52 protein-coding genes (1 of these 52 only partly in view) are annotated in these 57,671 nt (G+C 37.7%); 38 read left to right on the top strand and 14 right to left on the bottom strand.

Annotated features, from left to right (window positions below; all coding sequences use genetic code 11):
- The first annotated feature begins 30 nt into the window (after positions 1-30).
- The 3 genes from HC728_RS08200 to focA all read left to right on the top strand — a co-directional run bounded on the left by HC728_RS08200 (position 31) and on the right by focA (position 1,848).
- Positions 31-600 carry a DNA-3-methyladenine glycosylase I gene (locus tag HC728_RS08200; protein ID WP_190395285.1) on the top strand — a complete coding sequence of 190 codons (570 nt, stop codon included), beginning with the start codon at positions 31-33 and terminating at the stop codon, positions 598-600.
- 45 nt (positions 601-645) lie between these two features.
- Entirely contained in the window at positions 646-831 is a 186-nt protein-coding gene (locus HC728_RS08195) for a hypothetical protein (RefSeq protein WP_005423231.1), read from the top strand.
- A gap of 168 nt (positions 832-999) precedes the next feature.
- A complete protein-coding gene (gene focA, locus HC728_RS08190; RefSeq protein WP_005423230.1) occupies positions 1,000-1,848 on the top strand; it encodes a formate transporter FocA in 849 nt (282 codons plus the stop codon).
- A 90-nt stretch (positions 1,849-1,938) separates the two neighbouring features.
- On the opposite strand, the gene HC728_RS08185 is transcribed toward focA, so the two are convergent.
- Positions 1,939-2,865: a DUF368 domain-containing protein gene (locus tag HC728_RS08185; protein ID WP_005423228.1), complete on the bottom strand. Its 927-nt coding sequence runs from the start codon at positions 2,863-2,865 to the stop codon at positions 1,939-1,941.
- A 91-nt stretch (positions 2,866-2,956) separates the two neighbouring features.
- Complete coding sequence (gene malT, locus HC728_RS08180) at positions 2,957-5,662, bottom strand: HTH-type transcriptional regulator MalT (protein WP_065640053.1); 2,706 nt, start codon at positions 5,660-5,662, stop codon at positions 2,957-2,959.
- 395 nt (positions 5,663-6,057) lie between these two features.
- Between malT and HC728_RS08175 the strand changes: the two genes are divergently transcribed.
- From HC728_RS08175 to glgB, 3 genes are read left to right on the top strand one after another with little or no spacing between them, the layout of a single operon-like run.
- Positions 6,058-8,511, top strand: coding sequence for a glycogen/starch/alpha-glucan phosphorylase (locus HC728_RS08175; RefSeq protein ID WP_065622610.1), 2,454 nt, complete (start codon positions 6,058-6,060; stop codon positions 8,509-8,511).
- A 52-nt stretch (positions 8,512-8,563) separates the two neighbouring features.
- On the top strand, positions 8,564-10,744 hold the full coding sequence (gene malQ, locus HC728_RS08170; RefSeq protein WP_190395284.1) for a 4-alpha-glucanotransferase: 2,181 nt from the start codon (positions 8,564-8,566) through the stop codon (positions 10,742-10,744).
- A gap of 53 nt (positions 10,745-10,797) precedes the next feature.
- Positions 10,798-12,945: a 1,4-alpha-glucan branching protein GlgB gene (gene glgB / locus HC728_RS08165; protein ID WP_190395315.1), complete on the top strand. Its 2,148-nt coding sequence runs from the start codon at positions 10,798-10,800 to the stop codon at positions 12,943-12,945.
- 96 nt (positions 12,946-13,041) lie between these two features.
- On the opposite strand, the gene HC728_RS08160 is transcribed toward glgB, so the two are convergent.
- Positions 13,042-13,695 (bottom strand): YdcF family protein, encoded by a 654-nt coding sequence (locus HC728_RS08160; RefSeq protein WP_065622563.1) that lies wholly within the window; start codon positions 13,693-13,695, stop codon positions 13,042-13,044.
- Positions 13,696-13,988: 293 nt separating this feature from the next.
- Between HC728_RS08160 and glgC the strand changes: the two genes are divergently transcribed.
- The 3 genes from glgC (at position 13,989) to HC728_RS08145 (ending at position 17,449) form a co-directional block, all read left to right on the top strand.
- Positions 13,989-15,206, top strand: a complete 1,218-nt coding sequence (gene glgC / locus HC728_RS08155; protein WP_012535032.1) for a glucose-1-phosphate adenylyltransferase — start codon at positions 13,989-13,991, stop codon at positions 15,204-15,206.
- The gene (gene glgA, locus HC728_RS08150) at positions 15,196-16,659 is read left to right on the top strand and encodes a glycogen synthase GlgA (protein WP_190395283.1); all 1,464 of its coding nucleotides are present in this window, start codon (positions 15,196-15,198) and stop codon (positions 16,657-16,659) included. Before glgC ends, glgA begins: the two co-directional genes overlap by 11 nt.
- Before the next feature lie 127 nt (positions 16,660-16,786).
- The gene (locus tag HC728_RS08145; RefSeq protein ID WP_065603659.1) at positions 16,787-17,449 is read left to right on the top strand and encodes a YoaK family protein; all 663 of its coding nucleotides are present in this window, start codon (positions 16,787-16,789) and stop codon (positions 17,447-17,449) included.
- Positions 17,450-17,518: 69 nt separating this feature from the next.
- Here HC728_RS08145 and sstT read toward each other — a convergent pair whose 3' ends face one another.
- On the bottom strand, positions 17,519-18,760 hold the full coding sequence (gene sstT, locus HC728_RS08140; protein ID WP_017018812.1) for a serine/threonine transporter SstT: 1,242 nt from the start codon (positions 18,758-18,760) through the stop codon (positions 17,519-17,521).
- Between the two features lie 194 nt (positions 18,761-18,954).
- On the opposite strand from sstT, the gene HC728_RS08135 reads away from it, so the two are divergent.
- A complete protein-coding gene (locus HC728_RS08135; protein WP_005423206.1) occupies positions 18,955-19,896 on the top strand; it encodes a chemotaxis protein CheV in 942 nt (313 codons plus the stop codon).
- A gap of 360 nt (positions 19,897-20,256) precedes the next feature.
- Here the strand turns inward: HC728_RS08135 and glgX are convergent, their stop codons facing one another.
- A complete protein-coding gene (gene glgX, locus HC728_RS08130) occupies positions 20,257-22,212 on the bottom strand; it encodes a glycogen debranching protein GlgX (protein WP_005423200.1) in 1,956 nt (651 codons plus the stop codon).
- 112 nt (positions 22,213-22,324) lie between these two features.
- Positions 22,325-23,434: a maltose/maltodextrin ABC transporter ATP-binding protein MalK gene (gene malK, locus HC728_RS08125; protein WP_017018810.1), complete on the bottom strand. Its 1,110-nt coding sequence runs from the start codon at positions 23,432-23,434 to the stop codon at positions 22,325-22,327.
- Positions 23,435-23,839: 405 nt separating this feature from the next.
- Between malK and malE the strand changes: the two genes are divergently transcribed.
- From malE to malG, 3 genes are all read left to right on the top strand, one after another.
- Positions 23,840-25,024, top strand: coding sequence for a maltose/maltodextrin ABC transporter substrate-binding protein MalE (gene malE / locus HC728_RS08120; RefSeq protein WP_005423196.1), 1,185 nt, complete (start codon positions 23,840-23,842; stop codon positions 25,022-25,024).
- Positions 25,025-25,168: 144 nt separating this feature from the next.
- Positions 25,169-26,713: a maltose ABC transporter permease MalF gene (malF, locus tag HC728_RS08115; protein ID WP_005423193.1), complete on the top strand. Its 1,545-nt coding sequence runs from the start codon at positions 25,169-25,171 to the stop codon at positions 26,711-26,713.
- Between the two features lie 68 nt (positions 26,714-26,781).
- A complete protein-coding gene (gene malG / locus HC728_RS08110; RefSeq protein WP_005423192.1) occupies positions 26,782-27,672 on the top strand; it encodes a maltose ABC transporter permease MalG in 891 nt (296 codons plus the stop codon).
- Positions 27,673-27,886: 214 nt separating this feature from the next.
- Here the strand turns inward: malG and HC728_RS08105 are convergent, their stop codons facing one another.
- Entirely contained in the window at positions 27,887-28,849 is a 963-nt protein-coding gene (locus HC728_RS08105) for a diguanylate cyclase (RefSeq protein WP_017018808.1), read from the bottom strand.
- Entirely contained in the window at positions 28,849-29,844 is a 996-nt protein-coding gene (locus HC728_RS08100) for a response regulator (RefSeq protein WP_190395282.1), read from the bottom strand. Before HC728_RS08100 ends, HC728_RS08105 begins: the two co-directional genes overlap by 1 nt.
- A 308-nt stretch (positions 29,845-30,152) precedes the next feature.
- Here HC728_RS08100 and HC728_RS08095 point away from each other — a divergent pair, with 308 nt between their 5' ends.
- Positions 30,153-31,346 carry an acetate/propionate family kinase gene (locus HC728_RS08095; protein ID WP_012534931.1) on the top strand — a complete coding sequence of 398 codons (1,194 nt, stop codon included), beginning with the start codon at positions 30,153-30,155 and terminating at the stop codon, positions 31,344-31,346.
- Between the two features lie 90 nt (positions 31,347-31,436).
- Here the strand turns inward: HC728_RS08095 and HC728_RS08090 are convergent, their stop codons facing one another.
- A complete protein-coding gene (locus HC728_RS08090) occupies positions 31,437-32,345 on the bottom strand; it encodes a LysR family transcriptional regulator (RefSeq protein WP_190395281.1) in 909 nt (302 codons plus the stop codon).
- Positions 32,346-32,434: 89 nt separating this feature from the next.
- On the opposite strand from HC728_RS08090, the gene HC728_RS08085 reads away from it, so the two are divergent.
- From HC728_RS08085 to HC728_RS08075, 3 genes are all read left to right on the top strand, one after another.
- Positions 32,435-33,091 carry a CatB-related O-acetyltransferase gene (locus tag HC728_RS08085; RefSeq protein WP_190395280.1) on the top strand — a complete coding sequence of 219 codons (657 nt, stop codon included), beginning with the start codon at positions 32,435-32,437 and terminating at the stop codon, positions 33,089-33,091.
- A gap of 165 nt (positions 33,092-33,256) precedes the next feature.
- Positions 33,257-33,742 (top strand): VOC family protein, encoded by a 486-nt coding sequence (locus HC728_RS08080; protein WP_005423180.1) that lies wholly within the window; start codon positions 33,257-33,259, stop codon positions 33,740-33,742.
- Positions 33,743-33,966: 224 nt separating this feature from the next.
- On the top strand, positions 33,967-34,371 hold the full coding sequence (locus tag HC728_RS08075; RefSeq protein ID WP_012535576.1) for a hypothetical protein: 405 nt from the start codon (positions 33,967-33,969) through the stop codon (positions 34,369-34,371).
- 66 nt (positions 34,372-34,437) lie between these two features.
- Here the strand turns inward: HC728_RS08075 and HC728_RS08070 are convergent, their stop codons facing one another.
- A complete protein-coding gene (locus tag HC728_RS08070) occupies positions 34,438-35,556 on the bottom strand; it encodes a multidrug effflux MFS transporter (RefSeq protein ID WP_139073846.1) in 1,119 nt (372 codons plus the stop codon).
- A gap of 98 nt (positions 35,557-35,654) precedes the next feature.
- Between HC728_RS08070 and HC728_RS08065 the strand changes: the two genes are divergently transcribed.
- The 9 genes from HC728_RS08065 to HC728_RS08025 all read left to right on the top strand — a co-directional run bounded on the left by HC728_RS08065 (position 35,655) and on the right by HC728_RS08025 (position 45,066).
- A complete protein-coding gene (locus HC728_RS08065; RefSeq protein ID WP_065622568.1) occupies positions 35,655-36,437 on the top strand; it encodes a helix-turn-helix domain-containing protein in 783 nt (260 codons plus the stop codon).
- A gap of 97 nt (positions 36,438-36,534) precedes the next feature.
- On the top strand, positions 36,535-38,130 hold the full coding sequence (locus HC728_RS08060) for an ABC-F family ATPase (protein ID WP_005423173.1): 1,596 nt from the start codon (positions 36,535-36,537) through the stop codon (positions 38,128-38,130).
- A gap of 293 nt (positions 38,131-38,423) precedes the next feature.
- The gene (locus tag HC728_RS08055) at positions 38,424-40,034 is read left to right on the top strand and encodes a PTS transporter subunit EIIC (protein ID WP_065624275.1); all 1,611 of its coding nucleotides are present in this window, start codon (positions 38,424-38,426) and stop codon (positions 40,032-40,034) included.
- A 193-nt stretch (positions 40,035-40,227) separates the two neighbouring features.
- Entirely contained in the window at positions 40,228-40,989 is a 762-nt protein-coding gene (locus HC728_RS08050; RefSeq protein WP_017018802.1) for a DUF3450 domain-containing protein, read from the top strand.
- A 1-nt stretch (position 40,990) separates the two neighbouring features.
- Positions 40,991-42,343, top strand: a complete 1,353-nt coding sequence (locus HC728_RS08045; protein ID WP_017018801.1) for a MotA/TolQ/ExbB proton channel family protein — start codon at positions 40,991-40,993, stop codon at positions 42,341-42,343.
- Positions 42,343-42,876: a MotA/TolQ/ExbB proton channel family protein gene (locus HC728_RS08040; RefSeq protein ID WP_190395279.1), complete on the top strand. Its 534-nt coding sequence runs from the start codon at positions 42,343-42,345 to the stop codon at positions 42,874-42,876. Before HC728_RS08045 ends, HC728_RS08040 begins: the two co-directional genes overlap by 1 nt.
- The gene (locus tag HC728_RS08035) at positions 42,873-43,277 is read left to right on the top strand and encodes a biopolymer transporter ExbD (protein ID WP_065622572.1); all 405 of its coding nucleotides are present in this window, start codon (positions 42,873-42,875) and stop codon (positions 43,275-43,277) included. Before HC728_RS08040 ends, HC728_RS08035 begins: the two co-directional genes overlap by 4 nt.
- Positions 43,277-43,897 carry an energy transducer TonB gene (locus tag HC728_RS08030; RefSeq protein WP_011263602.1) on the top strand — a complete coding sequence of 207 codons (621 nt, stop codon included), beginning with the start codon at positions 43,277-43,279 and terminating at the stop codon, positions 43,895-43,897. Before HC728_RS08035 ends, HC728_RS08030 begins: the two co-directional genes overlap by 1 nt.
- A complete protein-coding gene (locus HC728_RS08025) occupies positions 43,894-45,066 on the top strand; it encodes a lipopolysaccharide assembly protein LapB (RefSeq protein WP_190395278.1) in 1,173 nt (390 codons plus the stop codon). Before HC728_RS08030 ends, HC728_RS08025 begins: the two co-directional genes overlap by 4 nt.
- Before the next feature lie 57 nt (positions 45,067-45,123).
- On the opposite strand, the gene HC728_RS08020 is transcribed toward HC728_RS08025, so the two are convergent.
- Complete coding sequence (locus HC728_RS08020) at positions 45,124-45,870, bottom strand: phosphatase (RefSeq protein WP_190395277.1); 747 nt, start codon at positions 45,868-45,870, stop codon at positions 45,124-45,126.
- A 143-nt stretch (positions 45,871-46,013) separates the two neighbouring features.
- On the opposite strand from HC728_RS08020, the gene HC728_RS08015 reads away from it, so the two are divergent.
- The gene (locus HC728_RS08015; RefSeq protein ID WP_017018794.1) at positions 46,014-46,193 is read left to right on the top strand and encodes a hypothetical protein; all 180 of its coding nucleotides are present in this window, start codon (positions 46,014-46,016) and stop codon (positions 46,191-46,193) included.
- A gap of 32 nt (positions 46,194-46,225) precedes the next feature.
- Here HC728_RS08015 and HC728_RS08010 read toward each other — a convergent pair whose 3' ends face one another.
- Both HC728_RS08010 and HC728_RS08005 read right to left on the bottom strand, forming a co-directional pair.
- Positions 46,226-46,846, bottom strand: coding sequence for a LysE family translocator (locus HC728_RS08010; protein WP_005423161.1), 621 nt, complete (start codon positions 46,844-46,846; stop codon positions 46,226-46,228).
- 94 nt (positions 46,847-46,940) lie between these two features.
- Entirely contained in the window at positions 46,941-47,813 is an 873-nt protein-coding gene (locus HC728_RS08005) for a LysR family transcriptional regulator (protein ID WP_065596895.1), read from the bottom strand.
- A gap of 78 nt (positions 47,814-47,891) precedes the next feature.
- On the opposite strand from HC728_RS08005, the gene HC728_RS08000 reads away from it, so the two are divergent.
- From HC728_RS08000 to HC728_RS07990, 3 genes are all read left to right on the top strand, one after another.
- Positions 47,892-49,094 carry a multidrug effflux MFS transporter gene (locus tag HC728_RS08000; RefSeq protein ID WP_065622574.1) on the top strand — a complete coding sequence of 401 codons (1,203 nt, stop codon included), beginning with the start codon at positions 47,892-47,894 and terminating at the stop codon, positions 49,092-49,094.
- Between the two features lie 229 nt (positions 49,095-49,323).
- The gene (locus HC728_RS07995; RefSeq protein WP_005423158.1) at positions 49,324-49,980 is read left to right on the top strand and encodes a 2OG-Fe dioxygenase family protein; all 657 of its coding nucleotides are present in this window, start codon (positions 49,324-49,326) and stop codon (positions 49,978-49,980) included.
- The gene (locus tag HC728_RS07990) at positions 49,964-51,196 is read left to right on the top strand and encodes a cysteine desulfurase-like protein (protein ID WP_017018790.1); all 1,233 of its coding nucleotides are present in this window, start codon (positions 49,964-49,966) and stop codon (positions 51,194-51,196) included. The genes HC728_RS07995 and HC728_RS07990 overlap by 17 nt, the downstream gene beginning before the upstream one ends.
- Here HC728_RS07990 and HC728_RS07985 read toward each other — a convergent pair.
- Positions 51,163-51,489: a cytochrome c gene (locus tag HC728_RS07985; RefSeq protein WP_017018789.1), complete on the bottom strand. Its 327-nt coding sequence runs from the start codon at positions 51,487-51,489 to the stop codon at positions 51,163-51,165. The genes HC728_RS07990 and HC728_RS07985 overlap by 34 nt on opposite strands.
- Before the next feature lie 222 nt (positions 51,490-51,711).
- Between HC728_RS07985 and HC728_RS07980 the strand changes: the two genes are divergently transcribed.
- The 8 genes from HC728_RS07980 to HC728_RS07945 form a co-directional block, all read left to right on the top strand.
- Positions 51,712-52,323 carry a sigma-70 family RNA polymerase sigma factor gene (locus HC728_RS07980; protein ID WP_011263593.1) on the top strand — a complete coding sequence of 204 codons (612 nt, stop codon included), beginning with the start codon at positions 51,712-51,714 and terminating at the stop codon, positions 52,321-52,323.
- Entirely contained in the window at positions 52,316-52,999 is a 684-nt protein-coding gene (locus tag HC728_RS07975; protein WP_017018788.1) for a ChrR family anti-sigma-E factor, read from the top strand. Before HC728_RS07980 ends, HC728_RS07975 begins: the two co-directional genes overlap by 8 nt.
- Before the next feature lie 102 nt (positions 53,000-53,101).
- Complete coding sequence (locus tag HC728_RS07970; protein WP_012535096.1) at positions 53,102-53,542, top strand: nuclear transport factor 2 family protein; 441 nt, start codon at positions 53,102-53,104, stop codon at positions 53,540-53,542.
- Positions 53,539-54,279 (top strand): SDR family NAD(P)-dependent oxidoreductase, encoded by a 741-nt coding sequence (locus HC728_RS07965; protein ID WP_017018786.1) that lies wholly within the window; start codon positions 53,539-53,541, stop codon positions 54,277-54,279. Before HC728_RS07970 ends, HC728_RS07965 begins: the two co-directional genes overlap by 4 nt.
- A complete protein-coding gene (locus HC728_RS07960) occupies positions 54,276-55,535 on the top strand; it encodes an NAD(P)/FAD-dependent oxidoreductase (RefSeq protein WP_017018785.1) in 1,260 nt (419 codons plus the stop codon). The genes HC728_RS07965 and HC728_RS07960 overlap by 4 nt, the downstream gene beginning before the upstream one ends.
- On the top strand, positions 55,532-56,284 hold the full coding sequence (locus HC728_RS07955; protein WP_017018784.1) for a DUF1365 domain-containing protein: 753 nt from the start codon (positions 55,532-55,534) through the stop codon (positions 56,282-56,284). The genes HC728_RS07960 and HC728_RS07955 overlap by 4 nt, the downstream gene beginning before the upstream one ends.
- A 23-nt stretch (positions 56,285-56,307) precedes the next feature.
- Entirely contained in the window at positions 56,308-57,549 is a 1,242-nt protein-coding gene (locus HC728_RS07950) for a class I SAM-dependent methyltransferase (RefSeq protein WP_370539785.1), read from the top strand.
- 85 nt (positions 57,550-57,634) lie between these two features.
- On the top strand, positions 57,635-57,671 hold the start of the coding sequence (locus HC728_RS07945) for a DUF2878 domain-containing protein (protein WP_012535183.1). It continues 533 nt past the right edge of the window; the window shows 37 of its 570 coding nt (coding positions 1-37); it begins with the start codon at positions 57,635-57,637; its stop codon lies off the right edge, out of view.

Below are 57,671 nucleotides of genomic sequence, written 5' to 3'. Positions count from 1 at the left end.
TAAATTGTATATAAAAAAGGTGGTAAGGAAATGAGAAAAGAGCGATGTCACTGGGCAGAGGTTTCTGATTTAGATAGGGAATATCATGATAATGAATGGGGAGTGCCTGTTTATTCTGATCATGAGTTATTCGAGTATTTAATTTTAGAAGGCGCTCAAGCTGGCTTAAGTTGGTCGACGGTCTTAAAGAAACGCGAAGGCTATCGATTATTATTTGATGGTTTTGATTTACAAAAGATCATTCAATATGACCAAGATAAAGTGGAATCCTTAATGCAAGATTCCAGAATTATACGTAATCGACTTAAAATTAATTCAGTGATTACGAATGCGAATGCTTTTATAAAGATACAGCAAGAATTTGGCAGTTTTTCAAATTACCTTTGGGCTTATGTCGATCAGAAACCGATCATTAATCACTGGGAAGTGATGTCTGATGTACCTGCAACAACCGAATTATCAGATAAATTAAGTAAAGATTTAAAAAAGAGAGGTTTTAAATTTGTAGGATCTACGATTTGCTATGCCTTTTTACAAGCAACGGGGGTTGTGAATGATCACTTGGTTAATTGCCCTTGTTATGTTAATAATAACAAATAAGTAACAATTGTTGTTTTGTAAAAAACGAAGAGTTAAGGAGGGGATATGAGTAAAAAATCCTTACCAAATGTTGATGAAAAAATTATTGATACCGTAGATGTGGATGGAACCTACCAAGCAGAGCTTAGAAAAAAAGAAGAGCGACGAACGTATCCATCAAAACCTGTGTTGTATGATCGTAGAGTAAATAAAGATCGCCGTCATAGAGAAAGCATAGATATCAAAATTTAAATCTTATTTTACTTAATCAATGCTTATTTATTAGTTTCAATAAATATTTTTTTATACTTTATTCAAATCTTAAAATTAATACTCTTCAACAATAAAATTGCTTGTATTCCGAACAAAATAGGAGGATTATCCGACCCTCCTATTCACTTGTATCAAAATGTTTCTACTATGAACCAATTCGATTCTTTACTACCGCCACAAATGGCAGAACGCGCTGCTGAAGTTGGCGTAGCAAAAGCAACCAAAGATCCATTTAAATCATTTTTATTAGCAATTACTGCCGGAATACATATCGGTATTGCTTTTATCTTCTATACCACAGTAACTACTGGTGCTGAATCAATGCCATGGGGTATGTCCCATTTTGTTGGCGGTTTGGCTTTCAGTCTTGGTCTTATTTTAGTTGTGGTAACCGGTGGTGAACTATTTACCAGCTCGGTGTTAACTTTAGTTGCTCGTGCAAGTGGTAAAATCAGCTGGAAAAACCTATGTGCGAACTGGGCCGTTGTTTATGTTGGTAACTTTATTGGTGCCATGCTACTTGTTGGTATCATGTTAGTTGCAAAACAATACATGAACGATGGTGGTGCCGTTGGTATCAACACAATGAAAATTGCACAACACAAGTTGCATCATGGTTTTTGGCAAGCTGTTGCACTAGGTCTTATGTGTAACGTATTAGTTTGTGTTGGCGTATGGATGACATTTTCTGGTCGTACATTAACAGATAAAATTTTGGTTATGATCTTACCTGTAGCAATGTTTGTATCAGCAGGTTTTGAGCACTGTATTGCAAATATGTTCCAAATCCCAATGGCGATTGGCATTAAGACTTTTGCTTCTCCAGAGTTCTGGGCAGCAAGTGGTTATTCAGCATTGGATTTTGCAGATTTAACATTACATAATTTTGTGATTAATAACCTTATCCCTGTAACGATTGGTAATATCATTGGTGGTGGCATCTTCGTTGGTATGGGTTACTGGATTATTTATCTTCGTGAACCAAATCATCACTAATTAATATCAGCAGTATTACTGATATAAAAAAAGGAGCATATTGAATGCTCCTTTTTTGTATTTATTGATTTATCAGTTTACACCAATCAATTACGATTCTTTCTCGTTTTTCTTAGCGTACATTTCAAGACCAAGAACTAAACCAATACCTAAAATAACGCCAAATACAGCGAAACCAATGAGTGCTGGTTGCTGCGTTACTTGTTCGTAATTAAATGGAGATAGGTTTTGCTCTATTAATGGAACTTGCTCACCTTTTGAATTAATGCGCCATTCTAACACTTCTTTCCAAGGCCAGATTTTACCTAATGTGCCAGCCATTAAGCCTGTCAGGAAGATTAGCGTAATATCTCGGAACTTTCTCAATAGGAAAGAAAGAACATGTGAGAAGCTTAATAAGCCAATTAAGCAGCCTGATGCGAACAATCCCATAGTCACTAAATCAAGAGATTTAACTGCCCCAAGTACTGGGCCGTACATGCCGATAAGCAGAAGAATAAAGCTTCCTGAAATACCCGGTAAGATCATCGCACAAATAGCAATAGAGCCTGCAAGAATATAAGTGAAAGTTGACGGTGTCATTGTCATTGGGTTAAGAACGGTAATGCTATAAGCAAACGCGGCTCCGGCAAATAACATAACAAAACGATCTAAAGACCATTTTTCAATCTGTTTCGCAATATGTACGATTGAAATTAGGATCAAGCCAAAGAAAAACGACCATAATGGAATAGGGTGAGTGTGCAACATCCACGTAATGAATTTCGCTAATGTCAGGATGCTTGTTAAGATCCCACCAAATAGAGAAATAAGAAAGAAGCCGTTAATGTGATTAAATGCTGCTTTAAAACCTTCGCGTTTCCATAAACCTAAGATTGATGGATTAATACGTCGAATGCTTTCTAGAAGCGTATCATAAATGCCAGTAATAAATGCAATCGTACCACCTGATACCCCAGGAACCACATCAGCGGCTCCCATTGCCATGCCTTTAAAGAACGTTGTTAAATAATTCATTTTATCTCGATACAAATAAAAAACTTATGCACAATGCATGAAGATGGCATGATTATACATAAGTTCTGTGTAAAAAATGTCGTAAATTTGATTACTTCATCATTCCTACTAATTCGTCAGCCATAGCGATAGCAGCTTTTCGATTTGGAAGATTCAGTTTTTGATACAAATTACGAATGTGAGTTTTAATAGTGGTTGGTGCAACATCAAATTCAGCTGCAATTTGTTCATTACTAAAGCCAGAATAAATAAGACCTAACACTTGCCATTCACGATGGGTAAGTGGGCTTGTTCTTATTAGTTCGGGAACCTCTGGTGTATTTAATACTTTTTCAATAAAGGTTTCATCGAAGTGAGCTGAACGAGAGCGTTCATTATTTGATAGCGCTTTCTGTAATTGTTCAATTCGATGTTTTTCAAGCTCAGTAACATTGCCTTTTTGTTGTAATTTCCCAAGGGGTTTTAAAACGTTTCGTCCCGCCATTAGAAAACTACCAATGATCCCTGTTTGGTTTGACTGCTTAATTGCAAGGTGCATTGCTTCAACGGCTTCATCAATCTGTTTGTTTTCATACAGTAAAATGGCAGCTAAGATCGCATTACGATTGATATCAGTGATCAATTTATGTTGTTGAGCAATAGTTTGAGAGGTTTGCAGTGTTTCAATTGCTGTATCAATATCACCTAGATGGAATTGAGCTCGTGCAATGTTACGCCATTGCAGTTGGGTAAAGTGATTACAGCGAGTTTCTGGTCTTTCTGCTTGGGCTAACCAATATTGAATGGCTTCTGAATTGTTTTTCGCTTGCCAATAGAAAAGTTGAGCTGAAGAGGCATTTGCTTTCCAGTCAATATGATAATCAGATTGTCCAAGTAGTTGTTGGCATTTATCTAGATATCGTTCAGCTTTATCAAGTTCACCACGAGCAACGGCCAAGCGAGCAAGCATTGAGTAGCCACGCAAGTGCTTAGTTTCATCAAAAGGAGAGAGAACATCTAAGCCTTTCCAAGTACATTGTTCAGCTTCGTCAAAACGGAACCAGAACCAGTAAATTTGAGCTCGAGAGCGAAGTAAGAATTCATGCAATGGTAGTTGATGTAAGTCTTGGTCTTCAATTAATTTAAAACCATTATCTTGAAGGTCAAAAGCCGCTTGCATAAACCCTTGTGCCATTAAAATCTCGCTTTGTTGTAAGATTGCCCACAAAGCTTGATGATAGATGCCATAGGTCATGGCCATTTTTTCAGTTTGTTGCATTAGAGCAAGTGCTTGTGCAAGGTTTCCTGAAACGTGGTGATATTCACCAATAACAGATGTTGCGACGATGCGACTGCGGTATTTATTGGTTTCTAATTCTTCAAGTGCTTTTTCTGCAAAGGCAAGTGCAGCTTCAGGTTCATTTTTATTGATGGCAACCTGTGCTCGCAGTGCATCAATCTCTCCTTGCATATGCCTATCAAGAACAATATTTCTATCCGCCATTTCACGTTGTGCTTCAGAGAGTAAATCATCTACTTGTAGATAATTATGCTGACTTTGAGCTAACCATGCGCGAATAATAACAAGGCGAGGAGAGGTAAATAATACCTCAGGACGAAGATCTGAAATGGTGGTCTCTAATAAAGAAAGTTCCCCATTATTAAATAAATGCCAGCCATGCTGCGTAAGTATATTAGCGATCAGAATATCATCTTTGGCGTTTTTCGCATGACGAAGTGCTTGATAGATATTGTCATGCTCAAGCCATGCTTCTGCTGCGTATTTTTGCAGGTCTATTTCTTCATGAGCTAGGTGGTTTTGTCTTTGGTGGGTTAAGAATTCAGCAAAGAGGTTATGGAACTTATACCAATCACCTTGTTCACCATTTGTATTAATAAATAATCCGAATCGGTTTAGATTTTCAATAAGCAACTGCGCATCTTTTCGTTGCGTTACCTTAGATAGCAGTGTGGTATTAAAATGATCAAAAACAGCACAACGCATTAAAAATTGCTGCGTTTCTTGATCCAAATGATCAAACACTTCTTCTGCTAAATAATCCCATAAGTGAGCATGGTTTAATTGCGCCATGACTTGTGCTGAATTATTTAAGGATTGATTATTTTGAATACTGTGCAGTGCAATCAATTGAAGTGCAGATGGCCAGCCTTCAACATGCTCACGAACATGAGTGATGGCTTCTTGGTCAATATTCTCATTTAGACGTTGATTGAAAAATAGAGATGTTTCTGATTGGTCAAACGCCAAACTTTGATTATCAATTTCAATTAATAAGTCTCTCACACGTAGATTTGCTGTATTTAGAGGTGGTTGAGAGCGACTTGTTATTACCAGTGTCAAATTATCTGGAAGGTGTTTTAAGAAGAATTTTAAGCCAAGGTGAATGGTGTCATTGGTAATTAAGTGATAGTCGTCGAGAACGATATAAGCTTCATCTTGAAACGAGATTAGCTCAGTAAAGACTTGTGAAAATAGGCTTGATAATGAAGCAAACTGACGTTTCTCAGTTAACGCTTTTGAGTGTGATAATTCAGTATGAGTTGCATTACTTATTGTTTGTACAAAGTATTTTGCAAATTTATATTCATCATTATCACTCTCATCTAGGCTATACCACCCAGTAGCGTCTTTGTCTGATAACCACTGTGCAGCCATGGTTGTTTTTCCGTAGCCAGCCGGAGATCGAAATAAAACAAGTTTGTAATGCATCGCATTCTCTAGCGTATCTAAAACACGTTGGCGGAGAATGGCATTATGTAATCGTCTTGGAAAATGCAGTTTCGATGGTATTAACATAATTATTGTTCTTTTAAAAAATACTGAGCTAATTATCCTCAATAATGAGATTTAATCTATCCACTACGCCCTATAAATGTGATCAAACCTTTATTTTTATCTTGATGAATTTATACATGAGTTTTATTTAATACGTTTTTTAAATAGTTTTATTTAATCTTTAAATTTGTGACCTTGTTATCATTTTGTTTTTTATGCTGTAAAAACGTGTCCAATATCACGCAGGTTTTTACTGTCAGCCTACAAACTTTGAGTCGTGTCACACGCTATTTGATTAATTAGGACTACGCCTTTATCTCAGTCTTATCTCATCCCCCAAAAAGGAGGATGTGACTCTTATTCGAACAAGGCAGGATTGATAACAGTTGATTATGAACCTTCGTGAGATATTTAAGATGAAAACGAATAACATAGAGAAATTTGATAAAGCGGCGTTTAAAGCGTCAGTAAAGCAGCATTTAGTGACAACATTCGCCGCAGATGAAAAAACAGCGAGCGCTAAAGTATGGTATTTAGCAATGGGTAAAGCCCTAGCTGAATTAACGACATTTGATCTTGTTGCGACAGAAAATGATGACAAAATTAAAAACGCACGCAGCGTAAACTATCTATCTTTAGAGTTTTTAATTGGACGTCTAACGGGTAACAACCTAATTAGTATGGGTCTTTATGAAGAGATCACTGAAGCAATGGGTGAGCTTGGTTATAACTTAACGGATTTATTAGAAGAAGAGCGTGACCCTGCTTTAGGTAACGGCGGTCTTGGTCGTTTAGCTGCGTGTTTTATGGATTCATTAGCTGCGCAAGAATATCCGGCGATTGGCTACGGTTTGCATTACGAATACGGTTTGTTCCGCCAATCTTTTGAAGACGGTCGACAAAAAGAAGCGCCTGATGCGTGGTGTGGAGTTGAAGGCTATCCTTGGGAAGTTGCTCGTCCTGATTTTGCACAGCAAGTTGGTTTTTATGGTCATGTAGAAACGTACACTGAAAATGGCCAAGAGAAACGTCGTTGGGTATCAGGTATGTCAGTTGAAGGTATGCCTTGGGATTTACCAATTGTTGGTTACCAAAGTGATACGGTTTACCCATTACGTTTGTGGGAATGTCGTGCAAAAGCACCGTTTAGCCTTGCAAGCTTTAATAATGGTGATTACTTTGAAGCGCAACACGCCTTAATTGATGCTGGTAACGTAACGAAAGTTCTGTATCCAAATGATAACCACGAGAAAGGCAAAACATTACGTTTGATGCAACAGTATTTCCACTGTGCGTGTTCTATTGCAGATATTTTACGCCGTCATGATGCTGCAGGTCATAAGATTGAAGATCTTTCTAAATATGAAACGATCCAATTAAACGATACACACCCAACAATTGGTATTCCTGAGTTAATGCGCGTACTTATTGATGTTCGTGGTTTATCGTGGGATGTGGCATGGGAAATCTGTTCAAACACGTTTGCTTATACCAACCACACATTGTTACCTGAAGCGTTAGAGACTTGGAGTGAATCACTGATTTCTCGACTTCTACCTCGTCACATGGAAATCATTTATCAGATTAACTACCTATTCTTAGAAGGCGTGAAACTGAAGTGGCCAGGTGATGTAGATAAATTACGCAAGTTATCAATCATCGAAGAAGGCACACATCGTATGGTGCGCATGGCGAATTTATGTGTGGTTTCATCTTATGCCGTGAATGGTGTGGCAGCACTTCACTCTGAGTTGGTTAAGCGTGATTTATTCCCTGAATTTAATGAATATTTCCCAGGAAAACTAACGAATGTAACTAACGGTGTTACTCCTCGTCGTTGGCTGAAATTCTGTAACCCTGGTCTTTCAAACCTTATTTCTGAAAAAATTGGGAATGAGTGGCCTGCACATCTTGATCAACTGAGTGATATTGCTGTTTTTGCCGATGATGAGAAATTTCAAAAAGAATTCATGGCTGTGAAAAAACAAAATAAACAGCGTTTAGCTAATTGGGTTCAAGAAAACATGGGTATTGAACTAAATACCGATGCGATCTTTGATGTGCAAATTAAGCGTTTACATGAATACAAACGTCAACATTTGGATTTATTAAATATTCTTTCTTTATACCATCGTATATTGAACGAACCTGGTTTTGATATGCACCCACGTGTGTTCTTCTTTGCAGCAAAAGCCGCGCCGGGTTACCACTTAGCAAAAGAGATCATCTTTGCAATTAATAAAGTGGCAGAAAAAGTAAATAACGATCCTCGTGTGTCTGATTTACTGAAAGTTGTATTTATTCCTGATTATCGTGTGAGCATGGCTGAAATTATCATTCCAGCTGCGGATGTATCTGAGCAAATTTCTACAGCAGGTAAAGAAGCATCAGGTACAGGTAACATGAAAATGGCGCTAAATGGTGCATTGACTGTTGGTACGATGGATGGTGCAAACGTTGAGATCCGTGAAGAAGTCGGTGACGAAAATATCTTCATCTTTGGTTTAGAGGTTGATGAAGTTGAGGCGTTAAAAGCATCAGGTTATAACCCGTATAAGTACTATGAAGCCGATTCATTATTACAAGCATCATTAGATTTATTAGCTGGTGATGAATTTACTCCGGGTAAAGTGGGTCTGTTATCTGCAATTCGTGACAACCTATTGTATGGCGGTGACCCATACTTAGTTCTTGCTGATTTTGCTGATTATGTTCGTGCTCAGAACGACATTGATGCAGCATATCGTGACCAAAAACAGTGGGCGAAAATGGCTATTTTAAACACTGCTTTGGTTGGTAAATTTAGTTCAGACCGCAGTATCCGTGATTATGTAAATAACATTTGGAAACTGGAATCAGTAAACCGTTAATTAATAAAATTATAATATGAGGGCAGTATCGTACTGCCCTTGGAGAAAAGCGATGAAAGATAATAACAATGTACTCCATCAAGTCGCAGAGCTGGCAGGGTTAAAAAATAGCTATGTAAGTGCCTGGGGCAATGAAGCAAAAGTCAGTGATGAAACCTTAATTCGTCTACTGGCTTCTTTAGGTTATGACACTAAGAATGATAAAACACTCTTAAGTTCAGCTGAAAAGAAACATAAAAAAGACGTACTTTCTACTGTGCAGGTTGTTCGTGATAATGAACCGCTTCAAGTCGAAATGAATCTTGGTAAAAGTGCTCGCATCAGTGAATTTAGTTGGAAAATCACCACTGAAGAGGGTGAAGTATTAGAAGGGTACTTACAATCTCAAATCGTTTCAGACGAGCGTGAAAATGATGGTACATTGTTATTCTCTTTACCAACTCTGCCATGGGGTTACCATAAATTAGAAGTGATTCGTAAGCGTCGTAAAGCACCTTATGAAATGACATTAATTGTGACGCCAAAAGCGTGTTTCAAACAAGAAGCAATGCTTAAAGGCAAAAAAATGTGGGGTCCAAGCGTTCAATTATACACATTGAGAACACCGCATAACTGGGGTATTGGTGACTTTGGTGATCTTAAGCAACTCGTGGGTGATATTGCTGTTCGTGGCGGTGATTTTGTTGGTTTAAACCCGATTCATTCACTGTTTCCTGCTAACCCTGAAGGGGCGAGCCCATACAGTCCATCATCTCGTCGTTGGCTAAATATTTTATACATTGATGTATGTTCAGTTCCTGAGTTTGCACTGTGTAACCAAGCTCAAGAGTTGGTTGGTAGTGCAGAATTCCAACAGCGTTTAGCTGATGCTCGTCAATCTCATTGGGTGAATTACTCAGAAGTCTCTGCTCTAAAAATGAGTGTACTTCCATTGCTATTTAGCGAGTTTAAAACTCGTCATTTAGATAAGAAAAGTGCACGAGCAAAAGCGTTCTTAGAGTTTGTTGCAGAAGGTGGCGAGAGCTTATTACATCAGGCTGCATTTGATGCATTGCATAACAGCTTATACAGCCAAGATAATAGTATTTGGGGCTGGCCTGTATTCCCTCATGAATTGCAGCACTTTGATAATAAAGGTGTGCAAAAATACATTGCAGATAATCGTGATCAAGTTGATTTGTATATGTACTTACAATGGGTGGCATTTACTCAAATTAACGATGTGCAACAATTTGCAGAAAATAAAGGCATGGATGTTGGTTTGTATCGTGATCTGGCTGTTGGTGTTGCTGATTCAGGTTCAGAGACGTGGGCTGATCACGGTAGCTTATGTCTGGATGTGAGCATTGGTGCGCCACCAGATATTTTAGGTCCATTGGGACAAAATTGGGGATTACCACCTTTAAACCCTCATACGCTAAAAGAAACAAGTTACGAAGCGTATGTTCAGTTGCTACGAGCAAACATGAAAGCGTGTGGTGCGCTTCGAATTGATCATGTATTGGGCTTGTTACGCTTATGGTGGATCCCTAAAGGTGAAGATGCAACTAAAGGCGCTTACATGCATTATCCTGTAGAAGATATGCTGTCTATTCTTGCGTTAGAAAGTCATCGTTATCAATGTTCTGTGATTGGTGAGGATTTGGGTACAGTACCTGATGAGATTGTTGATTTGCTTGCAGAAGCAGGGATTCATTCGTACAAAGTATTCTTCTTTGAAACGTCTGAAGACGGTGGTTTCTATTCACCAACGCATTATCAAGAGCAATCAATGTCGGCATTATGTACGCATGATATGCCAACGTTACGTGGTTTCTGGCATTGTGATGATTTAAAAATGGGTGAAGAGATCGGTTTATATCCAGATCCTGAACAACTAAAAGAATTGTTTAATACTCGTGCGGAATCAAAACAAGAGATTTTAAACAGTGTCGATTTCCATGGGTATTTACCTGAAGGTGTGGGCCGTGATGCTTCGTTTGTTCCTATGGATAGATACTTAAGTGATGCGTTGCAATATCATCTTGCAGCGGGATCGAGCACACTTCTCAGTTTACAGCTTGAAGATTGGCTAGAAATGGATAAACCAGTTAACATACCGGGAACGGTAAATGAATATCCAAACTGGCGTCGTAAACTGTCTGTTACTCTGGATGATATTTTTAATCGTCCGCAGGTTAATGAATTAACCAAACGATTAACCGACATTCGCGCTCAAGCAAGCCAAAAATAAAAGGAGTATTTACGTTGAACTTACTTGTTGAACGTAAAGAAAAGGACATCTACATGCAGCTCGAAAGGGCTGCTTTTTCTGATCCATTTTCTTTTCTAGGTCCACAATATCAAAGTCAAACCACTGCACTACGAGTTTGGCTTCCAAGTGCCACATCGGTAAAAGTACGATTAGCTGATCATGTTGAATATCAATTGCTTTCAGACCCGAAACATTCGGGTGTTTTTGTATTAAATGAAAGCATTGATATGACAGAAGTTCATTATCAATTAATTATCGATTGGAATGGAACGGAACAAATTCTTGATGACCCATATCAATACCACAATATTTCCCCTACGGATGCGCAAGTTCATACACCAAAAGAGATGTATAACCATTTAGGTGCACATCTATTTAGTGTTGTTCGTGACGGTAAGCAAATTCAAGGTGTACGTTATTTAGTTTTTGCTCCAAATGCTTCTTCAGCTAGTGTTATTGGCGATTTTAACCAATGGGATGGTCGTCGTCATATTATGCAACGGATAGATAACGGACTTTGGGCGTTATTTATACCTGAACATGCTGTTGGTACTAAGTATAAATTTGAGTTAAAAGGACCAAATGGAGAATCACTTCCTCATAAAATGGATCCTTATGGCGCTCATAATGAGCAGTATCCATCATTTGCATCGGTGGTATATGATCAAACCTCTTATCAGTGGAATGATGCCAAATGGCAGCAAAGACCAGTAACTGAAAAGCAAAAAGAAGCGCTTTCATTCTATGAACTGCATGCAGGGTCTTGGAAGAGAAATGAAAATGGCGATTTCTTAACCTATCGTGAGTTAGCTGAGCAATTAATACCTTATATTTTAGATATGGGTTATACGCACATAGAGTTAATGCCAGTATCAGAACATCCATTTTATGGTTCATGGGGCTATCAACCAATTGGGTTATTTTCACCAACTAGCCGTTTTGGTACGCCTGACGATTTTAAATATTTTGTCGATCAATGCCACCAAGTTGGCATCGGTGTTGTATTAGATTGGGTTCCGGCTCATTTCCCATCGGATTCACATGGTTTGGCCAATTTTGATGGAACATCCTTGTTTAATGATCCAGACCCTCGTCGTGGATGGCACAATGATTGGCAGAGCTTTATTTATAATTATGACCAACCTCATGTGCGTGAGTTTTTAGTTTCTAATGCATTATATTGGTTTGAACATTTCCATATCGATGGTTTGCGTGTCGATGCTGTAGCATCAATGCTTTACCTTGATTATTCGCGTAATGATGGCGAATGGATCCCTAACTGGGAAGGTGGAAACCATAACCACGGAGCCATCGCTTTATTAAAGTGGATGAACGAAGAGGTGTATTCACATTATCCTAATGCGATGACCATTGCGGAAGAATCAACGGCTTTTCCTGGGGTTTCTGCTCCTACTTTTGCTGGTGGTTTGGGCTTTGGTTTTAAGTGGAACATGGGTTGGATGCATGATAGCTTAAATTACATTAGAGAAGACCCTATTCATCGAAAATATCACCACGATACCATCACTTTCCCGCTAGTTTATGCATTTAGTGAGAACTTTATCCTTTCGCTTTCACACGATGAAGTGGTTTATGGAAAAGGCTCAATATTAGATAAAATGCCTGGAGATGAATGGCAAAAAACGGCTAATTTACGTGCTTATATGGGATATATGTATGGGCAGCCGGGGAAAAAGCTAAACTTCATGGGGGCTGAAATAGCTCAAAGTGCAGAGTGGGATCATGATGGGCAATTACAGTGGTTCTTAACTCAATTTGAGCGTCACTCTGGTATGCAATCGCTAGTGCGTGATTTAAATAAATTATACACAACAGAGCCTGCGCTTTATCAAAAAGATTGTGAGCCTGCTGGTTTTGAGTGGCGACTGCAAGATGAAGCTGAAATGAGTGTATTAGCTCATGAACGTTTGGGTGATAATGGTGAGCGAATCCTTGTTGTTAGTAACTTTACACCAGCACCAAGAGAGGATTTCCGCCTAGGGATGCCAATCGCTGGTGAGTATGAATTGATTTTAAACAGTGATGCTCATTTTTACGGTGGCAGTGATTATTCTGTTATTAGTGAAGTCTCTACAGAGAAGGTTGAGTCTCAAGGATTGGCACAATCTATTGTTATTACGTTACCACCGCTTTCTACGGTCTTTTATCGTTTAAAATAACAAATCACAAGTATGAATGAAAAAAGCCCTAAGTCAGTTTCTGATTTAGGGCTTTTTATTAACAGAGTGAGCGGTCGGCTCTTATCTGAATTGGTATTAATTATCGTTAGGCAGTAAATATTCATCAAACCCAAGTCGAGTTAAATTTTCAAATGCTTGCCATACCTCATCGGGTATTTCTTGTGCTTCTTGATAACCTAATTTGGGGTAAACTTTTAAACGATGTAATTCACCTAATATAATACTTGCAATGTGGTCAAATGTAATTTCATCGGTAGGATAATTGATAAAACTAATATTAGGTGAGCTGATACAGAATTTTATATCATTCCAGTTTTTTAAGAATGTCGCTAATAATCGACGTTCCATATAAGGCTTCTGAACTAAAATAAGTGATGCAACCGATATATCTTTTTCTTTTAATAATGCTTGAGTGAAAAAGATATTTTCACCTGTATTTGTTGCTTTTGTTTCAACGATAATAGCAGAGGAGGGTACTCCCATGTCTTTTGCTACATTTGCAAATGTTTCTGCTTCACTTAAAGTGAATAATCCTTCTGTAGCTCTGCCCTGAGCCCCTGAAAATATAAGTAATGGTGCATAACCATCTAAATAAAGCTGAGCTGCATGCTCCGCCACCCTTAGATCGTAGCTACATAAAACAAAGATTGCATCTGATTTTATAATCTCTTGATTTACAAGGTGATAATCCCAAACTGTTTGCAACTGCTTAAAAAGACTTACTGCCATATCTACACTTCCTGAAAGCGAATGAGGAGAAATAATTGCACTGAGATAGTTAAGTTTCAATACATATTTTAAAGTACGCATGATTATATAATGGCTTGGTAAAATTATTGTTAACCATTTGTGTTGCTTATAGTTTAAAAATTGAGCTAGAGCACAGTATTGAATGAATCTATTTTGCAAGTGAATATAAACGAAACATTTCACAGATTTGTAAATAATTTATGTTAACTTAATCTCAAAATAAAGAATTCAAGAAATTCTATCTATATTAATAATAATCTCAGGGAGAACACATGGCTGGTGTATTAGGGATGATTTTGGCTGGTGGCGAAGGCTCACGTCTACGTCCATTAACGGAATCAAGAACAAAACCTGCAGTACCATTTGGTGGCAGTTATCGCTTAATTGATTTTGCATTAAATAATTTTGTAAATGCAGATTTAATGCGAATTTATGTATTAACTCAATTTAAATCTCAATCGCTTTTTCAACATATGAAAAAAGGTTGGAATGTGAATGGAATAACCGACCGTTTTATTGACCCTGTTCCTGCTCAAATGCGAACAGGTAAGCGTTGGTATGAAGGAACAGCTGATGCAATATATCAAAATATCAGTTTTATAGAATCAACAGATCCTGAACACGTATGTATTTTTGGTTCTGATCATATTTATAAAATGGATATCCGCCAAATGCTTGATTTTCATAAAAAGAAAAAAGCAGCATTAACGGTATCAGCACTACGCATGCCTGCAAAGGATGCCTCTGGCTTTGGTGTTATTGAAGTTGATGAACATGGCAAAATGATCGGTTTTGAAGAAAAACCATCAAACCCTAAATGTATTCCTGGTCAACCTGGTATCGCTTTGGTATCAATGGGTAATTACATTTTTGAAGCAGAAAGTCTTTGTAAAGAATTGATCCATGATGCGGCGCTTGAAGATTCTTCACATGACTTCGGTAAAGACATCATTCCTAAAATGTTTCCTGAAGGCAATGTTTACGTTTATGACTTCAGTACGAATCATATTACTGGCGAGAAGAAAGAAGTTTATTGGCGTGATGTGGGTACGATCGAGTCGTATTGGGAAGCTCATATGGACTTATTAAAGAAAGATGCACCATTTTCTTTATATAATCGTAAATGGCCGCTTCATACTTATTATCCACCATTACCACCTGCGACTTTCTCTGATTCAGATAATGGTCGAGTGCAGATCATTGATAGTCTCGTTTGTGGTGGTAGTTATATCCGTGGTTCACGTATCGAAAAGTCAGTACTGGGTTTTAGAAGTAATATTGCATCCGCTTGTGATATTAGTGAAAGTATTCTGTTAGGTAACGTAAAAGTCGGTAAAGGCTGTGTTTTGCGCCGAGTGATTGTCGATAAAGGTGCGGATATTGCTCCTGGAACTGAAATAGGTGTAAACCTTCAAGAAGATAAGAAAAAATACCACGTATCAGATGAGGGTATTGTTGTTATCCCTAAAGGAGAGAGAGTTGGTTACTAAGACGCTATCAATTGTATTTGTAGCATCTGAAGTTGACGGGTTAATAAAAAGTGGAGGCTTGGCAGATGTTGCCAAGGCTCTGCCTAAGTCATTAAAAGAGCAAGGGCATAATGTTCAGATTGTTATGCCTGCTTATAAGACGATTGCTGGTCGAGATGATGCTGAAATTATTCTAACGACGCAATTAGAGCGTTGGCCTCATACTGCATATCAAGTTAGATTGCTTAATGTTGATGGGATTTCAGTCTTTGCTGTCGAATCTGGAGATTATTTTGAACGTGCTGAAATGTATGCTGAAAATAATCAAGCCTATGCTGATAATGGCGAACGTTTTGCTTTCTTTAGTGCTGCGACATTAGATTTGCTTCCTAAATTACTGGATAAGAAACCTGATATTATTCATGTAAATGATTGGCATACAGGGCTTATTCCTTATCTATTGAAAAAACGCTATGCAGGAAACGAGTTTTATCTCCAAACTCGAAGTGTATTATCAATTCATAATGCAGTGTTTAAAGGTATTTTTCATTATGATGAAATTGCTTGTTTGTCTGAATTTAAATCTCATTTTGTTCCAGAAGCAGCGGTAAGTCATACGCATGTTAGTATGCTCAAGGCTGGGGTTCAGTGCGCGGATAAAATTAATGCAGTGAGTCCGAATTACGCAAAAGAGCTACTTACTGAGCTAGGTTCTCATGGTATGGCAAGTGACTTTCAAGATCGCGAATCAGATTTGATTGGGATTTTAAATGGCTGTGATTACAGTGAATGGAACCCAGAAAAAGACAACTATATTCCTAAGCAATTTAAAGTAAATCGAATAAGTATGGTTCGGGGTAAAAAGGCGTGTAAGATTGCGCTGCAGCAAGAAGTATCATTACCTCATAAAGACGTTGCTATGTACGGTATGGTTTGTCGTTTGACTAATCAAAAAGGCATTCAGTATTTGTTACCTATTTTAGAACAGTTTCTGAAAAACGATTTACAACTTGTCATTGTAGGCACTGGAGACCCCGTACTTGCTGCTCGTTTAACTGAAATAGCACAAGAGCATAGTGACAAGTTTGCTTTTATTGAAGCATACGATAATAAACTTGCGCATTGGGTAGAGGCTGGTTCCGATTTCTTTATCATGCCATCAGAATTTGAACCTTGTGGCTTAAATCAGATCTACAGCATGGCTTATGGTACTTTGCCAATAGTTCGTGAAGTAGGAGGGTTGAAAGACAGCGTCAATAACTACGATGATGATATTGAAAATGCGACAGGATTTAGCTTTAAAAATCCTGAACCTATGGAGTTATTAGTTGTTCTTATGCGTTCATTATTACTTTATAGCCAAAACCTCAATGAAGTAAAACGAGTTCAATTACACGCAATGAAACAAGATTTTTGCTGGAATAAAGCGGCACTAAAATACGTAGAAATGTATCGAACAGCTATAAATAGCTAATAAATAATCAAAAATGAATAAACTTTTAAAGGAAGGCGTAATGTCTTCCTTTTTATTTTGCGGTAGATCATGCACATTTTGATTCTAAGGTATAGAATAACGCTCTTTACTGGCTAGGTAATGTATCGTGATTTCAAAACTTCCTAAATGGGTCGAATACGGCACCTTCTTTCTCGCTTTATTAGCAGGCATTACAAATTCTGTTGGCTTACTTGGTTTCCAACATCAATCTATCTCACACTTATCAGGGACTGCAACATTATTAGGCACTCAATTACTTGGGTTTAATGATACGACTTGGCACTTATTATTTATCATTATTAGCTTTATTCTTGGGTCTTCATTAAGCAGTTTGATTGTCGGTTGTTCAGCTTTAAAGCTTGGTCGTCGTTATAATTTTGCCTTAGTTATTGAAAGTGGACTGCTGTTTGCTGCAATGATTGTTCTTAATGAAGGCAGTCAGTGGGGGCACTATTTTGCTTCTGCTGCATGTGGTTTACAAAATGGTTTGGTTACGACGTATAGTGGTGCGGTTGTGCGAACGACACATGTAACTGGTGTATTAACTGATTTAGGTATCATGCTTGGAATGAAGCTTAAGGGAGAGCCTATTCACCATCGTCGATTAGCTTTATATCTTTATATTGCATTTGGCTTTATCTTTGGTGGCACCATTGGTGGGTATTTTTATCCAATATTAGAAATTAATACGTTAGCGATACCTGCAACATTATGTGCTCTATTAGCTATGTCGTATTCCATTTATTTGTATCAACACAAAGATATTTAAATTGGTTTAAAAATAAAAATGGCCGCTCAAATGAGCGGCCATTTTGTTATGTGTTTTATAAACCAGTGATTAGTTAGTTGGCTGAACTAGTGGCTTGTATGGGTTATCTGCTTTACGACACGCCGCTGTGGTGAACAGTACATCTGTTGAACTGTTTAGAGCCGTTTCTGCTGAATCTTGTACAACACCAATGATAAAGCCGATAGCAACAACCTGCATCGCAATGTCGTTTGAAATACCAAATAAGCTACAAGCCAGTGGGATTAGTAGTAGAGAACCACCAGCAACACCTGATGCACCACACGCAGATACTGCAGCAACAAGGCTAAGTAATAATGCTGTCGCTAGGTCAACTTCTACACCAGCAGTATTTACTGCAGCAAGGGTTAGCACTGTGATTGTGATAGCAGCACCTGCCATGTTGATGGTTGCGCCTAATGGGATCGATACAGAGTAGGTATCTTTATGTAGGTTAAGACGTTCACATAATGCCATGTTAACAGGGATGTTTGCCGCAGAGCTTCGTGTGAAGAATGCAGTTACACCACTTTCACGTAAGCATAAAAATACTAATGGGTAAGGGTTACGGCGAGTACGGATGTAAACAATTAATGGGTTTACGATTAGAGCGATGAATGCCATTGAACCAAGTAATACTGCCAATAGGTGAGAGTAACCTGCAAGTACAGCAAAACCTGTCTCCGCAAAAGTATGAGATACAAGGCCGAAGATACCGATTGGTGCAAAACGGATTACAACCGTTACGATTGCAGAGATACAGTTTGATAAATCAACAAAGATTTTTTTGGTCGCATCAGATGCAGAGTGTAAACCTAAGCCTAGAGCAATTGCCCAACCAAGAATGCCAATAAAGTTACCCGTCATTAATGCATTGATTGGGTTATCAATGATTTTAAATAATAGGGTATTAATAACTTCAACAATACCTTCTGGAGCGGTATTGGTTGCTGCGTCGATAACAAGAGTTAATGTGGTAGGAAAAAGAAAACTCATTACAACAGCAGTTAATGAAGCGCAGAACGTACCAACAAGATATAATACGATAACTGGTTTCATATTCGAGTTTTGTCCACGCTTTTGGTTAGCGATAGAAGCAGCAACAAGAATGAATACAAGTATTGGAGCAACGGCTTTTAATGCACTAACAAATAGTTCACCAAAAAGCCCTGCGGAGATAGCTAAATCAGGAGCTAATGTTGCCAAAGCAACACCGGCAATAATACCTATTAAAATTTGTATAACGATGTTTGTATTCATCATACGAACGAGTAATGGCTGGGCTTGCGACATATAAATTCCTTTAATTTTAGTACAACACACACCTTATCTGGTGCTTATGCGAAGAATAGTAACATTATTGTCTATTTTTTTGCACTAACTTGTTAAAGACATCTCAAATCTGCCGATAACCTATATATTAAAGTGTTATAAAAATCATCGTCGTTTATTTTGAACGGCATTATATTATTAAGTGAGCTATATCTATGAGTGGAATGTTAAATAGCGTTGATCAACGTACCCAGCTAGTGGGTGAAAATAGATTGGAATTATTACTTTTTAAACTTAATACCACTCAGATTTTTGCAATTAACGTTTTTAAAGTAAAAGAAATTTTAAAAGTTCCAGCATTAACCAAATTACCGGGTTCACACCATCATATATCAGGCGTAGCTAGTTTACGTGGTGAATCAGTGCCTGTTATCGATTTGCGTGGCGCCATTGGTATGAGACCAATGGGGAGTGAGGAAGAAACGAATTTAATTATTACCGAATATAACCGTACCACTCAAGGTTTCTTAGTCGGACAAGTACAGAATATTATTAATACAACGTGGGCAGACATTCAACCACCACCAAAAACCGTAGGTCGCAATAATTTTTTAACTGCGCTTACTCAAGTTGAAGTTGAACCAAATACAACACGTATTGTTGAGATTATCGATGTAGAAAAAGTGCTGGCGGATATTATTGATTATGACATTACTATTTCAGAAGGTGTGCTAGATGAGCGTTTAGCTGCTCATATGCATGGAAGAAAAGTGCTCATTGTTGATGATTCAAGTACAGCTAGAGCTCAAGTTCGAAATACATTACAACAATTAGGACTTGAAGTGATCGAAAGAAGTGATGGTCGCCAAGCTTTAGACCTATTGAAAAGTTGGTGTGATGAGGGCAAGAACGTTAATGATGAAATATTATTGATGATCACTGATGCCGAAATGCCGGAGATGGATGGTTACCGATTAACTCATGAAGTGCGAAACGATCACCGTATGAATGACTTATTCATTACATTGAATACGTCATTAAGTGGCAGTTTCAATGATGCCATGGTTCAAAAGGTCGGTTGTAACCGCTTTATTTCAAAATTCCAACCAGACTTGATCGTGGGTGTAGTGCAAGATCGTTTGGCTGAAATTATCTAGCAGTAAAAGCGTTACCTTTATATAAAAATGTACGCATTGTTACTTTTATGTGTAACAGTGTGACAAGAATGGTGTGTTTTGATATAATTTTGACTGTTCCATGACATTGGGGCTACTAAGAACAAGAGACTTTCTCTTTTACACACCATTTTGAATAAAGGTAGATTGTTCGTATATGATCTGGATGACATCCAAATTAATAATTACGCTGACGGTTTTAGCGTATAGGACATATCACAAAGGACGTGTAAAACCTGAGGTTAAGCAAGACGATTAATTTCAGCTTAGTTACCAAAAAGGAGGCTATTTTTAGCCTCCTTTTTTTATTATATACCTTGTATGATACTTAGTTTACTTGTTTCATTTGCTGCAGAATACAGCGATAGAAAGAGGAGATAAGCTGTAATCAAACACAATCGGTTTTGGTTTTACTTTGGAATATTGAGTATCACAGACTAAAGACCAGTTCGCTTGTTTAGTCAGTTTAGGGAGAACAAATCGAGTCGGTATGTTTGATTGATTAATCATAATTAACAACTCTTTTTCACCATTGTAAATATTCAAATGTAAGCACAGTGATTTTGCTCCATGCCAATCGTTATGTGTCATGGTTCGTCCATCAGGTGTATACCACTCGACTTTTTGATGGCTTCTTTTTGAACCGCTAAAAGCATTAATGATTGGAACAATATGTTTCTGTCTTGCATGAATCATATCAGAAAGCCAGATCTTAAATTCTTGCGCAGTTGGATCTAAATTCCAATTAACCCAGCTAATTTCACTGTCTTGGCAATAAGCATTATTATTACCCTGTTGCGTATGCGAGCATGCATCTGCAGCTAGAAGATGTGGTATTCCAAAACTAAATAATAGAGTCGTCATCATATTACGCTTCTGTTTTTCACGTAACGCAATGATTCTAGGGTTGTCTGTCGGTCCTTCTACACCGTAGTTATCGGAGCGATTATCGCCATGACCATCACGATTATTTTCACCATTAGCGTGATTATGACGATTTTTATAACTCACTAAATCTTGAAGGGTAAATCCATCATGATAACTCACGTAGTTAACGGGTAATTTGTGAGGCCAACGAGAAGCACTAACAAGATCACGAGAGCCCATTAAACGTGTTGCCATGGATTTTAAGTAGTTTTGTTCGCCACACCAAAAGCTTTTTGTTGTGTCTCTGTATTTATCGCTACACTCATTCCAACCATCTGGAAATTCACCCACTTGATAACCATTAGGGCCAATATCCCAAGGCTCAGCAATCAATTTTGTATTTTTTAGGATAGGGTCTTGAGCGATGGCTTTAAAAAAAGCATTGTTAGGGTTAAATTGGTCATATTCACGACCTAGCGTCGCAGCCAAATCAAATCTAAACCCATCAATATGATAATGCTCAACCCAATATCTTAATGTGTCCATCACTAAGTTAAGACTAGGCTGGTGCGTGATATCTAATGTATTCCCGCAGCCTGTATAGTTGGTGTAGTTACCATTGTGATGTAAATAATAATCTTGATCTAGGCCTTTTAAATTAAAAGTACAGCCTCCATTTCCACCTTCAGCCGTGTGGTTATATACCACATCTAAAATGATTTCGATGTTGTTTTTATGCAGCTCTCTAATGGCTGTTTTTAATTCAGTAACCGCATCATTAATCGCATATCGAGGGTCTGGAGCCATAAAAGAAAGGGAGTTATAACCCCAATAATTCACCATACCCATTTCAAGTAGGTGCGGTTCATGCATACAAGCAGCAATAGGGAGAAGTTGAATACTCGTAATCCCTTGCTCTTTTATATGAGCAATCGTTGCTGGATCTACCAAACCTAGGTATGTACCACGAACATTTTCGTCGATATTAGGGTTTAAAAGCGTAAATCCCTTCACATGGGTTTCAAGTAAAATGGTTTCAGAACGAGGAATCATTGGCATTGTGGTACTTTGCCAATCAAAATTGTCGTTAACAACGATAGCTTGCGCTAGGGACCAACTTTGCTTTGCTGTATATGGAACTTGGTAGTTGGGAATGTTCTTTAAAGCTTTAGCGTAAGGATCAAGCAGTAGAAGATCTTCTTCGTTCTTAATGATTTTAAAACCATACACGGCACCTTCTTTTATCCCTGTAAGGTGTGTGTATTTGATTGTACCGTACTCTTCAGTAAAGGAGTGCTCGCTATAGCTACCATCTTCCTTGAAGATAATAAGAGATAAAGGGAATGCTGAATCATGATGAACAGCAAAATTACATCCAGTATTAGTTAATGTTGCCCCTAAAGGAAAGGGAAAAGCTTGATGTGTGTTCACAATATTCCTCTCATACTAATACCAATTTACTATTAGTCTGTTAAGTATAGTATTGGCATAAAACAACAAAAGCCCAATACATTGTTGGGCTCTTTTTTATTTTTTTATTTTGTTATACGCCAGCTTCTTTATAGAGTCTTTGGCATGCTTTTCCGTCGTTATGGAATAAATGGCAACGGTGAGCTGGTATACCAACGGAGAATTGTTCTCCTGCTTTTACTAGAGCGGTATCAGGAACACGGTATATCATATCCGCATCACCATCTTCTATTGTTAAGTAGATTTGTGTTTCATATCCCAATTTTTCGACGACTAAAATATCTCCATCGATGACAGCATCGCCATTTTCAGCAGGGACTAAATGCTCAGGACGAATACCTAAAGACATGCGTTCGCCACGTTTTACGTTTGAACCATCAACTGGGATCCAGAATGAAGCCCCATTTTTAAATTGAACTTTGACCTGACTTTTCTCAACTTCTTCAATAAAGACGCTAATAAAGTTCATTTTTGGAGACCCAATAAAACCAGCAACAAAGCGGTTTTTAGGGTAATGATATAACTCAAGAGGTGCGCCTACTTGTGATACGTAACCACCATCAAGTACGACAATTTTTTCTGCCATTGTCATTGCTTCAACCTGATCATGGGTTACGTAGATCATGGTGCAGCCTAGCTTCTTATGCAGTTTTGCAATTTCAATACGCATTTGAACACGTAGTGCCGCATCAAGGTTGGATAAAGGCTCATCTAAAAGGAACACATCAGGTTGAGAAACTAAAGTACGTCCAATGGCAACACGTTGACGCTGACCACCTGATAACGCTTTTGGCTGACGTTCTAATAAGTGACCCAGTTGCAGAATATCGGCTGCATGATCAACACGTTTTTTGATTTCATTTTTATCTGCTTTTGCCAATTTAAGGCCAAAAGACATGTTATCGAATAGGTTAAGGTGAGGGTATAGAGCATAAGATTGAAAGACCATGCCAACACCTCGTTTAGACGGTTCAACATCATTCATGCGCTTATCACCCATGTATAGATCGCCTGAGGTAATGTCTTCTAAGCCTGCAATACAGCGTAATAATGTAGATTTACCACAGCCAGATGGGCCAACAAATACAACAAACTCACCAGAGTTTATATCTAAATCTACATTTTTTGAGATCTTAACGTCGCCGTAGGATTTGCAAACGTTGCGTAAAGTGACACTCGTCATTGTGTCCATCCTCATTCAATTTTAAAAATTCGTTACCAATGGAATTGGCTTTATGACTCCATTCTTAAGCAAAAGACGGGTTGAGTCATCCTCCTCCTCTGTTTTTTTTCTGGGGGAGTAGGGGGGAGGAGTACTTGGATCACGTTTTTAAACTAATTAGATGGAGTTCAAACTTTTTTTAAATTTCAATGTGAACGCGATCTCATTTCAACTTGGTTTTGTGAACTTACACTACACATATCAGGATAGAGATCACGCTTTTGGTTGGCTACTAAAAAGGCGTAGAGAGTAGGAGGATGAATAAGAGTGATGAATTGATGAAAATACACCTTGAGAATTGAATCATCATCTACTTTAACTTCAACCCTACCGATGATTCATTAATTATAAAAGGAAGGATTCACAATGAAAAAAGTCCTCAGTACTGTCGCACTATGCACAATGGCAGCTCTTGGTTCTATTAACGCTTCTGCTGCAATTGAAGAAGGTCAATTAACGATTTGGGTTACGGGTGATAAAGCTTACGAAGGTATGGCTGAAGTAGGTAAACGCTTTGAAGAAGATACAGGAATTAAAGTAACCGTATCGTTCCCAGACAAAGCAGAAGAAAAATTTGCACAAGTAGCAGCAGCAGGCGATGGTCCTGACATGATTTTTTACGCACACGACCGTTTTGGTGGTTTTGCGGAAGCGGGTCTATTAGCGGAAATTAAACCTTCAGAAGAGTTGAAGTCTGAAATCGTTGATTTTGCATGGGATGCAGTAGAATACAAAGGTAAAACAATTGCTTACCCTGTAGCTATTGAATCTGTATCTCTTATTTATAATAAAGCCCTTATCAAAAATCCACCTAAAAACTGGGAAGAAATTCCTGCTTTAGATAAGGAAATGATGAAGAATGGCCAAAAAGCGATCATGTGGCCACTTCGTGGTGGGGCTTATTTCACTTGGCCTCTACTAGCAGCTGATGGCGGATATGCCTTTAAGAAAACCGCTGAAGGTTACGACATTAAAAACGCTGGTGTAAACCAAAAAGGCGTTCAAGATGCAATGACGTTCATCGAAACCATGGTGAAAGACAAAACCATTTCGGCAGATATGGATTATTCAGTTGCAGAGTCTGAATTTGTTAAAGGCAATGTGGGTATGATGATCAACGGTCCTTGGGGCTGGGCAAACATCGAAAAAGCGGGCATTGATTATGGCGTAACGACACTGCCTAAATTCCATGGTCAGGCATCTAAACCATTCGTTGGTGTATGGGTTGGTGGTATCAGTGCAGTATCTCCAAACAAAGATTTAGCCGTTGAGTTTTTTGAAAGTTACTTGCTAACGGATGAAGGTCTGAAAAGTTTAAATGACGATAAACCGCTAGGTGCTGTAGCTTTAAATTCATTCCAAAAGCAACTTGATACCGATTCTCGTATTGCTGCGACGATGAATAACGCAATGAATGGTGAAATCATGCCAAACATTCCTCAATTCACTACTTTCTGGTACAGCATGGAAGAAGCATTAGGTAACGTTGTTGACGGTCGTCAAATGGTGACTGATGCACTAGCTGCTGCTGAAAAACGCATGACTAAATAACACCTTATTAGTCACACAATTAGGAGGGGAGTTCGCTTCTCTCCTAATAATAACGAATCATCTCTTCTTTAATATCCACATGAGTAAGCCTATTTTATCTAAGTGGGCTTACTAGGTTGGTATTTTTAAAAGGTCTTGAAGCTTATGACAACAGCAGTTGCTTCTCAAACGAATTATAAATCTGTACTGAAATGGGGGATTTTATCTGCCGTAGCAGCACTGAATGGTTACGTTTGTGTTCTTATGTATTCTCGTGGTGAAACTGCATTTGCAATGTTAACACTCGTATTAACGGCACTCGCAGTTTACGTGTTTGGTAGTAAAAAGAATTATGCTCACCGTTATACCTATCCGGGTATCGCAGGGATGATTTTATTCATTATTTTCCCATTGGTTTATACGGTTGGTTTAGCATTTACAAACTACAGCGCAACGAACCAAGTCACCCTTGAACGAGCACAAGCTGTGCACTTAACGAAAACATACCAAAGCGGAAAAAGTTATAGTTTTCAGTTAATGAATCAAGGTAATGGTTATGCGTTAACGATTAAAGATTCGGGACAATTATTTGCAACAGAAACCTTTAATTTAGCAGAGGCCGTTGAGCGCAAACTGGAATTAGCTCCAGTGGATTCTGTTAAAGGCAAAAAAGCAACAATTAAGCAGATTATTGCTAAGCGTCCAAATCTAAACCTTATCACGCTTTCTTTGCCATCAGGTGAAGAGATCCAAATGAGTGGGTTACGTAAGTTTGCAGCGGTTGGTCCACTGTTTGTTATGCAAGAAGATGGTGAAACGCTCTATAACAACAAAACAGAAACGTATTTTAAAGCAAATCACGATACGGGTTTTTATCAAGAAGTAGATGATAACGATGTCTTTGTTGGAGACCCAATTTCTCCTGGCTTTATCGTTAATGTTGGTGGCGCAAACTTTGAGCGTATTTGGAAAGATGACGGCATCAAAGAGCCTTTTATTAGTATCTTTATTTGGACAGTCATTTTTGCAACTTGTACCGTTGTATTTACGCTGGCGATCGGCCTAGTGCTTGCCGCAGTTGTACAATGGGAAGAGTTAAAAGGACGTGCCGTTTATCGTTTATTGTTAATACTCCCTTATGCGGTACCAGCGTTCATCTCTATCTTGATTTTCCGAGGCTTGTTTAACCAAAGTTTTGGTGAGATCAATATGTTATTAGACAGCATGTTTGGTATTCAACCAAATTGGTTCTCTGACCCGTTCACCGCAAAAGTGATGGTATTGATTGTAAATACCTGGCTAGGTTTTCCATACATGATGATCCTATGTATGGGGTTACTGAAGTCTATACCAGAAGATTTGTATGAAGCATCAGCTATTGATGGTGCTGGTCCACTTCAAAACTTCTTGAAGATCACGGTTCCTATGATGGTGAAACCATTAACACCATTATTAATTGCAGCGTTCGCCTTTAACTTTAATAACTTTGTCATGATTGCACTATTAACTAAAGGTGGTCCAAACATGATAGGCACAACAGAGCCTGCGGGTTATACGGACTTATTAGTAAGTTATACCTACCGAATTGCGTTTGAAGGTAGTGGTGGTCAAGACTTTGGTTTAGCAAGTGCGATAGCGACGTTGATCTTCTTACTGGTAGGTGGTTTGGCACTACTGAACCTACGTTTTACAAAATTATCAAATAATTAATGTTTGAGTAGCTATTTATCCAACGTGGTATTTAGCTACTTAACTTCAAAAAATAAGGATTCATTGATATGCCAATGGTTCAAGGAAAAAACTTAAAATATCGCGTTTGGGCAACACACATTGCAATGTGGATTTTCTTAGCAATGATCATTTTCCCATTATTGATGGTTATTACGATTTCATTCCGTGAAGGTAACTTTGCAACAGGCAGTATTATTCCAGAAAGCCCATCATTAGAGCACTGGAAACTTGCACTAGGTATTGCCGTTGAGCATGCTGATGGCTCAACCACTCAGCCTCCATTCCCTGTGTTAACTTGGTTATGGAATTCAGTAAAAATTGCAGCTATCAGTTCTGTATTAATTGTCGCTTTATCAACAACCAGTGCTTATGCCTTTGCCCGTCTGCGTTTTAAAGGTAAAGAAACACTACTAAAAGGTATGATGATTTTCCAAATGTTCCCAGCGGTATTGGCTTTGGTTGCTCTGTACGCCTTATTTGATAAGTTAGGTCAGTACATACCATTCTTAGGCTTAAATACGCATGGTGGCTTGATCTTCGCCTACCTTGGTGGGATCGCATTGCATGTATGGACGATCAAGGGGTACTTTGAAACGATCGATGGTTCGTTAGAAGAAGCAGCCGCATTAGATGGTGCTACGCCTTGGCAAGCTTTCCGCCTTGTTTTACTGCCATTATCTGTTCCAATTTTGGCTGTTGTATTTATTTTGTCATTTATTGGTGTAATTACTGAGGTTCCTGTAGCATCTTTACTACTTTCTGATGTAAACTCATACACATTAGCAGTTGGTATGCAACAATATTTATACCCTCAGAACTACTTATGGGGTGATTTTGCGGCCGCTGCAGTATTATCAGCATTACCTATTACATTGGTTTTCTTACTAGCTCAGAAGTTCCTCGTAGGTGGTTTGACAGCCGGTGGTGTAAAAGGATAACGATAATTATACGGACCCGTACATTTTTGGGCAGGGTCCACTGCGTGAAGAGCTTTATGATGGTTTGGTCGCCGATCGGTAAAGTGTTCAGCGCAATATTGGCATTACGCATAGCTGGGTAAGTGTTGCAGGAAGCGACTTTACTTGTTGTAATCAGAACCGAAGTATTCTCACTTCGGTTTTTTTCTGTCTAGATAAAATGGATAGAAGTGATTTATGGCATTAAGGTGGTGCAAAACACGTTAGATTGATTTCGTCCATTTTCTTTTGAATAGTAAAGTGCTTTATCAGCCGCTTCTAGCCACGATAAGTGATCAGGATGTTCGTTTGATAGCTCACAAATACCTAAACTTACTCGGTAATGAATCTCTTCACTTTCAGTTGAAATTGTGCTGTTTTCAATGCGTTTACGTAAACGCTCGGTGAAATAGAAAGCTTGCTCAGCGTTTGTATATGGCAGAATAACGGTAAACTCCTCACCACCATACCGTCCACAAATATCCGTGTTACGCGAGGTTTTTCTTAATAGTTCTGCTGCATCACGAATCACATCATCACCTACAGTATGCCCAAAGTTATCATTGACCTTCTTAAAGTGGTCAATATCAAACATCACAATGGATGACACTCTTTCCGCCGCTCTTGCTTCATTAAATTCTTTTTTTAAGCATGATTCCCAATAAGCACGATTATAAAGTTGTGTTAAGCCATCGATTTTACTTAATGTAGAAAGCTGGTGGTTGGAATTTTCTAGGTGCAATGTGTTTTTTGCAATCTCGGTAACGTCATGAATGATTAAACTGATGTGCGAAACGTTACCATTTACGTCTGTTAGAGGAGAAAACGTAATGTTTTGACGCATCTCGGTTAACCCATTCGAAATAGGCGTAAAGTTCTTAAATTTAAATAGATAAGGCCTATCTTCCCAACAGGAGAAACCACGAGTATTTAAACTAAAGGAGGTCATGACTTTTTTAACTAGCCAAGGTTTTGGTAAATCAGGAACTACTTCAAATAGATTATGGTTAAGAATTTTCTCAGCGGTAATGCCGCTATAAGATTGCATAAAGTTGTTCCAAGCACACACCTTAAAATTTTTATCTACCACAATTAAGCCTGCATCTAAATCACCAATGATCTGCATGGCCCAATGAAAATCACTCATATCAGAATTCATTATAAAACACTCTCTAAAATTGATTTAATGGCAGACAAAGAATCGTTATCCATTAAGAAGATAACATCACATTTTAAATCCATACTTTCTGCAGAATAAACAAACTCAATAGTAAAAATATCGTTATCATATTCACCTAAGAATTGGTGATTATCTTTGAGTGCTGCTTTTAATTGGTCACTATTTAAAACGATGGGTTGGCGCAACGAAATGGCGATGTCTAATTGTTTGCTAAAAGATAGGAGAAAGGCAGAAACCAGCAGGTTTGCGATATCCAGAATCGCTTCATTGGTCGTTGTATTTTTACCGTTTTCATTAACGCTAAGCAATTCTTTTAAATTATCACCATGTAAACAAACAAGTGCCTCTCCGTTGATCCCATATCCAACAAAACGTTGAGATATGGCTCGGTACTCAGAGTTATTAATAATGTCTTGAAGAACCATTTTTAACTCAGAGTGATGCAATGTAGCGACATTGGGTAGGGGCATATCAATGAAGCGATCAAATTGTTCAGAAATAAGAGCAGCGCTGGCACCAAGTGCGATGTTACTGATCTCTTTAATACTTGAGATAATGTCAATGGATGAACTGTTTTTCACTCTCTTTGATTGAGAATCTGCAACAATGTTGAGTAACGGTATTTGATATTTTTTAAATACTTGTTGAATAACGTCATTGCCAAATGGTTTTTCAATAAACTCTTTTGCACCAAGCTCATAGCATCGTTGTCTGGCTTTTTCTTGTATATCAGCGGAGACAACGATGATATGAGTTTGATAAGAATTTACTGGTAAAGAAGCCAATACTTCAAAACCATCCATAATAGGCATGGTAAGGTCAAGAAAGAGAACATCAATGTTATGCTCAGATAAAATCTGTAACCCTTCTTTACCATTTTCAGCATAGAAAACATTAACTTCACTGGTGCTTTTTATATGACGAGCTAATGATTTTCGAGCGATTTTTGAATCATCACAAATTAATATTTTCATTATTATTTTTAGTTAATTACAGTCGTTACATCATCCTAAGTGATGTTAGTTACAAATCAATAAATATCCCATATTGAATAATTCAACTACGATCTAGTTAACAGAATGTTTGTAAAATTTATTTAAAGAAAACGTTTACATAGTTAAAAAATAATTTCTCAAAAATTGATCTAAGACATGTTTATGACAAAAATGTAGATAGGTGCTAAAACAAAAGTTGAATCATTAAAAAATAGTTGAATAATGGGTTGTAGCAACAAAAGGCACGACTCTATGTGCAACCTACATATCTATAAAAGAGAATAATGATGAACAACGAATACGTATTAGTTATCAATTCAGGCAGCTCTTCACTTAAGTTTGCTGTAATCGATTCTGTTTCTGGTGATGCAGTATTAAGCGGGTTAGGTGAGTGTTTCGGCCTTGAAGATGCTCGTATGAGCTGGAAGTATCAAGGACAGAAAACAGAAATTGCCATTGAAGGTAATGAAAACCACCATAAGATAGCTATTGGTAAATTAGTAGGTCTAACAGAAGAGTTAGGTTTTACTGATGGTATCGTTGCTATCGGTCACCGTATCGTTCACGGCGGTGAAAAATTTACTAAGACAGTTCGTATTAATGAAGAAGTAACAAAAGAAATTGAAAGTCTATCTGACTTAGCTCCTCTTCATAACCCAGCTGGCGCTATTGGCATTCGTGCTGCTGTTGAAGCCTTCCCTTCTCTCCCTCAATTTGCGGTATTTGACACAGCGTTCCACCAAACTATGCCTAAGCGTGCATACACTGGTGCTATTGCTAAAGAGCTATATACTGATTTTGGTGTTCGTCGTTACGGTTTCCACGGTACAAGTCACTACTTTGTAAGTCGTGAAGCTGCAAAAATGATCAATAAACCGATTGAAGAGTCGAACTTTATTTCTGTTCACCTAGGTAATGGCGCATCAGTTTGTGCAATTAAAGACGGTAACAGTGTAGACACATCAATGGGCTTCACTCCGCTTTCAGGTCTAATGATGGGTACACGTTGTGGTGACTTAGATCCAGGTATCATTGAATACCTACTTAAGAAAGGTTGGTCACAAGAGCAAGTGTTTAACTCTCTAAACAAAGAGTCAGGCTTCCTAGGTGTGTCCGGTCTAACAAGTGATGCTCGTGGTATCCTTGAAGCAATGGAAGAGGGACACGAAGGTGCGACGCTAGCATTCCAAGTGTTTACATACCGTGTTGCTAAGTACGTGGCTTCTTACCTAGCGGCATTAGATTCTTTAGATGGCATCATCTTCACTGGTGGTATCGGTGAGAACTCATTACCAATCCGTCGTGAAATCTTAAGCAACCTTAAGATTCTTGGTTTTGTTGAAGATGTTGCAGGTAACGAAGGTGCTCGTTTTGGCGCTGATGGCATTATTGCTAAATCAGAAATGCTGAATGCGGTTGCTATGGTTATCCCAACTAATGAAGAATTTGTGATAGCTCAACAGTCTGTTGAATTACTGTAAATTATAATAAAAACATAGATTTAAAAGCGAGCTATGATGGCTCGCTTTTTTTGTTTTTCAAGAAGGTTGGTTGGTAACATATTGCTTTTATTAAATACTACCTAAGTAATCCCGAAAGAAATCAACGAATAGCTTTGTTCGTTGAGGTAAATGTTTCCTTTTAGGATAGAGAAGATATAAAGGGAGTATTGGCTGTGTTTCCCAACTTGGGATTAATTGAACGATTTCATTTCTTTTTGTTTGTGACAATTTAGACAACGCTAACTCATCCAACATAGCAACACCGCACTCATTTAGCATTGCGTCTACCATAGATGCAACTAAATTAACGCTAAAAGAGCCTTCAAGAGTAATCGATATATTCTCTTTTGATTTTATCTTATTAAATGTCCAATTATTTAGTGTGAAATCCGTATTTTTATAAAGAATATGGTTTAACTTATTTAGGTGTGAAGGGTGGGTAATTTCCCCTTGGTTCCGCATATAATTTATATGAGCAAAGGGTTTGCACTGCAATGAGCGAAAATAATGACCTACATAACCTTCCGGTGGGGAATTAGTCAGATAAAAAGCCACATCAAAACCAGACTCGATAAGATCCAGAGGACTTTCTGTAAAGATAACTTCAATATCTATTTTCGGGTATGTTCGACAGAATTCAGCGAGGGGCTCTGTTAGTAATATCGAACCAAATGACGCAGAAGCAGCAATACGTAACTTACCAGCCATGCTTTCTGGTGATAATAATTTTGCGTTGATGGCTTCGGCACTGTCTAGTAGATGCTTTGCTTGTTTGTAAAACTCAATTCCATCATAAGTAAGATTGAATTGTCGCGTTGTTCTGTGAATGAGTTGAACAGATAAAATGCTTTCTAATTGTTGTAGTTGTCTACTTATGTGTGCATTCGAGCACTTTAATCTTTTCGCTGCTCCAGCAATGCTTTTTTCTTCACATAAGGCTACATAAATAGGGACATAGTTAAGCCACTTTATTTCCATATGGTAATTCTGTTTATCTAAATGGTCTCTATTGGAAATAATAGAGACTGATTATACTTTCAGCAAGATTAATTTAAGAGAGAGAATAAATGGAAGCGTTTAATAGTTGGCTTGAAGGCCAAAACCTCAAAGAACAGGTTAAGAACCCAAATATTGAAGTTGGAGATTATAGCTATTATTCAGGTTTTTATCATTCTAAGACCTTTGAGGAGCAAGCTGTTCGTTACTTATTAGGAGATGCTTCTACACACGAGGTGTGGGATAGCGGACAGTTTGGAGAGGTTGATAAACTCCGAATAGGTAAATTTTGCTCTATTGCATCAGGGGTAATATTTATGATGGCTGGCAATCAAGGACATAGAGCCGATTGGATATCAACATTTCCATTTTCAAAAAAAGAGTTTGGCGAAGGTGTGAAAGATGGCTTTCAAAGAGCTGGCGATACCATTGTGGGTAACGATGTATGGATTGGTAGTGAGGCAATGATTATGCCTGGCGTTCATATTGGAGATGGGGCAATCATTGGAGCTAGAGCCGTTATTACTAAAAATGTGACACCTTATTCCGTTGTGGTAGGAAATAATGTGGTGGTTAAAAAACGGTTTGATGAAAACTTAATTCAAACATTATTAGCCATAAAGTGGTGGGATTGGCCACTGCAACACATTAAAAATGCGGTAGAAATTCTATGTAGTGGTCAAATTGAAGAATTAGAGCAGTATTTTATAAAGAATGTACGCGCTTAATTGATATTAGTTTAAAGGCTCTGATTTAGGTTGAGCCTCTTACTTTTGCATAACAAAAAATTATTAAAATAATAAATATTGATAATTTCATATTATCCATAGAGTTTACTATTATTACCTCATCGAAACGAACAACGAATTATAAAACTGAATTTGAGGTAAATTATGAAAATGAATCACGTAGGCATCATGGTTGGCGATATGGACAAAGCGGTTGAGTTTTACACAAAAGCGCTTGGTCTTGAAGTGGTAATGGGTAACACAAAAGTTGAAGAAGAGCGTGAAACCGCAATTGGCAGAATGTGTATTGCTGTATTTGGTGAAGGCTTTAAAGGCTTCAATATTGCGCACTTATTAACAAAAGACGGCATTGGTTTTGAGTTATTTGAAATGAAAGAGCGTCAAGAACGTCACGAAGTTGATTTCTCTCGAATAGGTATCTTCCATTTCTGTCTTCAAACTGATGACTTTCACGGCGTGATCGCTCGTACTGAAGAGTTTGGCGGTAAAGTACGAATGGATATTATGCGTTACCACCCAGAAGATGATAACAACACATCACAAATGGTGTATTTAGAAGACCCATTTGGCAACTTATTTGAGCTTTATTCTCATACATATAAAGAAACGTATTCTGCTGAGTACGAGTAAAATTAAGATGATTAAGGCTTAGACTTCGGTTTAGGCCTTTTTTATGTATTTTTATTAGAAGTATTTGTTGCAATAAAAGCTCAGATAAAAGAGTAGTTGATCGCATTGCAAAGGTTTTGGTGGTTAATTTATACACAATGTTGATTGGTCATCTTATTCTATTTCCATAACCTATAATAATGACAACTGTTTTATATCTTTTATTTACTGGCTAGGGATGAGTCATGTACCAACCGAGAACAATAGAAAGTGATGTGCATTGGATAGATATTGATGGAATTAAAATTTATACAATATCAGCCATAAATAAACCAATTAATATCTCAATGTTTAATAAACGACTTGCCACAGTTAAGTCTCAATCAGAGGTTAATTGGCGAGAAACCGCCGCGTTTGCTATTTATCATGATGGAGAGAATTATAAGTATTTAGTTTTAGCATGGTGGGGAAATGATAATGAATTATTTACGTCTGTATCAGTAAAAATTAAACATAAATGGGTGATTGACCCTAAACAATATTCATTTTGTCTATACGATATGGAAGTGATGTGGAGAGAGCGAAATATCTACATAGAAACGATGGATTGTGAAGTTCCTTCATTAATTGGTTATCGTGTGAGTCGTTGATAAGATATTAAATCTATTCACTAAATTAGATATGCTCGCTCATTTAATGTAAGAGCGAGCATGTTATTATTTTTTAAAAGCCACAAGCAGAAATGAGATAACTCCACAAATCAGTAAAACAATGCCAAGGTGTTGAATCGAACCTGCCAAGCTAAGCCCTGCACCTATCATTAAGTAATACATAAGTCCAAACAGAGCTCCAGCACTGCCTGCTTGTTGTTTATAATCAATTAACGCCACGCTAAGAATATTTGGAATGGCGATACCAAAAGACATAACAACTAAGATCATAGGCAGTAAAAACCAAATTGAATCGATTAAATAAGTCACTAGTATTCCACCTAAAGTCAATAAAAGAGCAGATAGTTGCAATAAACGCAGTAATGAAACTTGTTTAGAAATAAGATACTTATTTAAATAACTCCCTATAAATGTACCTAGACCTAACACGATCCCGCTATAACCAAACTCTTGCGAGGACAGTCCTAATTGCTCGAATTTAAAAGCTCCCAATTGGTAATATGAAAACAAAGCAATATTAAATAAAGCGACAAGGCAACCAGAACGCCAGATATTGATATCTCTTAGCATTTTGAGTCCGAGTTGTTTTAATTCTAGAGGTTGCTTTGTTTTCTGAGTTTCAGGTAAAGCTACAAGATTATATGCAACTAGTACTAGAGCCATAATAAATAAAGTGATAAATACATAATGGTAACCACCGAATTGAGTAAGTTGACCACCGAGTAGCATCCCTAAAACGGGACTAATAGAAATCCCCATTCCCATCAAACTGAATACTTTACTGAGCTCTTTGGTATCAAATGCATCACGTAGCATGGTTTGTGTGATCACTGAGCCGACTGCTATACCAAACGCACTAACAGCACGAGCGATCATCAGATAGGTGAAACTGTCTGTTAGCACCGCAGATAAGGCGGCTAAACTGTAAATGACTAACCCGAGTAGCATGGTGGGTCTGCGACCTAATTTATCCGCTAAAATTCCCCATACCACGACACCCAAAGCAAAAGCTGAAAAGTAAATTGAAATGGTTTGCGAAGCTTGTGAATAAGTTACAGCAAATGAATCTGCTATTGAGCCAAGTGCTGGGCTGTAAATGGTTTCAACGATTTGAGGAAACATCAAAAGAAGTACCATAAGCCAGAGTGAAGGTTTTGTGTTCATTGTGTATCTCGTGTGAATTAACTTGGCAAACAGTATATTTCTAATTACGATTGTTCCATTAACAACATTAAAACCAAAAACAATAAGATTCGGACATTATGGCTATTATTTCAGATGAAACTAAATTTGATGCAGATAAATTGCCCGCAGATGTGATTGGTATTGCTGCTGATGTTGGTCGTCATGATTCAGGGATGCATTATCATCAGAAAGGGCAATTACTGTATGCACCTGAAGGCTGTATGAGTTTTGCTTTATCTCATTCAATGTGTGTTTTGCCACCCACAAAAGCCGTTTGGATACCAGCGAATACACCTCACCGAGCATTTATGACAAATGTTGTAGCGTACCGATCGTTGTATTTTGATTGTGATAAGTTCTCATGCCCTGAAGACATTGTGATGATCGAGGTGGACGAATTACTTAGAGCGTTAATTAATAAGATGGCAATGTGGCCATGGGATAAACCCAAATCAGAAACGTTACACACAACAGCACTCTTTTGGGAATCTTTTTATGAAGCACATCAACAACCGTTTAGTTTACCTTTGCCTACAGAAAAACGTTTAATCACATTTAGTGAGCAGGTACAGAAACCGGATTTTCTCGCTCCAGATCTGCAAACATTGTCTAAAAAGATAGGAGCAAGCAGTAAAACGATTACTCGATTATTTAAAAAAGAAACTGGAATGTCATATCAGGAATGGAAGCAACAATGGAGAGTGTTAAAATCAATCGAGTTATTATGTGAGAATACGCAAGTAAGTGATGTTGCATTTCAGTTGGATTTTTCATCTGACAGTGCTTTTATTTCCTTCTTTAAAAAGCAAGTAGGGCAGACTCCTCTAGTGTTTATTAAGCAGAAACAGAATAAAAAGTGATGGAAATCACAAATGCTGCTATACTCCCCCTAAATTTGAAAAGCTGGTTTTTGTGCCAGCTTTTTTCTGTCTCATTGATCAATAATTGGAATGTACTGTGCTAACGACTGCTAACATCACAATGCAATTTGGCGATAAGCCACTTTTTGAAAATATTTCTGTTAAGTTTGGTAACGGTAACCGTTACGGTTTAATCGGCGCGAATGGCTGTGGTAAATCTACCTTTATGAAAATCTTGGGTGGAGAGTTGGAGCAATCAGCTGGTACAGTATCAACTGACCCTAATGAGCGTATGGCTAAATTAGGTCAAGATCAGTTCGCATTTGAAGAATACACAGTAATTGACACTGTTATCATGGGTCATAAAGAACTGTGGAAAATCAAAGAAGAACGCGACCGTATCTATTCTTTACCAGAAATGTCTGATGAAGATGGTATGCGTGTTGGTGATTTAGAAACTGAATTCGCTGAAATGGATGGCTACTCTGCTGAAGCTCGTGCAGGTGAACTTCTATTAGGTTTAGGTCTTCCTGAATCACAACACTTCGGTTTAATGAGTGAAGTTGCTCCTGGTCTTAAAGTTCGTGTTCTTTTAGCACAAGTTCTATTCGCAGAACCAGATATCATGCTTCTTGACGAACCAACGAACAACTTGGACATGCACACTATTGCGTGGTTAGAAGATATTCTTCTTGCTCGTAACTGTACAATGATCATCATCTCGCACGACCGTCATTTCTTAAACTCAGTATGTACGCACATGGCTGACTTAGATTACGGTGAACTTTGCTTGTTCCCAGGTAACTACGATGAGTACATGACAGCAGCAGAACAAGCTCGTGAACAACTTCAAGCAGATAATGCGAAGAAGAAAGCACAAATTGCTGACTTACAAACGTTCGTAAGCCGTTTCTCTGCAAACGCATCAAAAGCGAAACAAGCAACCTCTCGTCAAAAACAACTGGATAAAATTCAATTAACTGAGATCAAAGCATCAAGCCGTCAATCTCCATTTATCCGTTTTGACCAAGAGAAACCACTTTTCCGTAATGCGTTAGAAGTGGAAGGTTTAAAACAAGGTTACGGCGAAAACATTTTAATCAACGGTGTAAATCTAATGGTTGAAGTGGGTGAGCGTATCGCGATCATCGGTGAGAATGGTATCGGTAAATCAACGTTCTTAAATACGTTAGCTGGTGCAATGGAACCAATGTCAGGCATGATCAAATGGTCTGAAAACAACAATATTGGTTTCTATGCTCAAGATCACGGTCACGACTTTGCAGAAGATCTAAACCTATTAGATTGGATGGGTCAGTGGAAACAAGAAGGCGATGACGAACAAGTGGTTCGTGGCATTCTTGGTCGTATGCTTTTCTCTCAAAACGACATTAAGAAATCAGTTAAAGTGATTTCTGGTGGTGAGCAAGGTCGTATGTTATTTGGTAAGCTGATCATGCAAAAGCCAAACATCCTTCTTATGGATGAACCAACAAACCACATGGATATGGAATCAATTGAAGCATTGAACTTGGCTCTAGAGAACTACAAAGGTACATTAATGTTTGTATCTCATGACCGTCAGTTCGTATCTTCAATTGCAACACGCATCATCGAAATCACAAAAGATGGCGTGAACGATTTCCACGGTACATACGAAGAATACCTAAAGAAACAAGGTCTTAAAGGTTAATTCCTGATTTTCCTTTAATCAAATTAAATGGAAGCGACTCATCGCTTCCATTTTTTTTGTTTTAAATTCGGCATTATAGAAAAATACTCACTTCTCGATTAAATCCGCTCGAAATCACACTTAATTTTCGTTTTATCAAAAATTCATTGAAGTAGATCTACATTACAATTTTTACATCTTGAAGTTAAACTCCATAATGTTATCTTTTGGAGCATAACTTCATAATAATTTATTTAGTGAAATAAAAATCAGATTGTTTATTGGTTGGGTCTATTTGTTAACTGGAGATAAAAATGGAAAACATATTTTCAATGCTACAAAGGATTGGTCGAGCATTTATGCTACCAATAGCAGTGTTGCCGATGGCTGGTATTTTACTGGGAGTCGGTGGGGCGTTTACCAGTGGACCACTGATTGATACATATAATCTAACTTTTTTACAGCCCGGTACTGTGGCTAACCAATTTTTGATTCTTTGTTTCAAAGCCGGTTTGTTTGTTTTTATGAATTTACCGCTCTTATTTGCTGTTGGTGTTGCAATCGGAATGGCAAACAAAAACAAAGAAACGGCTGCAATTTCTGCGGTGATTGGTTTTCTATTATTTCACACTGTTATTGGAACAATATTAGGTTTTCAAGGATTAACGCCTGAAACGACAACGGTTGATGGGTTAATTGCTTCGGGATATGACCCAGTAGAAGCAGTAGGCCTGTCATCTCTTTATACGCATGAACTAGGAATGTTTACCTTACAAACAGGGGTGTTTGGTGGGATCATCTGTGGTTTATTAGCAGCATATTTAACGAATAAATACTCAAATAAACAGTTACCAGATTATCTGGCATTCTTTAGTGGAAACCGTTTAGTTCCAGTAATGACAATGCTTTACTTTATTCCTCTGGCGTTTTTGTTTCCGATTATTTGGCCAACTATTTTTAAAAGCATTGTGGCAGCGGGCGAGGCATTCTCCGCTATGGGATACATAGGTACATTCTTTTATGGTTCTGGAATGCGTATTCTTAATGTATTTGGCTTACATCACGCTATTTATCCTCTATTTTGGTATACCGAATTAGGTGGAGTGCAGGAAGTTGCTGGGCAAATGGTTTCTGGGGGGCAGAAAATATTCTTTGCACAGCTTGCTGATCCAACAGTAACGCATTTCAGCTCTGAAGCAACTCGAACAATGACGGGTGGCTTTTTACCTATGATGTTTGGTTTGCCTGCTGCAGCTTTTGCTATGTATCGTTGTGCCGATGACAAAAATAAAAAGATGGTTAAAGGCATTTTAATTTCGGCAGCGCTAACGTCGTTTTTAACCGGTATTACTGAGCCATTAGAGTTTACCTTCTTATTTGTTGCTCCTGCATTGTATGCGATTCATGCAGTACTTGAGGGGTTATCTTACATGTTAATGCACATGCTAGATGTGGCGGTAGGTATTACCTTCTCAAGAGGCCTGATTGATTTTACCTTCTTTGGTCTATTACAAGGTACAGAGAAAACGGATTATCAGTGGATCCTGATTTTAGGACCAATTTATTCAGTGGTTTATTACTTTATCTTTAGTTTTATGATCCGTAAGTTCAATTATTCAACTCCAGGGCGAAATGATGCAGATAATAAACTGCAAACAAGAGACAGCTATAAAAAGAATAAATCATCAGAGTTAATTGACGATATCGTGAAGGAACTCGGAGGCATTAACAATATTGAGAGTCTTGACGCATGTATTACTCGTTTGAGAGTCACAGTAAAAGAGACGGATATTGTCGCTTCTGATGAGGTATGGCGATCATTGCAAGCAAAAGGGGTGATCCGCTCTGGTAATGGCGTTCAAATCATTTACGGCACACAAGCGGAGATATATAAGAATCAGATCCTCGATAAGTATAATTTGTAACTGTATTATTTGATTCACTTTTAAAGCGGAAGATCCAATAGGGTCTTCCGTTTTTTTGTTTTTAAGTGTTTATTTGTTATTAGGTTAACTAAGAGTTTTATCGCATTGCTTCACTGCATCACGTTACTTTGTTGGGCTGTACCTGATACCATTGCTTAATTGTATTTATTACTGATTAATAAAGAATTTGATTATGATGAAAAAAGCATTGTTGTTGATAGCAATAACCCACACGGTAGTCGCGAACGCGAGTGATTTAAGCTCGGCTCAAGCAATTCAAAATAAAACAAATACCGAAGCTTCTCAAAGCCAAACGCGTATCAATAAGAGTGCGGATAATACACTGTCATATCAAGCTGATATTGAACAACTAGAAGATGAGTTAAAAAATTTAGATGTTTATCGTAAGCATTTAACCGCGTTAGTTGATGATCAGCATCGTGAATTAAAGAACATTAATCAACAAATTTCAGACATTGAGCAAACAAGACAAGGTGTTGTGCCTTTGATGTATAAAATGATCGATGGCTTGAAAAATACGGTTAAAAATGACAAGCCACTTCGTGCAGAACAACGTTATCAGCGTATTGAAAAGTTAGAAACAATGATGACCATTGCGAATGTGAGCGATGCTGAGAAATATCGTCGTATTTTAGAGGCGTATCAAATCGAGCTAGATTATGGAACCAAGCTTGGAGTTTATCAGGGAGAAATTTCTTTTGATAATGGTAAGAAAATTCAAGCAAATATCCTTTATTTAGGCCGCATATCCTTAATTGCGCGTAACTTTAACCAAGATAAATATTGGACTTGGGATCAGAAAGCAAAAGCGTGGATCTTATTAGATTCCTCGTTGAATTCTGAGTTAGATAAAGCTTATGCGGTAGCAAATAAAGAAATCGCCCCAAGTTTGCTTACTTTACCTGTATCACTAAATATTGCGGAGAAGAAATAAAATGAATTATGTAGTAAAACTTCTTTGCATCGGTTTATTAAGTCTTTCGTTTACTGCGAGTGCTCAAAGTGAGTTAACAAAGACTGCACAGACCTATAATAAAGAACAAGCAACACATAATGCTCAAAGAGAGTCTGGTTTTAAATTAACAGAGAAAGAATACTTAGCTCAAAAGAAAGCGCTAGAAGAGCGTAAACGCAAGGTTCAAAATCAAATCGATATGCTAGCTAAAACTTTCAGTAAAAACGAAGGTGAATTAGCTAAACAAGAAGAAAAACTACGCTTAGATACAGGGAGCTTAGGTGAGCTATTTGGCGTGGTTAGACAAGCGGCAAAAGAATTAGAAAGTGAAAACCAAACCAGTGTTACTGGAGCGGATAGCACGCAATATTCACAGGCGGTCACAAGCATCGTTGCTGCAAAAACATTACCTACGTTACATCAGTTAACGGATCTATGGCTAAGTATGGATGAGCAGATCCAAGCAAGTGCTGAATTAAAAGAATCAGAGGTAAAGGTGATTGATGGAGAAGGGAATATCGCTCCACAATTAGCGTACCGTATTGGTTCTATTGGCTTAATCTCTGAGCAAGGTTATTTACATTGGGATGGTAAACGTCAAGATGCCACTTATTACAGTAAGCAACCTGAAAATGGACCTACACTAAACTCTCTATCTGAACTGTCAGAAGGTAATGTCGAGACGATGATTGTCGATCCTTCAAGAGGTTTTATGCTAGATCAATTGGCACTAACACCTAGTTTATTTGAGAGATTACAAGCTGGTGGTGTCGTTGGTCAGATTATTCTTGCCTTACTTGCTATCGGCTTAATTATTGCGATATTTAGAGGAAGTAAACTTGCTCTTGTACAGCAGCAAATCAAAAAGCAGTTAAAGACACCCGAAACCCCTACAGATAACCCATTAGGACGAATTTTATCTGTTTATGATGAAGAAAAGCATCGTAATGTAGAGTCTCTTGAATTACGACTGTTAGAAGCGATAGTCGATGAACAGCAAGGACTTGAAAAAGGTCTTTCAATGCTCAAACTACTTGCTGCACTAGCACCGATGTTAGGGCTATTAGGAACCGTAACAGGCATGATTGAAACTTTCCAAGTGATTACTCAGTTTGGTAATGGCGATCCTAAAGTGATGGCTGGGGGAATATCCATGGCACTTGTTACTACCGTTCTTGGTTTAGTCGCAGCAATGCCGTTACTATTTGCACACAATATCTTAAGTACTCAAGCTGAAAATGTTCGTAGTATTTTAGAAAAACAAGGTATTGGTTTAGTGGCGATTCAAGCTGAAAAACAACAAGCAAAATCGACTGCAGGAAATGAGAGCTAATGGCAGTGTCATGGCTACATAATTGGCTTGATACCTTAATGCAGTTTATGGAGCAGGGTGGACACATTCTGTGGTGGCTTGCTGCTGTTGTCATTGTATGTTGGTTGTTTGTCGTTGAGCGGGTAATTTACTTGTTTTTTTACTTTCCAAAGCGACGTCAATTATGGATCTCGCAATGGCATCAACGTGAAGAGCATGATTCTTGGCATGCCCATGCAATTCGAGATAGTTGGCTAAGTCAAGCGCATATAGAACTTAATCAGCATTTGAATTTTATTAAATGGTTAGTGTCAATTTGCCCAATGCTTGGGTTATTAGGCACAGTAACAGGAATGATCTCCGTGTTTGATGTGATGGCAACATTAGGCAGTAGTCAGCCTAAGCTAATGGCATCGGGTATTTCTTTAGCGACATTACCTACAATGGCTGGAATGGTTGCAGCACTAGCTGGTCTATTTGTTCATGCTCGACTTTCAAAGACCTGCCGTTTACGTGAATTAAAACTTGAAAAATCATTAAGGAGTCCGAAATGAGACTCGGAAGACGTGATACAAAAACAGAAGAAGCACAAATCGATCTTACTTCCATGTTAGATATCGTATTTATTATGTTGATCTTTTTCATTGTAACCAGTTCGTTTGTACGTGAATCAGGGGTTGAGGTAAATCGACCAGAAGCATCGAATGTGGTTAGCCAGAAAGACGCAGGCATATTTGTTGCGATTAATTCATCAAATGACATTTATATCGATAAGAGAATAGTAGATGTAGAGCGTGTGCAAGCCACTCTTGAGCATTTGCTATTAGAGCAACCTGAAGCCTCATTAGTGATTCAAGCTGACGAACATGCTTATAACGGAACGGTTGTAAAAGTAATGGATGCTGCAAAAGGTGCTGGTGTTAAGCAAATCGCATTAGCAGCGGAGAAGCGATAATGTTTAGGTTATTAATGGCGTTGCCAATTGCTGTTGCCATTAGTATCGCTTTGTTTTCTTTAATGGCATGGATGGTTGATAACGGTAATCAAGCAAAGCCAGAGGCAAGTGAACAGTTAAGCTTTACCATGATGATGGTTGAACCGGAAAGTGAGATACAGCGTCGCCAACGTTCTGTACCAGAGCAGCCTAAACCATTAGAGCAGCCGCCAGAAGCAAAGCTTTCACAGTCTCAATCTGAAGTTTCTTCAGTGATGCCTGTGACACCAATGTCTTCATCTGGCTTAGATACCGCAATAAATGGCTTAAAAATTAGCGCACCAACATTTGGAAGTTTTAAAACAAATCAACAAGCGATGCCTTTGTATCGGGTTGAGCCTAAATATCCAAGCCGTGCTTTAAAACGACGTATTGAAGGCTATGTGATTATGTCATTCTCTATTGATGAGACAGGGAAGCCATTTGCGATTTCTGTACAAGAAGCAAAGCCAAAACGACTATTTGATCGTGATGCGATGCGTGCGTTAAAACAGTGGAAATATCAGCCTAAGTTGGTCGAAGGAAAAGCGATTATTCAGCAAAACCAAACCGTAAGATTGGAGTTTAAATTAGCCGAATGATGAAGAAATTAGTACTAATGAGCATGTTAGTTGCGTGGGCTGTAAATGTACATTCGACGGAATTAAGCAAATATACAGCCAATAAAGTGCAAAGAGCACAAAGCTTACAACAGCAAGAAAAGTTAAATGAAGCAATAGAAGTGCTTAGTGGTGTCAATACATCGAAAGCTTATGATAGAGCGTTTGTTGCTCGTATGCTTGGTGTTTTTTATTGGGAAAATAATCAAAAATCGTTAGCGATAAAAAAGTTAGATTACGCGGTATCCAGTGGCGAGCTAAAAGATACCCAAGCATGGGTAACGGAGAGAATGCTCGCTGATCTTTTGTTAATGGATCAACAATATAAAAAAGCGCTCCTTCATTATTATCAGTTAGTTAAATCGATTCCTAAGAATGAAAAAGGAAATGAACTTTGGCTTAGAATAGCTCAAATTCATTATCAACTCTCGGAATTCAGCTCTACACTAAAAGCCATTCAGCGATATGAATCTTATCGCCAACCAGATTCGTTAACGCCTTTATCACTAAAATTTGGCTCTCAAGTTCAACTAAAACAATGGAAATCTGTGATCCCAACTTTAGAGCGACTCATTGTACTTGAACCAGAAAAATTGACATGGTGGCGTCAACTTGTGACTGCACATTTACAGTTACATCAAACAAAACAAGCATTAAGTGTTTTGGTATTAGCAGATAGAAAAGGCTTACCCTTACCTGAGCAAGATATTATGTTATTAGCTCAGCTATATGCAAAGCAAGGTATTCCAGAGCAAGCTGCTATTACGTTGAAGCGTTTATCAAAAGCAAATACAGATGTTGATTTATTGGTTGAGCAAGCCGTGTATTGGCAACAAGCAAAAGAATGGCAGCAATCAATTCTTTATTGGGGGAAAGCGGCTAAAGTCTCTCCACGATATTATTGGCAAGAAGCTCAGTTATTGCTTCAACAAAAAGAGTACCAATTGGCTTTGCTTTCATTAGCTAAGGTGAAGGATCCTAAGAAAAAACAAGCGGTTTTACTTGCACAAGCAAAAGCATACTATAAGTTGAATCGTATCGAAGAAAGCTTAATTAAGGCGAAAAAAGCCAATGATATTACCAGTACAAATGAAACAAAAGGCTGGGTTAATTATCTATCAAATCTAAGAAAAGTGAGTGAAGATTCTTAGCATATAAAGTTAAGTTTAAGCCAGGAAAGTGCTAATACACTTTCCCGATTAATTTATTTAAACCATTAATTTTTTAAATTCTTCAATCGGAGCTCTTCCTCTAAGCGCCAAGAAGTCTAAAAATTGTTTAGGAGTATGGGTAATCACTTTATCCAGTGGAAAATCAACATCATTAATAAGTTGTTCAACTTTACTAAATTTACCAATGTCCTCACAAAAGTGCGCATCACTGCCCGTTGTTACGTATGCACCTAGTCTTTTTGCTACTTTAGCTATTTCATAACAGCGATCAATACTTCCAATTCTAGTCTCACCTTTTAGTGAGGTGTTATTTAGCTCTATAGCAACATTATATTCTGCAGCACAAGCAATAACAGCCTCAAAATCGAAATCAAAATTTGGATTTCCTAAATGCCCCAGAGCATCCACTCGATTTGAACATATTACTTTGATCAATGCTTGAGTGTGTACTAGGCTATCTTTAGATGGAAATACAGGCTCATGGAAGCTAGCAATGACCCAATCGAGATGAGAGTCAACCGAAGGTGGTATATCGATTTCACCATCATTGCAAATATTCGCTTCACAGCCACGAACGATCGCAACGTTATGTATAAATCTAGGAAGAACACGTTGGTTATTAAAAAACCAGTAATGGGGTGCGCCAGGCATGGAAGAGGTATGGTCGGTTGTACAGAACATAGGTAGACCGAGTTGCGATGCAGCAAATGCATTTTCTATTATTGTACTGTATGCGTGGCCACTAGCATAAGTATGGGTGTGTGTATCTACTTGAATGCGCATTTGTTTCCTCCATATAACAATAGTGCGATCAGTTTAACTTATTTTTGCAACTTTTATCTTTTACATTTGTCTGACAATGTGTAGGAAAAAGGGAACTACTATCAATATTGTCAATGATTAATAAAAAATGAATGGAAATATTTATGAATTATCAAGAAAGCGTAAAGATTGAATTGAATAGTTTAAGTATACAACAACTGCGCAATCTTCAGTCAATGGTAAGTCAAAAACTGAAAGAAAAAACGGCAGATAGTGAACGAGTAGATAATGCAATTCTTACTGATGAAGAATTGGATATGCTAGCTCTAGTGATGAAGAACTAGCATCGATTTGTATTATTGAGTGTAAATCAAACTTAGCTCATGAATAACCATACTGAAACACCAATCATCAAGCTACCGGCAATTCTATTCATGATTTTGACGTTATTTGATTGTCCAAGAACACGCTTTAACCCTTTCCCGCCAACCGCATAAAGTGTCATACACAGAAATTCACACATCAAGATAATTGAGACCAAAGCCAGTAATTGTGGTGCAATTGCATGATTGCCATCAATAAACGGTGGTAATAAAGATATCATAAATGCCCAACCTTTCGGATTTGCAATCGCTGTAACAAACCCCTGAACAACTAAATCCCAATCTTTACCTTTCACGACTTCGGTTTGCTCACCTGACATGGCGAGTTTCCCCTTAGAGCGCCACATTTGTATACCTATATAGGCTAGATAACTCGCTCCAATGGCTTTAAAAATTGTAAATAACCACGGATAATTCAGCATAATTGCAGCAACGCCTAATACGGCAGATACAGCAACAAGTGCTACACCAATCAGTTCTCCAATCATCATCCAAAGTGTACGTTTATATCCAATACTCATTCCAAGGCTAAGTGCTAAGGTCATACACATACCTGGAGTTACAGACACAAAAAAGAAAGTGGGGATGAACGCCCAAAGAATTGCCGTATTCATTTACTTACAACTTAATCAACAAAGATAGAGGCACAGAGTACGGAATTTATAATCTAATGCAATACATCCTTCTGGTTAATAATGTGATGTAAGTTCAACTTAATTTAGTTTTTAGATATTTAATGAATAATTGAGTTCTTGTGTGCTCATAATCTAAAGCATGGTAATACGCATTTACTCTAGTATGGTCGGCCGTAATGTCTGGAAGAATAGGAACTAATGCACCAGATTGAAGATCATCTATAACCATTTGCTGGCTGGTTAATAATATCCCCATACCTCGCTTTGCTGCATGAAATAATGCTTCAGGGTTGGTGGTTGCGAAGTTACCACGTAACGTCACTCTTTTATTGTTAGCTAACTTAATTTCCCTTATTGGTCGTTCACCCCAAATGAGCATATTGTGCTTCTTTAGTTCATTAATGTTATTTGGTATCCCATATTTATCGAGATAATCTTTAGAAGCGAAAAAACCAGAGTGATGCTCAAATAAATGCGTAGCTTTGTAGCTAAACGTATTGAGTTGCTCTAACTCACGGCTGATAAACACATCTACATTATGCTCAGGAACTTGTCCTGGAAGAGTCGTAATTAGTTGAACTTTGATTTTTGGATAAGTGGCTAAGAATTCATCAAGATATTTAATGATAAATTTGGATCCAACTGCAAGTGTTGCGCCGATCTTTAATAGTCCTGCAGGAGTTTGGTTTATGGCACGTGTTTCATCAACTAGGTGTTGCCATTGATCTAACTGTAACCTTGCTCGTTGATAAAAAAGTAGACCAGCTTCTGTTTGATGAACAGAACGTGTGGTTCGTGTTAAGAGTTGAACTCCAACACGCTCTTCAAGCCAATTAATACGTTTACTAATTGCTGAACCCGAAGTATTTAGTTGGTAGGCCGCTGCATTAAAACTGCCTTCTTCAACGACTTTGATATAGCTTTTAACGCTCTCAATCCAATCCATAATTCAGTCCTGTTAGGAATTAATGTGATTCCTATATAGTCTATTATCATTTATATAGGGTCAATGTAAACTAACATTATGAATATAAATAATACAGATACATTGTCGCCAAGCCGATTAAATAAAACACCTTTGCTTTTAGCTATGATGATCATCGCTACGGGGCAAGTCGGTGTAAGTATCTACTTGCCTTCTTTGCCACTTATTAGCCAAGAACTGGGTATATCTTCTGCTGATGTTCAGTTACTTGTGACTTTATTTTTGGTCGGGTTTGGTGGCTCACAGCTATTTTATGGCCCATTATCTGATGCGTTAGGAAGACGTCCTATTTTTATATTGGGTCAGGGTGTGTATTTAGTTGGCACCTTGCTTTGCTTCACAATGACCGATAATTTTACGGCATTAGTCTTAGGTCGCTTATTACAAGGGTTGGGTGCTGGTAGTGCATCTGTATTAGGGCGGAGTGTTTTACGAGATAGTTATAGTGGTTACCACCTAACTAAAGCCATGTCTTACATATCGATTACTGCATCCATTTTACCTATTCTTGCTCCTGTTATTGGAGGATGGATTGCATGGCACTTTAGTTGGCAATGGGTTTTTGGCTTTGTACTTATTTATCTAATTTCAATATTAGTAATCGGTTATTTTATTTTGCCTGAAACGTTACCTTATGCGCCTCAAAAGTTCAGTATTACTCAGACGTTACGAGATTACGCTGCATTAATTAGAAACCCTCAAATTATCTCTAGTGCGGGATTAAATTGGGTAAGTTATCTCGCAAGTTTGGTTTCCGTTTCGCTTTTGCCATTTTTACTACAAGACGGCTTTGGATTAACCGCAGCAGAATATGGTCAAACCATGATCATCCCATCTGCTGGGCTTATGATGGGAAGCTTTTTGCTTAATAGTTTAAATAAACGATGGTCGATTAATCAATTAATGAGCTTAGCGTTAGTGATTATGACTATCTCAGGTTTATGGTTACTTTTCGCTTCAACGTCCATTTTTTCACTGGTTTTTGCGTTTACTTTACTTGCAATAGCACAAGGGATCAGCTTTCCATTATCAATCAATTTATTACTTGCCCCCCATACACATAAAGTAGGAACTATCTCCGCGTTATCAGGCTCAGTTCAAATGTGTCTTTCAGGTCTTTTAGGAGGATATTTAGTAAAAAACTGGGTAACGGACCAAGTAAATTTAGGCATATTTTATTTAGTGATAACAATAAGTATGTTATTGGTCTTATTGTGGAATAAGCAGACTCAGCTAAAATAAATACCTTTTAAATTATAATGTTAGCGTTAATTTAGTGAAGGATGTTGTTATTTTATCTTTAGGTTGGCTCTTATTGGTGTTAATGACTAAATAAATTAATGATATTGAATTTATATCTTGATTTTATATATTTGAGTGAATGAAATAACTGTTTAGTTTGATTTATCAGGATTTCTGCGTAAATAATAAAGTGTAACTTAATTGTTAAGTATATTATGCAGGAGGCATTATGTATCACTCACACGAAATGTCATTACAGCTTACTCATTTGAGTCATGATGCTGTTCATCAACTTGCTCCTTCCTTTTCTGGTCTTCCAAAAACAACTTATGCAGATGGTAATTATCGTTTACGACGGTATTCAGTTATCCGCATTGTTAATGAAAAAATTATCGAAACTAATAAGCATAATTTTGTTCAAAGCGAAGATATTAATCATTTTCAAGGTGATGTTCTTCGTGAGTTTGAAGCCATAGAGTCAGGTATTCTACATAGTGATGGTATGTTAGAAATGTGCCAGATATTTATGGATTTAAATGATCTTCCAAATGGACAAGAAATTGAAATTCATCAAATGCGCATTGCTGCGATATATGATGAAACTGAAATAGCGCCAGAGGGTGTGCACCAAGATGGTTTCGACCACATTGCCATTATTGGTATCGATCGCTCCAATATAGAAGGTGGAGAATTATTAGTTTATGAAAATTCTGATGAAACGCCATTCTTTAAGAAGATCTTAGCAGATGGTGATGTTGCCCTTGTTGACGATAGAAAACTTTGGCACAACGGTAAACCAATCCGTTTAATTGATCAGCAGAAAGAAGGTCATATGGATGTTTTTGTTTTAACCGCTAAGGATAATGTTGATGAATTTCACTCCTAATAACGTTAGAACGCAGTTCCTTTCTTTAACGCAAGAGGTAGACAATAAACCCGTTATTTTTTTTGATGGGCCGGGTGGATCACAAGTGCCTCAAAGGGTGATTGATTCCATGTCTCACTATCTTGGTTTTTCCAATTCAAACTTGGGCGGACACTTTTTTTCCAGTAAAAATACGAATGATGTATTAAATCAAGCTCGACTTTCTTGTGCGGCATTGCTCAATGCGAAGAGCGAAGAAAACATCATCTTTGGCCCTAATATGACTTCACTTACTTTTCAGCTGAGTCGATCTATTAGCCGAGACTGGAAAAGAGGGGATGAGATTATTGTCACGGCACTTGATCACTATTCAAACGTATCAAGTTGGCAGCAAGCTGCAGAAGATAAAGGGGTGATTGTTCATCAAGTAAGAATTAAAGAAGATGACTGTACTTTGGATATGGAACACCTTTATTCATTATTAACAGAAAAAACGAAATTAGTCGCAACCACTTATGCGTCTAACACCACAGGATCAATTGTTGATGTGAAATCGATCGTTGAAGCAGCACATCAAGTGAACGCCATGGTTTATGTGGATGCTGTTCATTATGCCCCACATCATCTTATTGATGTTCAAGCGCTTGGATGTGACTTTTTAGCGTGTTCGGCATATAAATTTTTTGGGCCTCATGTGGGCATTGCTTATGTATCGCCAAAATGGATGTACGCTTTATCCCCCTATAAAGTTGAGCCAGCGACAAATGTTGGACCCGGTCGATTTGAAACGGGAACTCAAAGTTTTGAGGCTTTAGCGGGCTTAACGAGTGCTGTTGAATACTTGGCTCAATGGGGAGATGAGTCCCTTTCTTTAAGGGATAGGTTGAAAAAGAGCTTTGAACAGTACCAAATACATGAAGATGAATTAACACAGCATTTTTTAAATAAACTCGCTGTACGTCCGTGGATTCGTTTATATGGTATTACTGATAAGAATAAATTGTCTGAGCGCACTCCAACGTTTGCACTTCGTATTGATGGGATAAAGCCTGAAAAGATAGCAAAAATATTGGCGGAATATAATGTATGTGTATGGAGCGGACATTTTTATGCAATTGGTTTAATTAAACAGCTAGGTTTTTATGAGCGAGGAGGTGTTGTCCGTATTGGCTTTATGCATTACAACACCATAGAAGAAATCGATTATTTGTTTTCGCTTTTAGATGCCTTTGCATAGAAAGCGGCAATGTCTCTTAAATCTTGATCGTTTAATCGTTGTAATTGGGCCTTCATCATTTGTGCAAGAGGGCCTTTCCTTTCATCGTTTTGATAGGACTTCATCGATAAATATAGATACATTTCATTTTGCATATCCAAATTAGGGTACGCACTATTGCTTGCCTTACCTGTTTCGCCATGGCAGAAAATACAACTAGGCGCTTTTACTTTTCCTTTGACTGGATCACCGTATTCATAGCTGTATACAGATGTAGAAAATGAAATTAGAAGAAGCAGAATGAATTTTTTCATAGAAAATCACGGTTAAAAAAATTCATTATTATTTAATTTGACTATAATTCAACTGATTAATTGTAAGTACATTTAATTTGCTAACTTATTTATATCATTACTTTTTTAGTTTTCTTCTGATTTTGTGATCATTCAACTATGCTCAAAATAAGATGTTTTATATTTTATAGTGATCTTTTTTATTCTCTCTCTCGTAATAGATAAAAAATAGAGGGAGTCGATATGCATATTCAACAGGTAGAGGTTGTCACTCGAGTGAGCATTGCAGATAGACCGAACAGTGACAAAGACAGTTCGGTTCAAATAGATTCTTGGTTAAGAAAAGTCGGTGAGACGCAAGATAAAGTTGCATTCGCTGAGCTTTTTAAGTGGTTTGCTCCTAAGATCAAAATGTATGGTTTAAAACGATTTAATGATCAAAGTTTAGCAATGGACTTAGTTCAAGAAACGATGACGTTAGTTTGGCGAAAAGCCACATTATTCAACCGTAGTAAAGGCAATGCCTCAGGTTGGATTTTTACTATTATGCGTAACCATAGCTTCGATATGTTAAGAAAAATTCAAACTAATAAAGAAGATACAATTAGTGAGGATTTGTGGCCACTATACGACAAACAAGTTGAAACTAATTCGGTTGATTTCCTCGAGAATAAGAACCTTGAAAAAGCACTCATGCTATTGCCATTACCTCAACGAATAGTCATTGAAGGATTATATGTGCAAGGGCTAACTCAGCAAGAGTTATCTGAACAGCTTGCAGAGCCAATAGGAACGATAAAATCTCGATTACGCTTAGCGTTAACTAAATTGCGTCAGGAGTATGAGCATGAATAAGATCACTTACCACCCCAAAGATGAGCTTTTGAGTTCTCATGCAAATGGTGATTTACCCGAATCATTAGCCGTGGCTATTTCATTACACTGTGAATTATGTCCACAGTGTCAAAAGAAACTTGATGCTATTACTCATCGTCTTGCGAGCAAAACATGGAATTCAACAACCAGTAAAGAAGAAAAGCAAGCGAATGAGAAAGTAAGTGACAGTGATGGTTTCGACTCTATGTTAGCTAATATCATGGCCTTAGAAATAGAGCCAACTTATTTAGCTCCAGAGCCTGTATATACACTATTTATTGATGATAAAGAATATCAGCTTCCTTACATTTTACATCGATACGACAACTTAAAATGGAATCATTTAGGTGCAGTGAGTCGAACTCGTTTAAATGAGGAACAAGACACGCGTTCTAACCTACTTCATATTAAGCCCGGTGGTGAAATTCCTCATCATACACACAAAGGATTTGAGTTAACCTTATTACTCGATGGCAGCTTTGAAGATGAATCTGGTCATTATCAAAAAGGGGATTTTATTTGGCTAGACGCTTCAAATAGCCACAGCCCTAAAACGTCAGAAGGCTGTTTGTGTTACACGGTTCAAAATGCACCACTATACTTTAAACAAGGGTTAAGTAAGTTATTCAATCCAATTGGAAATTTATTGTATTAGCAACCATACTTAAATTATGAAGATAAAAGATCACAGGATGTGATCTTTTATATTTCGTTAAGCGTATATAGGTGTATGACTAAGATAAAAGGAAGTACAGATATGGATCATTCTGGCTTTATTCAAAAATTTATCGCTTTATATGGCGGTTTAAACAAACATACACTGCACCATCTCTCAGAAATCTATTCTTCTGACGTTCAGTTCATTGATGCTGTCCACGAAATTAATGGAATTGATGAACTAACCGATTACTTCACACATCTGTACACTAACCTTATCGAATGTAAATTTACCATTCATCATGTCATTGAAGACATTAATTTATCACAAGGTGAAGCGACGCTTTTTTGGACGATGAATTACAAGCATCCAAAAATAGGTAAAGGTAAAAGCATCAGTGTTGAAGGTGTCTCTCATATTAAATTCAATGATAAAGTTTTCTATCACAGAGATTTTCTTGATATGGGACAAATGGTTTACGAGCATTTGCCTCTTATTGGCCCTATGGTTAAGTTCATTAAAAAGAGGGTGCAAGCATGAGAAATGTATTAATCACAGGAGCCACTTCCGGAATTGGACTTTCTTTAGTTGAAAAGTACCTACAAGCAGGTGACAAAGTATATGCGTGCGGTCGTAATTTCCAAGCGTACCTAAAATCACCGTCGCTTATTGATGCAGAGAAGAGTGATAAGTTAGTTAAAATTGCATTTGATATGAATCATCATGATGCAATTATTGATGTACTTACCGAGGTTGAGTCTTTAGATATTGCGATTCTTAATGCAGGCACCTGTGAATACATTGATGACGCTATGGGATTTGACGCTGAGTTATTTGAGCGAGTCATCAATACAAATGTGATTTCTATTGGTTATTGCTTGCAAGCGTTACTTCCTAAAATGAAACAAAGAGGTCATCTTGCGTTAATGGGCTCAAGTGCTGCTTTTGTTCCCTTTCAACGCGCTGAAGCTTACGGAGCAAGTAAGGCTGCTATTCATTATTTAGCACAATCACTGCAATTGGATATACCAAAAGAAAGATTAACCATCAGTGTTATCGCGCCTGGTTTTGTAAAAACACCATTAACAGATAAAAATGATTTCCCCATGCCAATGTTGATAGAGCCGGATAAAGCCGCTGATCACATTATTAATGGAATTAATAACAATAAACAACACATTCATTTTCCATTTCCTTTTACTCGTTTTCTCATCTTGATGGGGGCGCTTCCTTCGTGTATTTGGCAATGGATGGCTTTAAGGATGAAACGAAAATGAAAAAAATTGCCGTAGTTGGAACAGGTATTTCGGGCTTAGTTTGCGCACATTTATTAAGTCGAGAGCATCAAGTTACTGTATTTGAAGCCAATGATTATATTGGTGGGCATACTGCAACAAAAACAGTAAAAGCGGAAGGAAAAGAGTGGGATATTGATACTGGATTTATCGTTTTTAATAATAGAACGTATCCAAATTTTATTGAGCTGTTAACTCAACTTGGCTTATCTGGGCAAGAAACAGAAATGAGTTTTAGTGTAAAAAACGTGATCTCAGGTTTGGAATATAATGGACATAATTTAAATACGTTATTTGCTCAACGTTCAAATATTTTTAATACTAAATTTCTCTCTTTAATTAGCGAAATTCTACGTTTTAATAAGCAATGTAAAGCCTTATGGCATCAAGAGCATATTGATGCTGATTGTACCTTGGGTGATATGCTGCACGAAGATGGTTACAGTACCTATTTTGCTGAGCATTATATCTTACCGATGGGAGCCGCAATTTGGTCATCTAGCCTGCAAGATATGAAAAGCTTCCCGCTGCATTTCTTTGTTCGTTTTTTCCATAATCATGGGTTATTGGACATAGCCAATCGTCCACAATGGTATGTTATTCCTAATGGTTCACATTCTTATATCGCTCCTTTGATTGAGTCATTTAAAGATAATATCCATCTTAACAGTCCAGTTACTGGTGTTGTTCGTCATGATAATGGAGTGACATTAACAATTGATAATCAACAAGAGCATGAATTTGATGAGGTGATTTTGGCATGTCATAGTGACCAATCACTAGCGATGCTAACGGATATTTCAGAGCAAGAAAAAGAAGTTCTGTCTAAACTGACTTATCAAGAGAATGAAGTGGTGCTGCATACGGATGAAAGCTTGTTACCTATGCAAAAGCGAGCATGGGCAGCATGGAATTATCATTTGGATGTGACCGACAAAAATCGTCCTTCTAGCGTGACCTATAATATGAATATTCTTCAAGGTCTAGAAACCAAAGAAACCACCTTTTGCGTGACGTTGAATAATTCACCGCTTATTCATAAAGACAAAATATTAGGAATGTATAAATACGATCATCCAGTATTTAATTTAGATACATTAGAAGCTCAGCAACGTAGAGAAGAAGTGTGCGGACATAATCATACACACTTTGCTGGCGCTTATTGGTACAACGGATTCCATGAAGACGGAGTAAGAAGTGCGTTAGATGTGTGCCAACGCTTTGGGATAAGTTTATGAGTGTGCATCAAGCAGATTTGAACCATTCATGTATTTATCACGGTGATGTTAGACATCGCCGTTTTCAAACACGTGAGCACAGTTTTAGCTATGAAATGTTTTTTATTGCTTTAGATCTTGATGAGTTAGAGCAAACAGAGTCCGTTGGGTGGTTTAGGAAAAATCGCTTTTCACCGTTGTCATTTCGCCGTTCAGATTATCTTGGTAAGGCAGAGCAACCGTTAAAACAAGCGGTATGGGATAAAGTGGAAGAACTTGGTGGTTTATCACTTCAAACACGAGTTTTATTTGTTGGCCAAGTGCGCTGTTTTGGCGTCTATTTTAGTCCAATTAATTTGTATTACTGTTACGACAAAAATGACCAATTGACTTATTTGTTAGCGGAAGTGAGTAATACGCCATGGAATCAAACCCATTATTATTTAATAAAAATGGATTCCAATAAAATCATTGATAAAGCCTTTCATGTTTCGCCTTTTTTAAACTTAGATATGAAATATCATTGGTTTGTTAAAGCGCCCAATAAACACCTCTCATTGCATTTAGAAAATCGTGGTCTGGATAAAAGCCAAGAAAAAATCTTTGATGCGACCATTTCGATGACAAGAAAACCATTTAATTCAAAAAATATTAAACAACAAGTGATCTCAATTCCGATGATGACCGTAAAAATAGTATATGGAATTTACTGGCAGGCACTGAAATTATGCTTAAAACGAATACCGTTTGTGCCTCATCCAGAAAAATAGGGGGAACCATGTCTAATAATCAAATGAATTCTGTTTCGATAGAAAATCAACAAGTAGAACCAATGAGCTGGATTGATGGGTTAGCTAGAAAGGTGTTAATCGACTACTTAGGAAAAATGTCTCAAGCATCTTTAACCATTTTCGATCAAGTTGGACAAGTCACGCTAGGAAATCCAGATGCAACGTTAGAAGCCGTTGTGGAGATTCATAATACGCAAGCGTATCGAAAAATTTTATTCGGTGGTGGTATCGGTGCCAGCGAAGCCTATGTTGCTGAATGGTGGACAAGTCCGAACTTAACCAAAGTGATTCAAGTGTTAGGTCGTGAGCAGGGCGTGTTAGACAGAGTTGAAAACAGTTTTAGTAAAATTATCCAATTTTTTGATTTGTTAAATCATAAACGCAATAAAAATACTGAGCATGGGTCGAAGAAAAACATACTGGCTCATTATGATTTAGGGAATGAAATGTATAAAACGTTCCTTGATAAAGAAATGCTGTATTCAAGTGCCATTTATCCACATCAAGAAGCCAATTTGGAAGAAGCTCAGTTATTTAAGTTACAAACCATTTGTGAGCGTTTGGAGCTAAAACCCGGTGAAACTCTTCTTGAGATCGGAACAGGCTGGGGAGCATTAGCCATTTATGCTGCACAGAATTATGGTGTAAAAGTCACAACCACAACCATATCAGACGCTCAATACGAGTATGCCGAGCAGCGAGTGAAACAGTTGGGTTTGGAAGATTCAATTACCTTGTTAAAACAAGATTACCGTACTTTAGAAGGTCAATACGACAAGTTAGTGTCGATTGAAATGATAGAAGCAGTAGGGCACGAATATCTAAGCACTTTCTTTGATGTGTGTAGCCAGCATTTAAAGCCGGAAGGAAAGATGCTTATTCAAGCAATTACCATCTCTGACCAACGTTATGACAAATACCGTAAGAGTGTTGATTTTATTCAGCGATACATTTTCCCTGGTGGGTGTTTACCTTCAGTGAGTGTCATGGCAAATAAAGTGGCTGAGAACACGGATATGGTGATCACTTCATTGCATGATATTGGGTTGGATTACGCCAAAACATTGAATCATTGGTATCAACGTTTTGATAAATCTGCCGGTGAGTTAAAAGAGATGGGATATGGTGATGACTTTATTCGTCTTTGGAAATTCTATTTATGTTATTGCGAGGGTGGATTTCTTGAAAGAAAAATCAGTACTGTTCACCTTGTTGCCGCAAAACCACAACATGGTGTTGTTTAAGTCCATTGATATAGATTGTTAGTAAAGTTTTTTGCAAGTGATTTTTATAGATTAATGTTTGCAAATTATCGTTTAGGAGGCTGCCATGCAACGTTATTTCCCTCTGATTAATGCCGTGTGGT

The sequence above is a fragment of the Aliivibrio sp. S10_S31 genome, from assembly GCF_014694495.1.
GTDB lineage: Bacteria > Pseudomonadota > Gammaproteobacteria > Enterobacterales > Vibrionaceae > Aliivibrio > Aliivibrio fischeri.
This window is presented reverse-complemented; position numbering and strand designations above follow the sequence as displayed.

Excerpts from the sequence above, each read along its gene's own strand:
- HC728_RS07985 (WP_017018789.1), bottom strand. The coding sequence starts at position 51,489 with ATGAAAAAATTCATTCTGCTTCTTCTAATTTCATTTTCTACATCTGTA.
- HC728_RS08025 (WP_190395278.1), top strand. The coding sequence starts at position 43,894 with ATGATGAAGAAATTAGTACTAATGAGCATGTTAGTTGCGTGGGCTGTA.
- HC728_RS08080 (WP_005423180.1), top strand. The coding sequence starts at position 33,257 with ATGAAAATGAATCACGTAGGCATCATGGTTGGCGATATGGACAAAGCG.
- HC728_RS08200 (WP_190395285.1), top strand. The coding sequence starts at position 31 with ATGAGAAAAGAGCGATGTCACTGGGCAGAGGTTTCTGATTTAGATAGG.
- HC728_RS07950 (WP_370539785.1), top strand. The coding sequence starts at position 56,308 with ATGAATTCTGTTTCGATAGAAAATCAACAAGTAGAACCAATGAGCTGG.
- HC728_RS08185 (WP_005423228.1), bottom strand. The coding sequence starts at position 2,865 with ATGAATTATTTAACAACGTTCTTTAAAGGCATGGCAATGGGAGCCGCT.
- HC728_RS08065 (WP_065622568.1), top strand. The coding sequence starts at position 35,655 with ATGGCTATTATTTCAGATGAAACTAAATTTGATGCAGATAAATTGCCC.
- HC728_RS07970 (WP_012535096.1), top strand. The coding sequence starts at position 53,102 with ATGGATCATTCTGGCTTTATTCAAAAATTTATCGCTTTATATGGCGGT.
- HC728_RS08035 (WP_065622572.1), top strand. The coding sequence starts at position 42,873 with ATGAGACTCGGAAGACGTGATACAAAAACAGAAGAAGCACAAATCGAT.
- HC728_RS08045 (WP_017018801.1), top strand. The coding sequence starts at position 40,991 with ATGAATTATGTAGTAAAACTTCTTTGCATCGGTTTATTAAGTCTTTCG.
- malK (WP_017018810.1), bottom strand. The coding sequence starts at position 23,434 with ATGACGAGTGTCACTTTACGCAACGTTTGCAAATCCTACGGCGACGTT.
- HC728_RS08070 (WP_139073846.1), bottom strand. The coding sequence starts at position 35,556 with ATGAACACAAAACCTTCACTCTGGCTTATGGTACTTCTTTTGATGTTT.
- HC728_RS08135 (WP_005423206.1), top strand. The coding sequence starts at position 18,955 with ATGAGTGGAATGTTAAATAGCGTTGATCAACGTACCCAGCTAGTGGGT.
- HC728_RS08020 (WP_190395277.1), bottom strand. The coding sequence starts at position 45,870 with ATGCGCATTCAAGTAGATACACACACCCATACTTATGCTAGTGGCCAC.
- malF (WP_005423193.1), top strand. The coding sequence starts at position 25,169 with ATGACAACAGCAGTTGCTTCTCAAACGAATTATAAATCTGTACTGAAA.
- HC728_RS08030 (WP_011263602.1), top strand. The coding sequence starts at position 43,277 with ATGTTTAGGTTATTAATGGCGTTGCCAATTGCTGTTGCCATTAGTATC.
- malT (WP_065640053.1), bottom strand. The coding sequence starts at position 5,662 with ATGTTAATACCATCGAAACTGCATTTTCCAAGACGATTACATAATGCC.
- HC728_RS08160 (WP_065622563.1), bottom strand. The coding sequence starts at position 13,695 with ATGGCAGTAAGTCTTTTTAAGCAGTTGCAAACAGTTTGGGATTATCAC.
- sstT (WP_017018812.1), bottom strand. The coding sequence starts at position 18,760 with ATGTCGCAAGCCCAGCCATTACTCGTTCGTATGATGAATACAAACATC.
- glgC (WP_012535032.1), top strand. The coding sequence starts at position 13,989 with ATGGCTGGTGTATTAGGGATGATTTTGGCTGGTGGCGAAGGCTCACGT.
- HC728_RS08000 (WP_065622574.1), top strand. The coding sequence starts at position 47,892 with ATGAATATAAATAATACAGATACATTGTCGCCAAGCCGATTAAATAAA.
- HC728_RS08010 (WP_005423161.1), bottom strand. The coding sequence starts at position 46,846 with ATGAATACGGCAATTCTTTGGGCGTTCATCCCCACTTTCTTTTTTGTG.
- HC728_RS08175 (WP_065622610.1), top strand. The coding sequence starts at position 6,058 with ATGAAAACGAATAACATAGAGAAATTTGATAAAGCGGCGTTTAAAGCG.
- HC728_RS08095 (WP_012534931.1), top strand. The coding sequence starts at position 30,153 with ATGAACAACGAATACGTATTAGTTATCAATTCAGGCAGCTCTTCACTT.
- HC728_RS08075 (WP_012535576.1), top strand. The coding sequence starts at position 33,967 with ATGTACCAACCGAGAACAATAGAAAGTGATGTGCATTGGATAGATATT.
- glgB (WP_190395315.1), top strand. The coding sequence starts at position 10,798 with ATGCAGCTCGAAAGGGCTGCTTTTTCTGATCCATTTTCTTTTCTAGGT.
- malE (WP_005423196.1), top strand. The coding sequence starts at position 23,840 with ATGAAAAAAGTCCTCAGTACTGTCGCACTATGCACAATGGCAGCTCTT.
- HC728_RS08040 (WP_190395279.1), top strand. The coding sequence starts at position 42,343 with ATGGCAGTGTCATGGCTACATAATTGGCTTGATACCTTAATGCAGTTT.
- HC728_RS07965 (WP_017018786.1), top strand. The coding sequence starts at position 53,539 with ATGAGAAATGTATTAATCACAGGAGCCACTTCCGGAATTGGACTTTCT.
- HC728_RS07955 (WP_017018784.1), top strand. The coding sequence starts at position 55,532 with ATGAGTGTGCATCAAGCAGATTTGAACCATTCATGTATTTATCACGGT.
- HC728_RS08015 (WP_017018794.1), top strand. The coding sequence starts at position 46,014 with ATGAATTATCAAGAAAGCGTAAAGATTGAATTGAATAGTTTAAGTATA.
- malG (WP_005423192.1), top strand. The coding sequence starts at position 26,782 with ATGCCAATGGTTCAAGGAAAAAACTTAAAATATCGCGTTTGGGCAACA.
- HC728_RS07990 (WP_017018790.1), top strand. The coding sequence starts at position 49,964 with ATGAATTTCACTCCTAATAACGTTAGAACGCAGTTCCTTTCTTTAACG.
- HC728_RS08195 (WP_005423231.1), top strand. The coding sequence starts at position 646 with ATGAGTAAAAAATCCTTACCAAATGTTGATGAAAAAATTATTGATACC.
- HC728_RS08050 (WP_017018802.1), top strand. The coding sequence starts at position 40,228 with ATGATGAAAAAAGCATTGTTGTTGATAGCAATAACCCACACGGTAGTC.
- HC728_RS08090 (WP_190395281.1), bottom strand. The coding sequence starts at position 32,345 with ATGGAAATAAAGTGGCTTAACTATGTCCCTATTTATGTAGCCTTATGT.
- HC728_RS08005 (WP_065596895.1), bottom strand. The coding sequence starts at position 47,813 with ATGGATTGGATTGAGAGCGTTAAAAGCTATATCAAAGTCGTTGAAGAA.
- HC728_RS07995 (WP_005423158.1), top strand. The coding sequence starts at position 49,324 with ATGTATCACTCACACGAAATGTCATTACAGCTTACTCATTTGAGTCAT.
- HC728_RS07980 (WP_011263593.1), top strand. The coding sequence starts at position 51,712 with ATGCATATTCAACAGGTAGAGGTTGTCACTCGAGTGAGCATTGCAGAT.
- HC728_RS07960 (WP_017018785.1), top strand. The coding sequence starts at position 54,276 with ATGAAAAAAATTGCCGTAGTTGGAACAGGTATTTCGGGCTTAGTTTGC.
- HC728_RS08055 (WP_065624275.1), top strand. The coding sequence starts at position 38,424 with ATGGAAAACATATTTTCAATGCTACAAAGGATTGGTCGAGCATTTATG.
- malQ (WP_190395284.1), top strand. The coding sequence starts at position 8,564 with ATGAAAGATAATAACAATGTACTCCATCAAGTCGCAGAGCTGGCAGGG.
- focA (WP_005423230.1), top strand. The coding sequence starts at position 1,000 with ATGAACCAATTCGATTCTTTACTACCGCCACAAATGGCAGAACGCGCT.
- HC728_RS07975 (WP_017018788.1), top strand. The coding sequence starts at position 52,316 with ATGAATAAGATCACTTACCACCCCAAAGATGAGCTTTTGAGTTCTCAT.
- HC728_RS08105 (WP_017018808.1), bottom strand. The coding sequence starts at position 28,849 with ATGAATTCTGATATGAGTGATTTTCATTGGGCCATGCAGATCATTGGT.
- HC728_RS08085 (WP_190395280.1), top strand. The coding sequence starts at position 32,435 with ATGGAAGCGTTTAATAGTTGGCTTGAAGGCCAAAACCTCAAAGAACAG.
- HC728_RS08100 (WP_190395282.1), bottom strand. The coding sequence starts at position 29,844 with ATGAAAATATTAATTTGTGATGATTCAAAAATCGCTCGAAAATCATTA.